This is a genomic window from Pseudomonadota bacterium (genome assembly GCA_026388255.1).
In the GTDB taxonomy this organism is placed as follows: domain Bacteria; phylum Desulfobacterota; class Syntrophorhabdia; order Syntrophorhabdales; family Syntrophorhabdaceae; genus JAPLKB01.
The window spans coordinates 1-57671 of the sequence record JAPLKC010000088.1; the positions used below are offsets into that span (position 1 = coordinate 1).

General features: G+C 41.7%; 58 protein-coding genes and 1 pseudogene (1 of these 59 running past the window's edge). 26 read left to right on the forward strand and 33 right to left on the reverse strand.

All coding sequences use genetic code 11. The annotated features are described in order from the left end of the window. Nucleotides 1-180: 180 nt before the first annotated feature. Both NT178_12010 and NT178_12015 read right to left on the reverse strand, forming a co-directional pair. Entirely contained in the window at nt 181-474 is a 294-nt protein-coding gene (locus tag NT178_12010; GenBank protein ID MCX5813250.1) for a hypothetical protein, read from the reverse strand. A gap of 18 nt (nt 475-492) precedes the next feature. Beyond that, nucleotides 493-615 carry a hypothetical protein gene (locus tag NT178_12015; protein MCX5813251.1) on the reverse strand — a complete coding sequence of 41 codons (123 nt, stop codon included), beginning with the start codon at nt 613-615 and terminating at the stop codon, nt 493-495. 208 nt (nt 616-823) lie between these two features. On the opposite strand from NT178_12015, the gene NT178_12020 reads away from it, so the two are divergent. Beyond that, nucleotides 824-1987, forward strand: coding sequence for an LL-diaminopimelate aminotransferase (locus NT178_12020; protein MCX5813252.1), 1164 nt, complete (start codon nt 824-826; stop codon nt 1985-1987). Nucleotides 1988-2014: 27 nt separating this feature from the next. On the opposite strand, the gene NT178_12025 is transcribed toward NT178_12020, so the two are convergent. The 3 genes from NT178_12025 to NT178_12035 all read right to left on the reverse strand — a co-directional run bounded on the left by NT178_12025 (nt 2015) and on the right by NT178_12035 (nt 4679). Continuing rightward, nucleotides 2015-3391, reverse strand: coding sequence for a TldD/PmbA family protein (locus tag NT178_12025; protein ID MCX5813253.1), 1377 nt, complete (start codon nt 3389-3391; stop codon nt 2015-2017). Next, nucleotides 3384-3602, reverse strand: coding sequence for a DUF4911 domain-containing protein (locus NT178_12030; protein MCX5813254.1), 219 nt, complete (start codon nt 3600-3602; stop codon nt 3384-3386). The genes NT178_12025 and NT178_12030 overlap by 8 nt, the downstream gene beginning before the upstream one ends. A gap of 81 nt (nt 3603-3683) precedes the next feature. Further along, nucleotides 3684-4679: a 2-hydroxyacyl-CoA dehydratase gene (locus tag NT178_12035; protein ID MCX5813255.1), complete on the reverse strand. Its 996-nt coding sequence runs from the start codon at nt 4677-4679 to the stop codon at nt 3684-3686. Nucleotides 4680-5682: 1003 nt separating this feature from the next. On the opposite strand from NT178_12035, the gene NT178_12040 reads away from it, so the two are divergent. Continuing rightward, on the forward strand, nt 5683-7215 hold the full coding sequence (locus tag NT178_12040; GenBank protein MCX5813256.1) for a glycosyltransferase family 39 protein: 1533 nt from the start codon (nt 5683-5685) through the stop codon (nt 7213-7215). A 1-nt stretch (nt 7216) separates the two neighbouring features. Here the strand turns inward: NT178_12040 and rsmA are convergent, their stop codons facing one another. The 3 genes from rsmA to NT178_12055 form a co-directional block, all read right to left on the reverse strand. After that, nucleotides 7217-7996: a 16S rRNA (adenine(1518)-N(6)/adenine(1519)-N(6))-dimethyltransferase RsmA gene (rsmA, locus tag NT178_12045; GenBank protein MCX5813257.1), complete on the reverse strand. Its 780-nt coding sequence runs from the start codon at nt 7994-7996 to the stop codon at nt 7217-7219. Nucleotides 7997-8081: 85 nt separating this feature from the next. Then, nucleotides 8082-9077, reverse strand: coding sequence for a tRNA (adenosine(37)-N6)-threonylcarbamoyltransferase complex transferase subunit TsaD (gene tsaD, locus NT178_12050; GenBank protein MCX5813258.1), 996 nt, complete (start codon nt 9075-9077; stop codon nt 8082-8084). Between the two features lie 16 nt (nt 9078-9093). Then, on the reverse strand, nt 9094-10482 hold the full coding sequence (locus NT178_12055; protein MCX5813259.1) for a peptidylprolyl isomerase: 1389 nt from the start codon (nt 10480-10482) through the stop codon (nt 9094-9096). An 89-nt stretch (nt 10483-10571) separates the two neighbouring features. Here NT178_12055 and NT178_12060 point away from each other — a divergent pair, with 89 nt between their 5' ends. Genes NT178_12060 through rodA form a run of 5 tightly spaced genes read left to right on the forward strand, consistent with a single transcriptional unit; the run spans nt 10572 to nt 15852 of the window. Then, nucleotides 10572-11612, forward strand: a complete 1041-nt coding sequence (locus NT178_12060) for a rod shape-determining protein (protein ID MCX5813260.1) — start codon at nt 10572-10574, stop codon at nt 11610-11612. Between the two features lie 12 nt (nt 11613-11624). Continuing rightward, on the forward strand, nt 11625-12428 hold the full coding sequence (gene mreC, locus NT178_12065) for a rod shape-determining protein MreC (GenBank protein ID MCX5813261.1): 804 nt from the start codon (nt 11625-11627) through the stop codon (nt 12426-12428). Next, nucleotides 12425-12916, forward strand: a complete 492-nt coding sequence (locus tag NT178_12070) for a hypothetical protein (GenBank protein MCX5813262.1) — start codon at nt 12425-12427, stop codon at nt 12914-12916. Before mreC ends, NT178_12070 begins: the two co-directional genes overlap by 4 nt. Before the next feature lie 19 nt (nt 12917-12935). After that, nucleotides 12936-14759, forward strand: a complete 1824-nt coding sequence (mrdA, locus tag NT178_12075; protein ID MCX5813263.1) for a penicillin-binding protein 2 — start codon at nt 12936-12938, stop codon at nt 14757-14759. Further along, the gene (rodA, locus tag NT178_12080) at nt 14746-15852 is read left to right on the forward strand and encodes a rod shape-determining protein RodA (protein MCX5813264.1); all 1107 of its coding nucleotides are present in this window, start codon (nt 14746-14748) and stop codon (nt 15850-15852) included. The genes mrdA and rodA overlap by 14 nt, the downstream gene beginning before the upstream one ends. A gap of 95 nt (nt 15853-15947) precedes the next feature. On the opposite strand, the gene NT178_12085 is transcribed toward rodA, so the two are convergent. Further along, entirely contained in the window at nt 15948-16499 is a 552-nt protein-coding gene (locus NT178_12085) for a PsbP-related protein (GenBank protein MCX5813265.1), read from the reverse strand. Nucleotides 16500-16536: 37 nt separating this feature from the next. Beyond that, a complete protein-coding gene (locus NT178_12090; GenBank protein ID MCX5813266.1) occupies nt 16537-16911 on the reverse strand; it encodes a YMGG-like glycine zipper-containing protein in 375 nt (124 codons plus the stop codon). A 207-nt stretch (nt 16912-17118) separates the two neighbouring features. Between NT178_12090 and NT178_12095 the strand changes: the two genes are divergently transcribed. From NT178_12095 to NT178_12105, 3 genes are read left to right on the forward strand one after another with little or no spacing between them, the layout of a single operon-like run. Further along, nucleotides 17119-17568, forward strand: a complete 450-nt coding sequence (locus NT178_12095) for an ATP-binding protein (protein ID MCX5813267.1) — start codon at nt 17119-17121, stop codon at nt 17566-17568. 47 nt (nt 17569-17615) lie between these two features. Then, the gene (locus NT178_12100; GenBank protein ID MCX5813268.1) at nt 17616-18722 is read left to right on the forward strand and encodes an NADH:flavin oxidoreductase; all 1107 of its coding nucleotides are present in this window, start codon (nt 17616-17618) and stop codon (nt 18720-18722) included. A gap of 54 nt (nt 18723-18776) precedes the next feature. After that, nucleotides 18777-19721, forward strand: coding sequence for a sensor domain-containing diguanylate cyclase (locus tag NT178_12105; GenBank protein MCX5813269.1), 945 nt, complete (start codon nt 18777-18779; stop codon nt 19719-19721). A gap of 102 nt (nt 19722-19823) precedes the next feature. On the opposite strand, the gene NT178_12110 is transcribed toward NT178_12105, so the two are convergent. Then, on the reverse strand, nt 19824-20066 hold the full coding sequence (locus NT178_12110) for a hypothetical protein (GenBank protein MCX5813270.1): 243 nt from the start codon (nt 20064-20066) through the stop codon (nt 19824-19826). 97 nt (nt 20067-20163) lie between these two features. On the opposite strand from NT178_12110, the gene NT178_12115 reads away from it, so the two are divergent. Together NT178_12115 and budA are read left to right on the forward strand one after the other, a co-directional pair. Then, nucleotides 20164-22107, forward strand: a complete 1944-nt coding sequence (locus tag NT178_12115) for a DNA internalization-related competence protein ComEC/Rec2 (protein ID MCX5813271.1) — start codon at nt 20164-20166, stop codon at nt 22105-22107. Nucleotides 22108-22185: 78 nt separating this feature from the next. Further along, nucleotides 22186-23034: an acetolactate decarboxylase gene (gene budA / locus NT178_12120; GenBank protein ID MCX5813272.1), complete on the forward strand. Its 849-nt coding sequence runs from the start codon at nt 22186-22188 to the stop codon at nt 23032-23034. Between the two features lie 24 nt (nt 23035-23058). Here the strand turns inward: budA and NT178_12125 are convergent, their stop codons facing one another. Genes NT178_12125 through NT178_12135 form a run of 3 tightly spaced genes read right to left on the reverse strand, consistent with a single transcriptional unit; the run spans nt 23059 to nt 25893 of the window. Further along, on the reverse strand, nt 23059-23436 hold the full coding sequence (locus NT178_12125) for a hypothetical protein (protein ID MCX5813273.1): 378 nt from the start codon (nt 23434-23436) through the stop codon (nt 23059-23061). 2 nt (nt 23437-23438) lie between these two features. Continuing rightward, nucleotides 23439-25007 (reverse strand): response regulator, encoded by a 1569-nt coding sequence (locus NT178_12130; protein MCX5813274.1) that lies wholly within the window; start codon nt 25005-25007, stop codon nt 23439-23441. Then, nucleotides 24985-25893 (reverse strand): hypothetical protein, encoded by a 909-nt coding sequence (locus tag NT178_12135; protein ID MCX5813275.1) that lies wholly within the window; start codon nt 25891-25893, stop codon nt 24985-24987. Before NT178_12135 ends, NT178_12130 begins: the two co-directional genes overlap by 23 nt. Nucleotides 25894-25929: 36 nt before the next feature. Between NT178_12135 and NT178_12140 the strand changes: the two genes are divergently transcribed. After that, complete coding sequence (locus NT178_12140; protein MCX5813276.1) at nt 25930-26670, forward strand: cytochrome c biogenesis protein CcdA; 741 nt, start codon at nt 25930-25932, stop codon at nt 26668-26670. Between the two features lie 86 nt (nt 26671-26756). Here NT178_12140 and NT178_12145 read toward each other — a convergent pair whose 3' ends face one another. Continuing rightward, a complete protein-coding gene (locus tag NT178_12145; GenBank protein MCX5813277.1) occupies nt 26757-26921 on the reverse strand; it encodes a hypothetical protein in 165 nt (54 codons plus the stop codon). Nucleotides 26922-27006: 85 nt separating this feature from the next. On the opposite strand from NT178_12145, the pseudogene NT178_12150 reads away from it, so the two are divergent. Further along, nucleotides 27007-28300, forward strand: a pseudogene (locus tag NT178_12150) (IS110 family transposase). 84 nt (nt 28301-28384) lie between these two features. Here the strand turns inward: NT178_12150 and NT178_12155 are convergent. The 8 genes from NT178_12155 to accD form a co-directional block, all read right to left on the reverse strand. Further along, on the reverse strand, nt 28385-29089 hold the full coding sequence (locus NT178_12155; protein ID MCX5813278.1) for a UDP-2,3-diacylglucosamine diphosphatase: 705 nt from the start codon (nt 29087-29089) through the stop codon (nt 28385-28387). Between the two features lie 6 nt (nt 29090-29095). Then, nucleotides 29096-29926, reverse strand: a complete 831-nt coding sequence (gene rfbD, locus NT178_12160; protein MCX5813279.1) for a dTDP-4-dehydrorhamnose reductase — start codon at nt 29924-29926, stop codon at nt 29096-29098. Continuing rightward, on the reverse strand, nt 29923-30927 hold the full coding sequence (rfbB, locus tag NT178_12165) for a dTDP-glucose 4,6-dehydratase (GenBank protein ID MCX5813280.1): 1005 nt from the start codon (nt 30925-30927) through the stop codon (nt 29923-29925). The genes rfbD and rfbB overlap by 4 nt, the downstream gene beginning before the upstream one ends. Nucleotide 30928: 1 nt before the next feature. Continuing rightward, nucleotides 30929-31384: a dTDP-4-dehydrorhamnose 3,5-epimerase family protein gene (locus tag NT178_12170; protein ID MCX5813281.1), complete on the reverse strand. Its 456-nt coding sequence runs from the start codon at nt 31382-31384 to the stop codon at nt 30929-30931. Between the two features lie 101 nt (nt 31385-31485). Next, nucleotides 31486-32223: a sugar phosphate nucleotidyltransferase gene (locus tag NT178_12175; protein MCX5813282.1), complete on the reverse strand. Its 738-nt coding sequence runs from the start codon at nt 32221-32223 to the stop codon at nt 31486-31488. Nucleotides 32224-32337: 114 nt separating this feature from the next. Then, on the reverse strand, nt 32338-34341 hold the full coding sequence (gene lptD, locus NT178_12180) for an LPS assembly protein LptD (GenBank protein MCX5813283.1): 2004 nt from the start codon (nt 34339-34341) through the stop codon (nt 32338-32340). Between the two features lie 19 nt (nt 34342-34360). Beyond that, a complete protein-coding gene (locus tag NT178_12185) occupies nt 34361-35626 on the reverse strand; it encodes a bifunctional folylpolyglutamate synthase/dihydrofolate synthase (protein ID MCX5813284.1) in 1266 nt (421 codons plus the stop codon). Further along, nucleotides 35623-36486, reverse strand: a complete 864-nt coding sequence (gene accD / locus NT178_12190) for an acetyl-CoA carboxylase, carboxyltransferase subunit beta (GenBank protein ID MCX5813285.1) — start codon at nt 36484-36486, stop codon at nt 35623-35625. The genes NT178_12185 and accD overlap by 4 nt, the downstream gene beginning before the upstream one ends. A 50-nt stretch (nt 36487-36536) precedes the next feature. Here accD and NT178_12195 point away from each other — a divergent pair, with 50 nt between their 5' ends. The 8 genes from NT178_12195 to NT178_12230 all read left to right on the forward strand — a co-directional run bounded on the left by NT178_12195 (nt 36537) and on the right by NT178_12230 (nt 45949). Next, entirely contained in the window at nt 36537-37160 is a 624-nt protein-coding gene (locus NT178_12195; GenBank protein MCX5813286.1) for a dienelactone hydrolase family protein, read from the forward strand. Between the two features lie 135 nt (nt 37161-37295). Next, a complete protein-coding gene (ileS, locus tag NT178_12200) occupies nt 37296-40052 on the forward strand; it encodes an isoleucine--tRNA ligase (protein ID MCX5813287.1) in 2757 nt (918 codons plus the stop codon). Further along, nucleotides 40025-40498, forward strand: coding sequence for a signal peptidase II (gene lspA / locus NT178_12205; protein ID MCX5813288.1), 474 nt, complete (start codon nt 40025-40027; stop codon nt 40496-40498). Before ileS ends, lspA begins: the two co-directional genes overlap by 28 nt. A 64-nt stretch (nt 40499-40562) precedes the next feature. Further along, on the forward strand, nt 40563-40796 hold the full coding sequence (locus NT178_12210) for a hypothetical protein (protein MCX5813289.1): 234 nt from the start codon (nt 40563-40565) through the stop codon (nt 40794-40796). Between the two features lie 76 nt (nt 40797-40872). Beyond that, nucleotides 40873-42534 (forward strand): dihydroxy-acid dehydratase, encoded by a 1662-nt coding sequence (gene ilvD / locus NT178_12215; GenBank protein ID MCX5813290.1) that lies wholly within the window; start codon nt 40873-40875, stop codon nt 42532-42534. 7 nt (nt 42535-42541) lie between these two features. Next, nucleotides 42542-43012 carry a PH domain-containing protein gene (locus NT178_12220; GenBank protein MCX5813291.1) on the forward strand — a complete coding sequence of 157 codons (471 nt, stop codon included), beginning with the start codon at nt 42542-42544 and terminating at the stop codon, nt 43010-43012. Nucleotides 43013-43056: 44 nt separating this feature from the next. Further along, nucleotides 43057-44430 (forward strand): FAD-binding protein, encoded by a 1374-nt coding sequence (locus NT178_12225; protein MCX5813292.1) that lies wholly within the window; start codon nt 43057-43059, stop codon nt 44428-44430. A gap of 94 nt (nt 44431-44524) precedes the next feature. Further along, nucleotides 44525-45949: an FAD-dependent oxidoreductase gene (locus tag NT178_12230; GenBank protein ID MCX5813293.1), complete on the forward strand. Its 1425-nt coding sequence runs from the start codon at nt 44525-44527 to the stop codon at nt 45947-45949. Between the two features lie 39 nt (nt 45950-45988). Here NT178_12230 and NT178_12235 read toward each other — a convergent pair whose 3' ends face one another. Continuing rightward, nucleotides 45989-47509: an ATP-binding protein gene (locus tag NT178_12235; protein MCX5813294.1), complete on the reverse strand. Its 1521-nt coding sequence runs from the start codon at nt 47507-47509 to the stop codon at nt 45989-45991. A gap of 308 nt (nt 47510-47817) precedes the next feature. Here NT178_12235 and NT178_12240 point away from each other — a divergent pair, with 308 nt between their 5' ends. Further along, complete coding sequence (locus tag NT178_12240) at nt 47818-48339, forward strand: peptidoglycan-binding protein (protein ID MCX5813295.1); 522 nt, start codon at nt 47818-47820, stop codon at nt 48337-48339. Between the two features lie 166 nt (nt 48340-48505). Here NT178_12240 and NT178_12245 read toward each other — a convergent pair whose 3' ends face one another. The 8 genes from NT178_12245 to NT178_12280 form a co-directional block, all read right to left on the reverse strand. Next, nucleotides 48506-49351 carry a CaiB/BaiF CoA-transferase family protein gene (locus tag NT178_12245; GenBank protein MCX5813296.1) on the reverse strand — a complete coding sequence of 282 codons (846 nt, stop codon included), beginning with the start codon at nt 49349-49351 and terminating at the stop codon, nt 48506-48508. 20 nt (nt 49352-49371) lie between these two features. Continuing rightward, complete coding sequence (locus tag NT178_12250; protein MCX5813297.1) at nt 49372-50379, reverse strand: GNAT family N-acetyltransferase; 1008 nt, start codon at nt 50377-50379, stop codon at nt 49372-49374. Then, nucleotides 50379-50630, reverse strand: coding sequence for a hypothetical protein (locus tag NT178_12255; GenBank protein MCX5813298.1), 252 nt, complete (start codon nt 50628-50630; stop codon nt 50379-50381). Before NT178_12255 ends, NT178_12250 begins: the two co-directional genes overlap by 1 nt. 36 nt (nt 50631-50666) lie before the next feature. Beyond that, complete coding sequence (locus NT178_12260; GenBank protein MCX5813299.1) at nt 50667-50990, reverse strand: hypothetical protein; 324 nt, start codon at nt 50988-50990, stop codon at nt 50667-50669. Between the two features lie 136 nt (nt 50991-51126). Next, the gene (gene flgM, locus NT178_12265) at nt 51127-51432 is read right to left on the reverse strand and encodes a flagellar biosynthesis anti-sigma factor FlgM (protein ID MCX5813300.1); all 306 of its coding nucleotides are present in this window, start codon (nt 51430-51432) and stop codon (nt 51127-51129) included. Between the two features lie 251 nt (nt 51433-51683). Next, nucleotides 51684-52526 (reverse strand): shikimate dehydrogenase, encoded by an 843-nt coding sequence (locus tag NT178_12270; protein ID MCX5813301.1) that lies wholly within the window; start codon nt 52524-52526, stop codon nt 51684-51686. A gap of 58 nt (nt 52527-52584) precedes the next feature. Next, nucleotides 52585-52719, reverse strand: a complete 135-nt coding sequence (locus NT178_12275) for a hypothetical protein (protein MCX5813302.1) — start codon at nt 52717-52719, stop codon at nt 52585-52587. Between the two features lie 2 nt (nt 52720-52721). Next, nucleotides 52722-52988: a prevent-host-death protein gene (locus NT178_12280; protein MCX5813303.1), complete on the reverse strand. Its 267-nt coding sequence runs from the start codon at nt 52986-52988 to the stop codon at nt 52722-52724. A gap of 471 nt (nt 52989-53459) precedes the next feature. Here NT178_12280 and NT178_12285 point away from each other — a divergent pair, with 471 nt between their 5' ends. Genes NT178_12285 through NT178_12295 form a run of 3 tightly spaced genes read left to right on the forward strand, consistent with a single transcriptional unit; the run spans nt 53460 to nt 56680 of the window. Then, nucleotides 53460-54206 (forward strand): QueT transporter family protein, encoded by a 747-nt coding sequence (locus NT178_12285; GenBank protein MCX5813304.1) that lies wholly within the window; start codon nt 53460-53462, stop codon nt 54204-54206. Nucleotides 54207-54212: 6 nt separating this feature from the next. Then, nucleotides 54213-55889, forward strand: a complete 1677-nt coding sequence (locus NT178_12290; protein ID MCX5813305.1) for an ABC transporter ATP-binding protein — start codon at nt 54213-54215, stop codon at nt 55887-55889. Continuing rightward, a complete protein-coding gene (locus NT178_12295; protein ID MCX5813306.1) occupies nt 55886-56680 on the forward strand; it encodes an energy-coupling factor transporter transmembrane component T in 795 nt (264 codons plus the stop codon). Before NT178_12290 ends, NT178_12295 begins: the two co-directional genes overlap by 4 nt. A gap of 33 nt (nt 56681-56713) precedes the next feature. Here NT178_12295 and NT178_12300 read toward each other — a convergent pair whose 3' ends face one another. Then, a protein-coding gene (locus NT178_12300) for an acetate--CoA ligase family protein (protein MCX5813307.1) crosses the window boundary here: on the reverse strand, nt 56714-57671 show its 3' end. The gene runs 1094 nt beyond the window's last position; the window shows 958 of its 2052 coding nt (coding positions 1095-2052); its start codon lies beyond the right edge, outside the window — the gene reads right to left on this strand; it ends in the stop codon at nt 56714-56716.

Below are 57671 nucleotides of genomic sequence, written 5' to 3' on the forward strand. Positions count from 1 at the left end.
ATGTATCTCCTTGTAGTTGAGATGAGTTATTGTATCATATGAAGGCATAAAATGCCAGTTTATTGTATACTATTGTGGACATTGTAGCAAAATAGTTGGACTACCCTCGCAAAGGTTAAGGGGATTTGGGCAACAGGCCGTCAAGGGCTGACCCTTATTCTGCTATGCGCCTGATATACCTTAAGGCTCGTAGTAGATGGGCTTAGTCATCTTTTTTACAGAAAATTTCTTTAAAATATGATGCCCATCATAGTCAAGAACACGCAAATCATCGTTTTGCTTAAGATCGTCCATGACACTGGTGTAATGTGTTCCATACTTTTCTTTTAATTCATCTTCGGGGATTTCAAATGCGACGAATTTCTTGATTCCCTTTAAAGATAACTTCTTAACAAACTGTGGATTGGTTAGAGAATCGTATGATGTGAGGAGTAGAATAGGTCCTGTACCTGAAAAAATAATCGCTGCTTTCATGATACACCTTCCTTTCAATTAGTTTAGAAACGCTTCAAGCGCTTCAGTTGGTTGGTTGGAATAATATTCAATCAGCGCAGCATAACTACCGAAACCAGAATTTTTCATATTGCCCCATTTATCCGATTTCCCTTTAATCATATAGTAATTATATAAGAATCTATGCATTTGTCAAGGAAGGGCATGTTCGTATGTTACTCTGCAAATAAAGTTACTTTTTTTGCCTTGGGAAAGTAATTTCTCCTGACATAATGCCCTCAAACGGAATGGCCTGTTGCTAAAAAATCCTTTACTTTACGCTAAAATAAATTTACATAAATGATCAAAAAAAACCATCAGGAGCAAGGACATGGTAAAACCGGCGTCAAGAGTAGAAAAAATCCCCCCCTATCTATTTGCAAGAATCGATAAAAAGAAGGAAGAAGTTCGAAAAAAAGGGATTGATTTAATAGATTTCGGAATTGGTGATCCCGACATTCCAACACCAAAATATATCGTTGATAAAATGATTGAGGCCGCTTCTGATCCGAAGAACCACAGATACCCGAGTTATGAAGGTATGCTGGAATACAGAAAGGCCGTTTCACAGTGGTATCAAAAAAGGTTTAATGTCGAGCTCAACCCTGATAATGAGGTAGTTGCCTTAATAGGCTCAAAAGAAGGCATTGCACATCTGCCCTGGGCTTATATTGAAAACGGCGATATTGCCCTGATCCCGTCACCTGGTTATCCTGTTTATAAAATCACAACTCTTCTTTCCGGCGGGACGCCTTACATGATGCCGCTAAAAGAAGAAAACAGATTCCTGCCGGAGTTTGACAAGATTCCGGAGGATATACTGCAAAGAGCAAAGATTATGTTTATAAACTATCCGAATAATCCTACAGGCGCACATGCAGATGATGAATTCTATAAAAAGGCAATTGATGTTGCCAAGAGATATAACATCCTCATCTGCCATGACGCAGCATACAGCGAGATTGCCTATGAAGGCTACAAACCAAAAAGTATTCTTGAATTTGACAAAGAAAAAACATACTCGGTGGAATTTCATTCCCTCTCTAAAACATACTGTATGACAGGCTGGAGAATAGGGTTTGCCGTCGGTAATAAAGACGCCATATACAACCTCGGCAAATTAAAAACAAACATAGATTCAGGCGTTTTTCAGGCCATTCAATATGCTGCTATCGAGGCTCTAACAGGAGATCAGCGCTCAGTAGAAGAAATTAAAACGATCTTCCAGAAAAGAAGAGATCTTGTCGTTGATGGACTCAACTCAATCGGAATCAATGTTTCAAAACCCTTGGCAACATTCTATATATGGGCAAAGGTACCTGAAGGCTATACATCAGAGAGTTTTTGTGAAAAGCTTTTAGAAGAAACAGGTATTGTTGTAACTCCAGGTAATGGTTTCGGAGATGAAGGAGAAGGGTATTTCAGAATTTCAATCACAATCGGTGAAGACAGAATCAGAGAAGCAATCAAGCGTTTAAAATCGCTGAAATTGTAAAGTATCTGCAAACCTAAATATTTATCGTTAAGATTCCTTTCCGCCTACTACGATTTCCGGTATCCTTAAGGTAGGTTGTGCATCTGATACGGGAACACCCTGTCCGTCCTTGCCGCATGTGCCTATTCCAAAACCAAGATCATTCCCTACCATATCTATTTCCTGGAGTACCTGCAGCCCGTTGCCCATCATCGTTGCATTCTTGATCATTTCGCCGATCCTGCCTTTTTCAATTATGTAGCCTTCCTGTATCTCAAAAACAAAATCACCTCTTACGGTATCCACCTGGCCGCCGCCCATTTTCACCACATATACCCCGTCATCAACAGAAGAGATGATCCGTGCAGGATCATCTTTCCCGGATAAAATCATCGTATTGCTCATCCGCGGGATAGGCTTGAACCTGAAAGATTCCCTTCTCCCGTTTCCTGTAGATTCCTTTCCGTATTTCATTGCATAAAACCTGTCAAAAAGGTAATTTTTTAATATTCCGTTCTCAACAAGGATGGTTCTTTTCGGGGCAACCCCGTCATCGTCATAGGCATATGTCCCTCTCATATTGGGAAGGGTTGCATCATCAACCACACTGATTAACGGCGAAGCTATTTTCTGTCCAAGCATCCCCTTATAACAGGAAAGTCCTTCCATGGCGAGGTCAGCTTCGAGTCCATGGCCTATTGCCTCATGGATCATGGTGCCGCCTGCTTCAGAGGCAAGCACAACGGTTTTTATACCCATTGGCGCTTCAATCGCGTCAAGAAGACCCGACAATCTTTTTACCGTTGTTTTTACAAGGCCTTCGATCCTCTCATCTGTAAAAAATTCAAATCCGTAAAAACCGCCTATTGAGTCATAAGCGGTTTGAACATCACCGTTTTTTTCGCCTACAACAAGTACGTTCATAACAACCTGGCGTCTTTCGTCTTCAATGTTCCCGCCATCGCTGTTGTGCATATTTACCTGCTGTAATGTATCCCTGTATATAATCCTTACCTGTTTTATCCTCTTTTCTTCCGTCCTTGCCATTTTATCAACACGTTGAAGCATATCCAACTTTTCTTTTAAATCAATATCTTCAGGGCTAATTGTTGCAGAAAAAGGATAGGCGGCCTTGATATAATCCCCTTTCTTTATGGTTGCGCTTTGCCTCCCATTTGAAAATCTGCTGAGCCCCCTTGCAATTCCAACAAGCTCCTCTTCTTCAAGTACATTGGTTGAGGCAAAAAAGGTTTTCCAGGGTTTTATTGCACGCATGCCCACTCCTTTGTCAATGCCCTTCTCAATCTTCTCAAACCTTGAAGATTCGAGATGTAAATGATTATAGCTTCTTCTTTCAATAAATATATCGCTGAAAAGCAGGTCCCCTTCCATGAGCGCTTTTAATATCCTGTCAACATTAAGCATCAACAACCTCCTGAAAAATAATCCCGTAATTAGACATATCTTCTGTAATAAATTCTATTTCCTTCTCAAAATTGGAAGGATAGATGATCTCAATAATCCCCTTGTCTCCATCCAGAACAGAGAAAATTCCAATATCTTCATAAGATTCCAGAATTGATTTAAAAAATCCTATACCTTCCCTGTTCATAATAAATTTTTTGGTTCTTTCCATATCTTTTTTCACAATGTGTCCCAAAAATATCGGAGTGCGAGGAGGAGACAACAAAGATGGGCAAAGATCGGCAACATGGTTTTAAGCCCTTTCTTTCAGCATTTCAATAAACGCTTCTATTCTCAATTTTGTCCTTGAATCGAGCTTCCTCGGGAGATCCCCTTCGATTGTTATAAAGGGAACTTCAAGAACATCTCTTAAGATCACTTCTTCCATAATCCTGTAGCAAAATGCCTGGACATAATGTATAAGGCCTTTGATTTTACGTCTTTTTATCTCTCTCTTAATATCTTCAATCCTGAGGAAAATCCCGTATGGGTATGTATAAAGCCTATACCTTTTTACTATATCCATATCCTTTGAAAAGTATGGCAATGAGAACTGTCTTTGGGTTTCATTGAAGACTATATGGACACCGTTTTCCTCGATAGCATCATGCAGATCTATAAATATCGGTGGAACCCCGATATATCCGATATTTATGCCATCATTTTTCTTCCTTGTCTTTGCGGTTTCGATAAATGTTTTGGCCATATTGTTATATCTATTGTAATCCCCAATCATATCGGAAGCTCTTACTAACCAAAGATGGTTTTCATAACCTGTCACCACCTTTTCCTGCCATGTCATCCTGTCTATCTCTTCGAGATTTAATCTTGCCTGTTCTATTCCCTTTTCAACCTCAATAAGCTCTTTTTTTTCAACGGACAGCTCATGTTTCAGTTTTTCGATCTCCCTTTTCAGGACCTTTTCGTCCCTATCATAAGGATAAGAAAAGGGTATTACTTTTATGCCTTTATAGGTCAGTATCTCTGCCAGTGCCTGGGTGTTGCTGCAATCACCTTCCATTACCGTTATGACAGTCTCAATGCCTTCCTCTACAATCACGCCATAGATACCTTTTATCCAACTGCACATGCTTTTAGGGAACCCGTCTTTCTCGGCCCTTTCGATGAAATGCACAGGGTTTTTATCTGTTATGAAAATATTATTGAGATCACAGGGAATAAATCCTCCTGCAAAAATAATTTCAACAGGAACTGTAGTGGTAAAACCGACTGTATTTTTTTGCGTCATTTTCTACCTGCTCAATAATTCGTAAGTATTTTATTCAGAAAAGTCAGGCGCATAAAGAGGTTAAGCAATATTTTGTCTTTTACCGCGAACAAAAATACTCACGATATACAAAATAACTGCCAGTAGCAAGAACGTAAATAAATTGAAATTGCTATTCAAATTTATGCTTTTTATGGTATGCAAAAAACAAATAAAAAAGCCGGTAGCCCAAAACCTCGTAATCCTCGATATCTCGTTTCGGCTGATACGTTTTTTAGAAAAACCTGAAAAAACGCCTTGCATATATTTTGTGAAGTATGAATCAGGGAACACCTGCGGAACATCCAGCATATATTCTATATAAGGTTCATTATGGGTTGCAGCAAGAAATTTTTCTTCTTTTCTCAGGGTTGGCCCATAAACCCAGAAAAAAAGAAAGGGGTATATGAGTATTAAATACGGGTTGCCGCTTAAAAGGCAAAAACTGGCATCGATTAAATAATTAGCCATGTAATATGGGTGTCTTACTACCCCGTAAATCCCGTTATTACACATGACAACATTACGTATAAGCACTCCTTTAGTAATGAAATGAATGATACATCCTGCCCCGAGTAAGAAAAATGCTACTGTTATTTCGATATAATTTAAGCTAAATAAGGTTACGGATATATACGATAAAAATCTGATCAGATTTCTAAGGTTGGCCCTCGTGATCCGGAAATATTTTTCTTTTCCCATAACTTTTTTGATGAAGTTAAAATATTTGCATATCTTTGTCAATCCTTTTCAGAATGAATTGCTTTTTGCTTGACATGCAAATCCTTTATGTTGATATATATTTTCACAAGTGAAGGTGAACATATTTAATCCTGACGTGTTCAACAAAGAACAATTTAACAATAACTGGATAAAACCAATCATTCTGATTTTATTAAGTACTACCCTATTATTCACAGGACTCTCAACCCGGTCCCTGTGGGGATCGGAAGGTCGCTGGGCGGAAATTGTCAGGGAAATGATCATGTCCGGGAACTATTTTTTGCCCACAATCAACGGTAATATCTACTTTGATAAGCCTTTATTGAGTTACTGGATAATATTACCATTTTCATTTAAAGGGGTTGTAACCGAGCTATCCTCAAGGATACCAAGCGCAATTTCAGGGATCGGCGTTATTTTATTAACTTTTATAATAGGCCGCCGGCTTTTTAATAGCAGGATCGGTATGGTATCAGCCATGCTTTTATCGACTTCCGTCATGTTTGTCTTGTGGTCCAGGACAGCGTCGGCAGAAATGCTGAATCTTTTCATGATATGGTTGGCATTCCTGATTTTTCTAACCGGTAATTACGGAGGTCGCCTGATATATATTGTTTTGCTTTATATTGTCAGCGCTATAGCATCTTTTTGCAAAGGACCCGTTGCGCCTGCTGTAATTTTCACTTCAATCGGGTCTTACAGCACAATCGAGTTATTGATTAATTTGAAGAAAAAAGGTTTTACGCGCATTGCCTTTAAGGAAGGATTTTCTTCTGAATTCTGCTGGATATTTTCCTGGAAGGGTTTTTTGGGACTGTTTGCAGGTTTGGCCTTCTTTACAGGACTTCTCTTGGCTCCGGTTATCCTGACCGGCTCCTGGCAGTCCGTCGAACTCATGTGGAGGGAAAACGTTCTACGATTTTTTCGTCCCTTCGATCATATTGAGCCTCTGTATACATACCTGAAATACATACCGCTTTTTTCTGCACCATGGACATTTTTTCTATTAGCCTCTATTTGGGAGATAAAAAGCTGGGAGCGTGACCGGTTCAGCAGATGGATCATAATTATAGCAGTTACAATATTCATATTCTTTACAATCTCAGGTTCACGGAGAAGCTACTACATATTGCCAATTTTACCTGCATTGGCCATAATAACCGGCAAGACTATAGTTGATTGGTTTAACATGACAGATCCTCTTCGAAAAAGGATAATCCATACAGCAGCCTTGCTTACTTCAATGCTTCTTGCGCTGGCCGGCATTGGACTTTTGTTTGCATACTTTCGTATCGAAATCCCTCATCATGTATCACAGCTCGCTCTCGGGGCGGTCGCTATTTCAGGCGCAATAGCTTCGTTTATCCTGTTCATTCGAAAAAAACCCTTCAAAGGCTTAGTAATACTATTTTCACTTATTTTTATTATTGAGCTATGGACTTTTACAATAGGGATGGCTGCTGCTGAAAGCAAGCGGACACTACGCCCGTTTGCGCAAAAAACCGCTGCCCGTCTTCAATATGTGAAGGACAACAAAATTGCCTTTTATCAGGTTGGAGATTCTGCGCTTATCTTTTATTTAAAACGAAATCCCTTGATATATTTCAATAATCCTGAAGAAGTCAAAGAGTTTACATACAAGAACCCTGATGGCTTTATAATTGCCAATCTTAGTGTTTTACCAGCATTTCAGCGTGAAAAATATCTTGATAAAATGGTTCCCATTATTATAGAAAAACCTGTTCCGGACAGGAAGGATGACCCCCTGGCTTTATTCACCTTATCGTATAAATAGGCTAATTCTCAACGTCTTTCAGAAAGTAATATATTTCTTTAAACTGGTATGGCTCTATTTCTTCTGCACGTACATAATATGGAAAACCCATACTTTCATATAGAGCATCTGTCTTTTGTTCGCCATAACGCTTTATCAGTGAATTCTTTAATTGTTTTCTTTTGTTCTGGAAACAATTTCTTATAAAATCAATCAACTCGTCATCGGTCTCTTTTTCATTCTCTTTAAAAACAATGGAAAGCAAAGCACTGTCCACTTTCGGGGGCGGGATAAAAACCCGTGCCTTAATATAGAACAACACCTTGACATCGGCAAAAATCTGGCAATCTACAGAGGGTGCACCATATGTTTTGCAATGAGAATTGCTCACAATCCTTTGGGCAATTTCCTTTTGAACGGTTAAAAAAGCGCTGTCTACAATCGATCTTTCACTAAGAATTTTAAAGATTATCGGGCCTGTAATTTTATATGGGATATTTGCTACTATTTTTATATTTTTCTCTTTCCTGAACTGTGCCAGTGGAATTTTCAGACAATCGCCGTATATTACCTTAACATTGTTATATTTATTTTCAATCTGATCAAGATATTGGGCAAACGAGCTGTCGAGTTCAATTGTAAACAAATAACCTGCTTTTTCCGCAATTTGTGCAGTAAGATCCCCGTGGCCTGCACCTATTTCGACAACAACATCCTCTTTGGTAATATTCGCTGAATGAACTATTTTACGGAGAAGGTTCTTGTCTTTAATAAGATTTTGTGACAAACTTTTTTTAAGCATAATTTGTAAACATCAGGGCTGGGAGCATAGGACACATAGTTAAAATTACCTGAAAAACTTTAAATCAGTTGCATTATAATTGAAGCTAAATCATCTTCATCCTTGAAAACGCCTTAGTATCAAGCCCTGAAACAATCCCCTTTTGAAAATACCGGTATCCTGTAATTGCAACCATAGCACCATTGTCGGTACAAAAATGTGGTGATGAGAACAGTGTATCAAACTGTTCTTTCTCCCCCTTTTCAATAAACATTTCTCTCAATCTATTGTTTGCTGCAACCCCACCACCCACAATTATCCTTTTAACATTGAAATCCCTGGCCGCTTTTATAGTTTTATACGAAAGAACATCACAGATAGCTTCCTGAAACGACGCAAGAATATCGGGCATATTTTCATCGGTTATACCATGTTTTTTTACATAGTTCAGGAACGATGTTTTTAACCCGCTGAAGCTAAAATCGTAACCATTGTTATCCATCATCGGTCTCGGAAAATGAACATATCCCCTATTTCCTTTTTTTGCAATATCCTCTATCGCCTTCCCGCCCGGATAACCGATACCAAGGTACTTTGCAATCTTATCAAAGGCCTCGCCTGCCGCATCATCTCTTGTGCTCCCAAGTACTTTATAGACACAATAATCTTCCAGCAGCAGGATGATCGTGTGACCGCCTGAAACAACAAGGGCTATATATGGATAATTTGCTTCTTTCTCAAGAAAAATGCTCATTGCATGAGCTTCTACATGGTTAACAGCAATGAGCGGTTTATTTATAGAAAGCGAAAGTCCTTTTGCAAAGCACAATCCCGCAAGGACAGAACCAATCAGTCCAGGACCGGAGGTTACGCACACAATATCAATATCTTTTGCCTCAATGTTTGCTTCTTCCATTGCATTGTGGAAAATAATATCTATTAATTCTATATGTTTTCTCGAAGCAATCACATCTTCAATACCGCCAAAAAGCTTATGGACATCAACCTGACTCGATACAATATTTGAAAGTATTTCTCCCCCGTCCTTTAATAAGGCAATAGAAGTATCGTCACAAGAAGTGTCTATACCGAGTATTATCATTATATGATATTCTGCATTATATTTCTTTCCAGAGTATTTTGATTTTTTCTTTCTTCTTCAAACCTTCCATGAAAGACCTGAAATATTCTCCCCTCTTTTCAGCAATAATATAATTTGCGTAGTCTTTTTTATTCTTTTCCCACTCCTGCGTTTCTGGAATCTTCTCGTCTTTGAATGAAAAAACATAGTATTTGCCGGAAATTTCAACAGGTTTTTTGCACATTACATTGTCTTTTGAGAGGGACAGAACATCAATGCTCTCTCTGGGTATGGGACCTATTTTCGGGATATCACCAACGTTTCTGTGGATAAAACCTGTTTCATTCTTTGAGCTGAAAGTCTTTTTATTTATTGTTTCTTCTGCATTTGCTTTTGCAAACATCTTTGCCTTCTCCAAGACAATATTTTCTCTAAGCTCTTTCATAATAATATCTTTATCAAAGGGCCTTCCTTCTTCCATTGCAATGAGTTTATATATATATGATTTTGAATTACCTCTTATTGGTAATGAAATATCCCCCTTCTTCAAACCTTTAATCCATTCTTCTATCTTGACATCTTTAAATTTCTTTAGAAGCTCACTCTCTTTTAAGGTTCCGGTATCTATAACTTCCATACTGTTTCTTTTTCCATAGGCATCAATATCATTAAATTTTAGCAAGTCCATATAAACAGCATCATCCTTAACAGCACTTTTTTCGTCAATCACAATGTATTTCAGCCGGTAAATGTTTTCACCTTTAAAAGTCCCTTTTTCCTTCTCATACATGTTCTCAAGCTCTTTCTCATACACATTCACCTTATTTTTATAATCCAAAGGATCAAATTGTATGTAAGACAAATTGACACTGCCCCTTTCTTTAACATAACTTGCCCACAGGTCTGCTTCATCATAAAATATTCCGTTATCATTGATTATTTTAGTAATTTTCATTACAGCAAGGCTGGTTTTTTCCGATTCTTCAAATTTTTTAGGGTCTATGCCACTCCTTTTCAAAATTTCTAAGTAGACCTTTTGACTGAATTTACCATCCCTCCTGAATGCATCTATATTTTCGATATATCCATTAAATTCCGCATCAGAAACTTTTATACCCATATCTTTTGCCTTTAAAAGAAGGAGATGCTTATTAATAATCTCATCCATTACCTTTTCTTTTATTTTAAGTTCTTTCAGCAAATTTTCATCAAGTTTATCTTTATAAATAAGTCGGTAGGTATTGAATACGTTTTTGTATGCCTCCTGATATTCCTCATAAAATATTTTATGCGATCCAACTTCTGCAATAACTCTCTCGCCTGCCCTGAAGGAACCTACCCCCCAGAAAATAAAAACGATAATAATTACTCCAAATAACCCTTTGACTAACCAACCGGTTGCATACTTTCTCATAAATCTCAGCATTTTTACTCCTCTATTGATTTTGATGTTCTAAAAATAGTATAATAAGTCTGATTTTTCAATATTTTAATCATTAAAAAAGGGGCAAGAATATGCTCGAAACACTTTTTGGCTTTATTTCGAAAGACTTGGCTATAGATCTCGGCACTGCAAACACACTTGTATATGTTAAAGGAAGGGGCATTGTATCAAATGAGCCATCGGTGGTGGCTGTGCATAAAGACTCAAAAGGTACAAAGAGAGTAATAGCTGTAGGTGAAGAAGCAAAGAAAATGCTCGGGAAAACGCCAGGTAACATTGTTGCCATAAGACCTCTTAAAGACGGAGTTATAGCTGATTTTGAAATAACTGAGGCAATGCTCAAATATTTTATTCAAAAGGTACACAATAAGAGATCCTACGCAAGGCCAAGAATTGTTATATCCGTACCATCCGGGATTACTCCGGTTGAAAGAAGGGCAGTTAAAGAATCTGCTGAATCAGCCGGAGCAAGGGAAGTTTACCTGATAGAAGAACCTATGGCCGCAGCCATCGGCGTGGGTTTACCCATAACGGAACCGAGCGGTAATATGATAGTCGACATAGGTGGTGGAACCACAGAGGTTGCGGTAATCAGCCTTGCCGGTATAGTATACTGTAATTCGGTAAGGGTCGCAGGTGATAAAATTGATGAGTCAATAATCCAATATATTAAGAGAAAGTATAATCTTCTTATCGGAGAGAGAACTGCGGAATTAATTAAAATAAATATCGGTTCTGCATATCCGGATCCTGACGGCGAAGAGCTTACCATGGAAATAAAGGGAAGAGACCTGGTTGGAGGGATACCTAAAACCTTAGAAATCTCATCAAAAGAAATCAGAGAGGCAATAGCCGAACCTGTAAATGCCATTGTAGAGGCTGTAAGAATAGCCCTTGAAAGAACCCCTCCGGAACTCGCCTCAGACATCGTTGATAAAGGCATCGTAATCAGTGGAGGGGGGGCATTGTTAAGAAATCTTGACCTTTTTATAAAAGAAGTAACAAGACTTCCTGTTATTATTGCAGAAAATCCGCTTACTGCTGTGGTGGAAGGGACAGGCAAGGCCCTTGATGAAGTGGCCCTTCTTAAAGAGATTGCAACATACTTTTAAAACAGTGGAGAATTGAAAAACTCTATTATAATAATCACTGCTGTATTGGTGCTTGCATTTTCATTTTTCATCTTTACAAATACATCTTTTTTTGTAAATGCATATGCAAAGGTGAAGTGCAATATTGGTGACATTGCAGGTCCTACTTTAAAATTAATCGGCAAGCCGGCAAACCTCGTAAAATACCTTTTTGAAACATATGTAAACCTGTTAGACGCAAAAAAAGAGAATGTTGAATTAAAAAAGAAACTCGACATATTACAGCTTGAAAATCAAAAAATCTCTGATCTGGACAAAGAAAATAAAAGACTAAAATCAATCCTGCATCTTGCAGAACAGAATCCCAATAAAATGATAGCCGCAAGAGTTATAGGAGAGGACATTAAAAACTGGTTCAGATGCATCATCATAGATAAGGGGAGAGATTCCGGTGTAACAGAGAAAATGCCCATCATTACGCCAAAAGGACTTGTAGGACAGGCAGTGGAAGTCAATAAATGGCATTCAAAAGTTATGATAGTTAATGACACTAACTCCTCGGTTGATGTGTATATTGAGGGAAAAAATTCAAGAGGAATACTCGAAGGCACTGGACAGACCACGCTCAAGTTGAAATATGTCTTGAAGAACGACGAAGCAGCCATCGGCGACAAGCTTATAACCTCGGGGAAAGACAGCCTTTACCCGAAAGGTCTTCCAACCGGTATCATAATTACTGTAAACAGAAATAATCCTGGAATATTTGCCGATATAGATGTTATGCCTTTCAATAATTTTAAAAGGCTTGACGAAGTTCTGATAATAAGAAAACAATGAAAATATCCGTGTATATCCTGACGGGAATAATTTTGTTAACAATTGAATCTTCGCTTCTTTCTTTTTTCCCGGTAGAGTTTTTTAAACCTGATCTCGGTATGCCTTTTATTCTTTATACAACTTTTTTTTTAGGTCCTTTACCTGGACTTATTACGTCCATTTTCATAAGCCTGTTCCAGGAAATACTTTCAAACGCACCGCATGGTTCTATTATTTTTACAAAACTCTCGATATTTCTTCTGGCCACTTTTATGAAAAGCAAACTCTATATTGATTCTAAATACAGTTTTTCTTATATCTGCGGCGGCTTGGCAGTTGTTGAATCTTTTTTGTTTCTGGCACTATCGGTTCTTTCTAAGGGTGAAATAAGCAATATTATAAATGTAATATTTTATACAATCCCAAACGCTATATTTACCGGTTTTGTTTCAATTTTTATTTTTTCGTTGATAGAATCTCTGAATATGAAGTTTCTCAGCAGAGAATAGAGTAAAAAGAGGAATTAGCTTGGAAAACTTTGTAAAAGACGATACAACCCAGGAGAGCAGAAAGTACAAATGGTGCAAATGGTTATTGATATTCACAATAATCATTCTTATAATCAGGCTCTGGGATCTTCAGATAATGAAAGGCAGTGATATGAGGAAGCTGTCTGAGCAAAACCGTATCAGGATAAAAAAGGTTGTTGCGCCGAGAGGCATGATATATGACAGGGCAGGCAGAATCATGGCTGACACAAGACCGTCGTTTAACATGTATATTACACCTGAAGATATCAAAGATTTTAACCAGACAGTTGATGGTCTTGCTAAACTCATCGATATAGACAGAGAAGATATTATAGATAAGATGAAAGTTGCCAGTGGGCTCCCCCCTTCTTTTCCGGTAAAAATAAAATCAGATATTTCCATGGATGAAGTTGCAAAAATTGAAGCAAATCGCATTTATCTTCCAGGCGTAACTATTCAAATCGAGCCCAAAAGAAACTACCCATATGCTAAGATGATGGCGCATATGCTCGGCTATGTTTCTGAAGTCAGCGATGAAGAGTTAAAAAACAAGTCATTAAAAGGTTACTCTCCTGGTGATAATATCGGCAGATATGGGCTGGAAAGGGCTTACGAAACATATCTCAGAGGAAAAGACGGGGAAAAGCGGGTAGAAGTTAATGCGATGGGCAGAGAAGTGAGAACCCTTGAAACAATTGAGCCGATTGCCGGGAACAACCTGTACCTCAATATAAATCTTGACGTTCAGCTTACTGTTGAAAAGGCATTTGAAAATAAAAAGGGAGGGTGTATTGCCTTAGAAACAAAGACGGGCGCTGTCCTTGCACTCGTAAGCAGACCGTCCTTTGATCCTAATAAATTTGCTTCGGGCATTACGAAAGAGGACTGGAAGGCTATTACTACCGATAAAATGCACCCTCTCCAGAACAGGGCTATTCAAGGCAGGTATCCTCCAGGCTCTACCTTCAAAATTGTATCAGCCTTGAAAGTCCTTGAAGAAGGGATTATCAATGAAAAAACCGGTTTTTCTTGCAGGGGTGGATTTCCTTTTGGCAACAGGGTTTTTAAATGTTGGAAAAAAGGCGGTCACGGAGGCGTATCTATGCATAGAGGGATAGTAGAGTCATGTGATGTCTTTTTTTACAACGTGGGCTTAAAGCTCGGGGTGGACAGAATTCATGGGATGTCTGAAGCAATTGGCCTGACAAAGATTACAGGCATTGATCTACCCGGTGAAAAGAATGGTCTTGTACCGTCTACCGCATGGAAGCAAAAAACATACGGCCAACCATGGTATGAAGGAGAAACTGTCTCAGTTTCCATAGGACAGGGCGCAGTATGGTTAACACCGATACAGCTTGCACAGCTTTCAGCTTTTGTGGCAAATGAGGGGGTCACCTTTAAGCCCCATATAGTCAATAGAATTGTATCGCTGGAAGGAAAAACAATAAAAACATTCGAGCCTGTCATGAATACCAATGTAAAACTTAAGAAAGATGTATTCAGAATCGTCAAAGAAGGTATGCGGGGGGTAGTAAACGAACCAAGCGGCACAGCATATGGTTCCCGTCTCCCGAACATCAGTATATGTGGAAAAACAGGTACAGCACAATCAGTCGGCGAAAAGGGTAAAAACCTTGGCGATCATGCATGGTTCATAGCTTTTGCCCCTTTTGAGGAACCGACCATTTCCATTTCTGTTCTTGTAGAATACGGCGGACACGGGTCAAGCGCTGCAGCTCCTGTTGCAAAATCTATTACTGAAACTTTTTTCAAAGAAAGGGTTGTGATTAAAGAGGCAAGAATCCATGAAAATAGATAAAAGAAAGGCGTCCCATCTGGACTGGTATCTCATTATAAATGGCCTTATCCTGTTTGCCATAGGCATCTTTAACCTCGTGAGTGCAACCAGTTCTTTTTATAGCGGTTCTTACAACTTTATCATGAAACAACTAATTTCATTCTCAATAGGTCTCATACTTATTTTTATAATAATACAGTATGATTACAGGATAATAGCAAATCATTCAAAATGGTTCTATGTACTGGCTATTGCGTTTATCTTGCTTGTTTTAATAATAGGGATGATGGCCGGAGGGGCAAAAAGGTGGATAAATATATTCGGTATCAGTTTTCAACCGTCTGAGTTTATGAAACCGATTCTTGTACTTTATCTTGCTAATATGCTCTATGAAAAAAAGAGGGAGGGTAAGGCATTAAGTTTGAGGGACATATCGATGCCGATGCTTGCTACGTTGATACCCTTCATTCTTATTGTGAAACAACCTGACCTAGGTACTGGCATCATTATCGTGTTTACATCCCTTTCCATCCTCTGGTTTGTAGGTTTAAAAAAATCTACCTATGCCCTCTTATTTGGTATTGGGGCTGTTATTCCTTTTATTGCATGGCAATACCTTATGAAACCGTACCAAAAAATGAGAGTGCTTAGTTTTATAAATATTGATGCAGATCCTTCAGGATTCGGATATCACGCAAAACAGGCAGTTATTGGAGTCGGTTCAGGCAAATTTTTTGGGAAGGGTTATATGGCAGGTACGCAACATAAACTACAGTTTATACCGGAACATCATACCGACTTTATTTTTACGGTTTTCGGAGAAGAATGGGGCTTCCTTGGCTCTATTATACTATTTCTTCTGTTCTTGTCTTTTATATTAAGATGTTTAAAAATTGCCCAAAACGCACATAACGAGCTTGGCTCGATCATTGCCTTCGGCGTAGCTACAATCATATATCTCCAGTTTGCCATTAATGTTATGATGGCAATACATCTAGCCCCTGTTGTAGGCATTCCTTTGCCCTTCATCAGTTATGGAGGCTCATCAATGCTTACTGTCATGATTTCAACCGGATTGGTTCTCAATGTAAGTATGAGAAGGTATATGTTTTGAAAAGACAGTGAATAGTCGTCAGTTAATAGTGAACAGTAAAAATATATTCAGGTTCATCGTATACTATTCACTAACGACTATTCACTGTCTTAAAATTACTCTGCTATCACCCACGAATCAAGCATTGTCCTGACAGTGGGAAAATATTTATCGTATTGCTCTGCCTGTGCAGAATATATCCAGACATGAAATACTTCTCCATTTTTCCGGGAGACTGCAATCATCAACTGCTTATAGTTTTTATCCTTAAAAATGTATTCAGCGATAAATTGTCTGCCTGTCAACTTTATCCCATTTTTGCTATATGTATATATTTCCGCAGGATAAACCTTCGCATGTTGCGTTATTCTCAATTGGTTCTCAAAATCAGCAATTACAGCGTTCACATCTTTATACTTTCCATCTTTCATCTTTGTTGAAAGTAAATTTTGAACACCTACCACAGGAGTATTTACATTTGTTTCTGCCTTTTTTGTAAACACAATTATATGCGGGGTTTTCTTGATATAAGTCCAATCTTCAGGATAAGTTAATATATATCCGTATCCACTTTCATTAAATACATTGTCAGCAGCAAATAACGTTGCAGAAATAATAAAACTAAATAAAAAAACAACACAAAGAAAAGCTATAAATATCCTTTTCATGTTTTACCCCCTGATTGTTTATAAAAGTTACATTTTTCTATGGATTAACCGGAACCCAAGCCTTATGTGCAGGTACCCACTTTCCGTTAATCCACTGACCCGGTACTTCAACCCATTGTCCCGGGGGTTGCTGCTGCGGGTCTGCACTGGTATAAACCGGCTTTTGTTGCTGCGCGCTTTTATCTTTCTGGTAATCCATCTCATGGCCAACAAGACTACCTGCAAGGGCTCCGCCAGCCATACCAATTAAGGTACCGGCAGTATTTCCTCCAATTATTTGACCGGCAATTGCACCAAGACCCGCACCAATTGCTGCGCCCTTTGTTGTATCACTCATCCCTTCTATGGATGCACATGAAAAACTCATGAATCCAAATGCAACAACCAAAATAAACAGGTAGATTTTTTTCATCCGGTATCTCCTCCTTTTATTAATATTACTGCGACTGATACCTGTATTTATATATAATGCGACCATAAGCCAATTGCAAGTAAATAAACTACATTAAAATGTTATTGGGCTATATTTGGAATTCATCACAACAGTTTTCATTTTTATGGTAAAATATTATCTGTATACCTCATAATTATTACAAAAAGGATTCTCTGGAGGATATTTATGGAAAAGAAAATTGAAGGCGAAGTACAACCGGACGAAATTGCTAAACCGGCAAATGCTGATTCAATTCCAACCCTTATTGAGTTTGTATCTGTCCGTGTACGGGAGGCAGGCTTTGAAGATAATAAAATCATGGACATTGGGCTTGCTGTTGAAGAGGCCCTCCAGAACATTATACATTTCGCCTGTCCTGACGGAAAAGGTGAAATCAGGATAACCTTTAATGTACATGACAGCGGCACGCTTCTTATTGAAATTATAGATTCAGGAGTGCCTTTTAATATTCTTTTAGCCGGTACTTTCGCTGAGTTAGAAGATTTCTTCGAGCCCGGAAAGGTGCCGTTCAACAAAATGATGAAAAAGGCGATTAAAAATATAGAGTACAGGAGAGGTACAGATAGAAACACCCTCCTTTTTACTATCCCGCCGAACTCAGCGGGTACAAGATAGTTAATTCAGCGTTAACCACAGAGATTATATCCTGTAGGAGGTCACAGGTGCCCGGACTTTTTGAATCAACATTTATTAAAAATATGATGCTGACAAATCGTATTATCCGCTCAGCTACGTGGGAAGGTCTGGCTGGGGAAAACGGCTCTGTCACCCAAAGATTGATCGACATGTATGTGCAACTTTCCCAAGGCGGAATAGGGCTTATTATCACAGGTCATGCCTATGTGAACCCTGAAGGACAAGCCACCCCCTGGCAGCTTGGGGCATATTCCGACAAACTGATCCCAGGACTAACAGAAATGACAAAAACTGTCCATGAAACAGGCGGGAAGATTATAATTCAGCTTGCTCATGCAGGATCTTACGCAGCCTCGCTTCTCAGTGGGCTTGATCCCATCGGACCATCACCTGTAGAAAGAGAATCTGAATTATTCGGAAAGGAGATGACCCGAGACAACATAAAAAAAATAATACAAGCCTTTTCCGATGCAGCGGTCCGTTCGCAGGTAGCCGGCTTTGATGGCATACAGGTTCACGGAGCCCACGGTTATCTTATGAGCCAATTCCTTTCCCCCTTTTTTAATAAGAGAAAAGATGAATATGGAGGAGATATTGATAATCGCACGAGGTTCACCATGGAAATTCTCGAAGCAATCCGGAAGGCTGTAGGCCCAGATTTCCCTGTACTAATCAAACTCAATTCCGAGGATTTTCTTACAGATGGCCTCACTGTGGAAGATATGCTTTATACGGCCGCAATGCTTGAGGAAAACGGCATCGACGCTATTGAGATGAGCGGTGGAACAATAGTTTCGGGCAAGAACATACCTTCCCGTGCAACAAAACCTGATTCGGGGCAGCCCGAGGTCTACTACGAGGCAGCGGCAAGACAATATAAAAAGGAAATCCGGGTACCCCTTATACTTGTCGGAGGCATACGCACCCTTGAGACAGCTGAAAGGCTTGTAGCTGAAGGTGTGGCAGATTATATCGCCCTATCAAGACCTCTCATCCGTGAACCAAACCTCGTCAATCGATGGAAATCCGGCGACAGGAGAGCAGCGGTGTGCGTCTCCGACAATGGATGCTTTAAACCCTGTTTTGAAGGAAAAGGTATTTGCTGTACCGTAAAGGCCCGCCTTGGGGGATGATCTACGTGCTGATTAGATGTCTACTGTTCATGATTACAATTACTAAGGCAAATTATGATTAACATAAAAGACATTGACGGACACAAACAGATCAGTGATGATCTTCTGGAAACCAAGGAAAGACTTCAGGCCATTATGGACGCCTCGCCCGTGGCTATTTCCTGGGCTGATTTTGAGGGAAACATCGAATACAACAACCGTAAGCATTTTGAACTCTTTGGTTATACAATTGAAGAAATTCCCACTATCCAGGAATGGCGCCGCCTGGCTTATCCTAATTCGGCCTACCGTGATTCAATCCCTCTTTTATTTAATGCCATAACTGAGGCGCAAAAAAAATACAAAGAGATGACGCCTATCGAAGCTACCATTACCTGTAAGGATGGCTCTATATGCCATGTGACACAAATGGGGACGCTGGTCTCCAACCGAATCCTGGCTATCTATAATGACATTACAGAGTTAAAACACTACCAGACTTTTTTGGAAAATCTTTCAGCTACAGACGGTTTGACCGGTATTTCCAACCGACGGCGTTTCGATGATTTCCTCGAGCAGGAATGGCGTCGTGCAATGCGCAGTAGAACTCCCCTATCGCTTATTCTTATGGATATTGATTTGTTCAAGGAATTCAATGACAATTACGGGCATTTAGCCGGCGATGACTGCCTCCGACAACTTGCACAGTGTCTGGCAGGAATAATCAGGCGATCAATCGACCTTGCTGCCCGTTATGGCGGAGAAGAATTTGCCTGTATATTGCCCGATACCGATTTCGACGGGGCTATGTGGGTTGCAAACCGGATCCAGCAAAAGATAAATGACATGAATATTCCCTACGCCTTTTCTCCAGTGGCAAACCATGTAACCATAAGTATAGGCGTTACAACACTGATACCAGAGCCCGGACAACCGTTTTTAGATTTGCTTCAAAATGCTGATAAGCTTCTTTATATGGCCAAGCAGGAGGGGCGCAACCAGATAAGAGGTAGATTGTAAAAATCCTGATGATACCAATGCTCTCATTTGAAGAGGCGAATAATTCCTTACGATGACACGACAGTAAAATGAAAATGTGCGGACAATATTCTAAAAGGTTACTTATTTATTGTTTATAATAGCCGTATTATCATTCATATGTGGTATATATTGTGAAGTTTCATACGCTTTACGCCTGAATATAATATCTATTTTATTTTTTATATCCATTTGTTTTATTCCTGTCATCATCGATAAAAAAACCAGATTTGCATCAATACTTATTTTTCTCTGTTTTTTTCTCACAGGTGTAATAAGAACCGGGATTGTAACTGCAGAAAAAGCATCTCTTGATCCCGGTCTCACAGAAGAAAATGAAATTTATGAAGGTTATATAACAGATTCTTCAAAACATATCAAAACGGTCAAACTTATAACACCTTCAAGTCTAAACAATATCGGCGTGGCTTTTATAACAGACCTGGATTTAAACATAGGCGACAAAATTCGCTTTTATGGCAAAATAAGGGAACTGTCTCCTGCATTTAACAACCCCTCTACTACATCATGGAAATGGCTAAAAAAATTGGAAGGGATCAACTATGAGATGAAAGGCACGGTGATTACCGTTCTGCCGGGGAGAAATTTTATACAAACATTGAGGAATAAACTCAAAAAAACCATTGAGGATTCCGGCGCGAAGCAACAGGATGTGATAAAGGCGCTTACCATAGGCGATAAAACATCACTTAATGAAAATACTATAAACCTTTTTCTTAAAACAGGGACTTCGCATATCCTCGCCATATCAGGCTTACACGTCGGCATAATAACAGGTTTTTTCTTCTTCATACTTTGTTGGTTACTGGGAAGATTCCGCACACTGAAGCTATCCGGTAGACATACAAAATATGCATCACTTATGACAATCCCATTCCCCTTTATATTTATGATAATTTCCGGTTCAAGTGTATCAACAATCAGGGCAACCATTATGATAACAGTCTTCATGCTTTCCCTCTTTTTTGAGAAGCAGAGAGAGATTACAAACACTATTGCCTTGAGCGCCCTCATCATTCTTCTAATATACCCCCACTCTCTGTTTATGCCCTCTTTTCAATTGTCTTTTATGAGTGTTCTTTTTATCGTGATAATCATGGGAAAATTGTATCCTTATATAAAACTCAAAAATACATACATCAAATGGCTTTCAACATCAGCTTTAACAACAGTGGCTGCAACCATCGGAACATTGCCCATCGTTATATATCATTTCTACGGTATTAATCCTTTCTGTATGATCCATAACATAATTTCAATTCCTGTTATGTGCATGGTTTCTATCCCTGTCAGTTTTTCAGGTATGATATTGCCTTATGGCTGGTATTTACTACGTCTTGCAGGAGAGCTTTTAAACCTGAACATCGCTGCATTAAGTTACCTCGATATAGGATATATATTCCCAATTATAAGACCGAACCTTTTTGAAATGCTGTTATTCTATGCACTACTTCTTTGCATAATTTTTTTTAAGAAAAAGCTCGTCCTGAGTCTCTTAATTATTATTATAATTCCCCTAACAATAGTCCAGATCTCAATTGTTTGCAAAGATAGGTTCAATAATAACATTTCTCTGAATTTCATAGATGTCGGGATAGGAGAAGCTATCCTCGTGGAAGCGCCTAAGGGCATCAGGATGCTTATTGACGCCGGAGGTGATTTCAGGGGTAACTTTGATACAGGCAGGGCTATCGTAACACCAATCCTTCTGTCAAGAAAGATTCTCACATTAGATTATGTAATCAACACCCATCCGCATAGCGATCATGCTGGCGGGATTCCGTACATTTTAAATACCTTTAAGGTAAAAACATTCGTTACAGGAGGGTATTATTCAAACGATTCAGCATTTATGGAAATCCACAAAATTGTAAAAGATAAAAAAATAAATTTTCAGTTGTGGAAACAGGGCAATAAAATCAGTATTAATAATGATACACAGATACTTGTTATGAACCCTCAGAAGGATTTTCAGGGCGATGATTTGAACAATTCATCGCTTGTCCTGAAATTTATATATAAAAACACCTCTTTTCTTCTTACAGGAGATATCGGATCAGAGGTTGAGGAAAAACTGATATTATCGGGCATGCCCCTTGCGTCAAAGATCATGAAAATACCCCATCACGGGAGCAAGCATTCAAGCAGCCCCCCATTCCTTTTTGCAGTCAAACCGGACATAGCCATATTAAGCGTAGGGAGCGGGATAAAAGGACTACCGTCAGAAGAAGCTATTGAGAGGTATAAAATGCTCTCTATACCCGTCTTGAGAACTGATAAAAATGGATTTATTCAAATAAGTTCTGACGGGGACAGGATTACCGGTATCAAGTCATACCGGCAATAATGGGTTGTTAGACGTTCGGATATCGGCTATAATGTATTTCAAGGCAAATATCTACAGTAAAAAAAGGGGGGTGTAACAATGTCCGGCAATCAATACCTTTCAAGACTTGAGCTTCATTTGTCTGATGAACTCCTTATAAAGTTAAAAAATGCAACTGAACGCACAGGTTGTTCAGAAGCAGAGCTTGTCGACCGGGCGCTTCGTAGATTCTTCAATGATAAACAGGCCGGTATCTCCGTCTATCTTTCTGCACCAATCAATGCTCTTGTAGAAGGTTTTTATGTAGAGAACACAACAATAGCCGATATAAAAAGACACGGCGATTTTGGTCTGGGAACCTTCAATTATCTGGACGGGGAAATGGTTTTGCTTGACGGCATTGTCTACCAGATCAGATCTGACGGATATGTTTATAACATCGGGGACAATGAGCAATCACCTTTTGCCTGTGTGACCTTTTTTAATCCTGATACATTTGACGATATCAGCGGCAGTATCGATTCAACAGATTTTTATAGCTTCCTTAACAATCTCATACCTTCAGAGAATATGCTTTACGCTATTCGTATAGACGGTATCTTCAACCACGTAAGAACAAGGGCTGTTCCAAAATCCCAAAATTACAGGCCTCTTGTGGAAGCAACAAAAAATCAGCCTGTTTTTGATTTCCACGATGTTGAGGGTTCTTTGGCAGGCTTCTATACACCGCGCTTTATGGAATCTCTAAATGCCCCCGGCTATCACATGCACTTCCTCACAGAAGACCGCCGGCATGGAGGACATTTAATTGAATGCTCATTAAAAAAGGCACGCATAGGCATTCAACATGTACCCAAATTGGAAGTAGGGTTGCCCATTACACTTGATTATCTTACTGCTGATCTGACGCGGGATATCGGTAAGGATTTAGATAAAGCAGAGAGATAAAAAAATCCATAAAGGAGAAATTATTTATTCGACACTTCCGTACAAGGGAAAATGCATGCGTATCTTTTCTTCAATGTCGTTTATTATGATTTGAGCAAGGTCTAAGGGCATTTGCGCCTTCTGCCAGCCTTGTGGTCCGTACTCCAGCCTTTCAATATCTATCATAAAAAAGTTAGCTATTCTCGCAGGTCTCCATGTAAGCATTGCCTTTATTGTTTCCAGGACTGCATCTTCTACTTCTATTCCCCCTTTTTCATATCCCCATTGCGCAAGTTGAACATAATAAAGTGATGCAGGGTCCGGTTTTATACCTGTTTCGCCAAGCATTTCCTTTGCCTTTTCATTAACGGGCATACCGTTCAACGTGTTAATATCTATTAATAGTCTTTCCTGATCTTCCATGCTCACCTTTCTTCATCATAGTTTGAATCAAGCACTTCTCTGACCTTTTTGGAAAGCTCATCTATACTGAAAGGCTTTTGTATAAATGACTTGCATCCCTGTTTCATGATACCGGCTGCCTGACCATTCAGACTATATCCGCTCGACAGGATCACCTTGACATAAGGATTTATTATTTTCATAAGCGCAAAAGCCTCTCCACCGCCTATATCCGGCATGATCATATCAAGAATAACTATATCTATTTCTTCTTTTTTCGACCTGTATATTTCAACAGCATCCTCCCCGCTACTTGCTGTTATCACCTTATAACCCAATGTTTCAAGAAGTTCCCTGCAAACGCTTATTACCGCAGCTTCATCATCTACTATGAGGATATTCTCACTTCCTTTTATAGCTCGTACCGATTTCTTGTTCCTTTCAACTTCTTTCACCAAAGCGGGGAGGTAAACATTAAACGTTGTTCCATGACCTTTTTCACTATAAACGTTGATAAAGCCAAGATGATTTTTAATAATGCCATAGATGGATGCAAGCCCGAGGCCTGAGCCTCTGCCCATCTCTTTTGTGGTAAAAAAAGGCTCAAAAATCCTTTCCCTTGTCCTCTCATCCATACCCGGTCCTGTATCAGTTACAGAAACCTTTACATATTCTCCAGGCTTTACAGTATAAGGTTTTACATAACCTTCATCGAGAGTAATGTTCTTTGTTTCAATATAGAGATCGCCTCCGGCAGGCATGGACTGCCAGGCATTTACGTAAAGATTAAACATCACCTGCTCGATTTGCCCATGGTCTACTTCAACGATATAAATGTCCCTTGCCTTTTTATAGTGTACTGTAATATCCTTTTTCGTACGGCCAAACATCGTAGAAGTTTTATGAATGACTTCATTTAAGTCCACCTGCTTAACTTCATATTTTCCACCCCGTGCAAATCCAAGGAGTTGTCTCGTCAGGTCGGCGCCGTTCCTTACAAGATCCTCTATGCTCTTTAACTTGTCATAATGAGGATGATTGGGTTCCATGCTGTAAAGAACGAGCGATGCATATCCCTGTATTCCCATGAGGAGGTTGTTAAAATCATGGGCTATACCACCGGCAAGCGTGCCTACTGCTTCCATTTTTTGTGATTGAATAAACTGAGATTCGAGCCGTTTACGTTCGGTAATATCTTCCGCTATACATTCATAATAGAGTATTTTACCGGAAGCATCACGAACAGTACGTATATTCATTGAAAGCCATATCTTGCTTTTGTCCTTTCGGTATAGCTGGATTTCATATCCTTTTAAGATGTTCTTCGTCTTCAATATTTTTATAAAACCCTTAAAATCTTCAGGGTTCACAAACAGTTCTTGTCCGATATTATTAATACTCCCGATCATTTCTTCGGGCGATTCAAAACCGTGCATACGGGCTAATGACCTGTTTGCATTAAGATATTTACCTTCCAAGGCAACTTGAGCAATACCCATAATGGCATTTTCATAAAAATCTCGATATGCTTCTTCGGTTTGTTTTATCCTTTCTTTTGACTGGTCATGATCATACATCCCTGAGTTTTTCATGAATAACCCCGTACCTTACCCCCTTAGTACTTACAATCAAATTATCAATTTCAAAATATACCATAATTTCTCTTAAAAACATAATCCCCTGTAGCAAAATATCTTCCCTGCCCCTCTCCATGCCCTTTATAGCGCTTCGACCGGATGTATCCATGTTTTTCATCAAATCAATTAATATGTCAATATCTTTTAAAATTATCCTGGCAGTGTGGACTTTATCCTTATCAAAGATTTCAAGGCCAAGGAGAATGCCTGTCAGGTTTGTAATTGTCCCTCCTGCGCCTACAAGGCTACTCCCACAACCATCAAAAGGCAACCTGTGTAATAAACCCTTTGCGTAATCTGCCAACAAAGATAGTTCATCCTTAAGCGGAGGATCATGTTTAATAAACATTTCCGTAAGCTTGACGGTACCGGTAGGCAGCGAGATAAAATCTAAAAATCCCTGGCCGTTCCCTTTTATGATTTCCGTGCTTCCGCCACCGATATCTATAACAATAAGGTTTTCGTCTTTAATCAATTTATCATTTTTTACAGAAAGATACGTATAATAGGCTTCATCATGCTCGCTTATAATTCTGATAGTGAGTTTAAGCTTCTCCCTGACCATTTTTAAAAAAACTTCTGCATTCCCTGCTTCCCTTAAAGCACTTGTACCTACACATAAAATTTCGTGAACATCATTTTCATCTATTATCTTTTTGTACTCTTCAAGAGCACAAAAAGTCCTTATCATCGCATCATCGCAGATACATCCTTTTTCCTTCAGGCCTTCCCCGAGCCTTGTTATGGTGGAAATATCAAGGATATCCGATATCCCTTTGTCCACTTCTGCAATAAGCAACAATACTGTATTTGTTCCCACATCAATGGAAGCATATTTCATTTGACAACCTCTTTTAAAATAAATATTATAGCCTCTATGATTTCAGGAGGTATAATCTCTTTCATAGATTTTAGCGGAATAGTCGCCTTCGGCTCAGGTCTTTTGTCTTTTTTCAGTCTCTGTGTCCTGCCTCTGATCCCATCCTATTTAATTTTTATCAGCGGGATAACGTTTGATAATTATAATGAACTTGAAACAAAAAAATACAGAAAAATCGTCCTCATACACTCCCTGGCTTTTGCTGCCGGTTTTTCATTTGTTTTTGTAGCACTTGGGCTGTCATCTTCCATTATTGGTGGTATTCTGTCTGAATACCAATCATATATCACAAAAATTGGTGGCGTGTTACTTGTAATCATGGGTCTTTTTTATCTGAACATTATAAATATACCCATTATGAACCGGGAAAAGGTTATCCATCTTAAAGAAAAGCCTCTTGGCATTTTTGGTTCATTCATTGTGGGAATAACATTTTCTTTCGGCTGGACGCCTTGTATCGGACCAGCACTATCTTCCATACTGATCATTGCTTCGGCTGCAAAAAACATTTGGAAGGGCGCCTACCTTCTCAGCCTTTACTCGTTGGGGCTTGCGATTCCTTTTATCATGTCCGCCCTACTTTTTGACAGGCTCCTCGGCTTCTTAAAAAAATTCGGGTACTTAGTCAAATACTCAATGAAGATATTAGGTGTGCTCCTGATAATAATCGGTATTTTGCTCTTCACTTCTTATTTCAGTACGTTAAGCCTCTGGGTGGGACAGTTGTTCCCTTTGTAGCCCATCAGGTGGTTAACATAATGCCCCCTACCCCTTTAGCACCTTATAAAAACTGACATCCGGATAGGCACTTTCTTTATCGAACATTAGTAAGCAATCGTTGAACCATTCAGGATTGATATTACGGCATCCGGGATGATGAGGCCGTATCGCCATTGGTGCTTTATGCCCGTTGAATAGCGTGGTCCGGGAGTTGGCAAATTTGTCATTGGTGAAGCATATGCTATCCCGTTCAGAAGAGAGTCGTACATCGACAACTTCCCTTTCCGGTCATGCCGATTATATATTTCAGAGGTCGGATTGATGAAACAGAAAAAGTCCGTAAGGAAAAAGGAAATGAATCTCCCGAAGCATCTTGAACATATCAACCGTTATGCAGCAGGTATCGACATTGTTTCCAGGAGCCACTTCGTAGCTGTTCCCGAGGGAACCGATAATAAGCTTGTCCGCGAATTTTCAACCTTCACCGGAGATCTTGAAAAACTGGCTGAATGGTTGATCTCCTGCGGCGTTACCACAGTTGCAATGGAATCCACCGGTGTGTACTGGATACCGGTCTTTGAGATTCTTGAGAGTCACGGACTTGAGGTCAAATTGGTTAACGCCCGTCATGTCAAGAATGTTCCCGGCAGAAAAAGCGATGTACCGGATTGCCAGTGGCTTCAGCAACTGCATACCTACGGATTGCTCCATGGGGCTTTCCGTCCCGCAGATGAGGTCTGCACACTTCGTGCCTATGTACGTCAAAGAAGTACGCTGTTACGCAGCGCTGCATCGTATATACAACGAATGCAGAAGGCATTGACCCAGATGAATCTGCAACTCCACAATGTGGTGACAGACATTACCGGCACAACCGGCATGCGGATCATCAAGGCCATTCTCAATGGTGAACGTAACCCTGACACTCTTGCGTCCATGCGCTATCCTCGATGCAAGAATAGTATCGTAACGATAGCCCGTTCCCTGAAAGGCAACTACCGTACTGAACATCTCTTCAGTTTACAACAAGCATTTGAACTATATGAGGTTTACCAGACGAAGATAGCCGATTGCGATCAACAAATACTGGCCCAACTGAAAAGCTTTGATGATTCCTCAAACGATGCACCCACCGTTAAAGTGGAAGATGCACTGATACGTATGTCAGGGGTTGACCTGACGAGCATCAACGGCATTGATACAACTACGGCGCTCAAGATACTTGCCGAGATCGGCACTGATATGAGCCGCTGGAAATCACCGAAGCACTTTGCCTCATGGCTTGGTCTCTCTCCCGGTGCTAAAATCAGCGGCGGCAAGGTCTTAAGCAGCGCCACCAAGCCGTTTGCCAATAAAGCTGCTGCAGCGTTGCGCATGGCTGCTTTTACCTTGTTTAATTCAAAGAGTGCGCTCGGTGCATATTTAGACGACAACGGGCACGAATGGGTGCCCCCAAGGCAATAACCGCTACTGCCCATAAACTGGCTCGTCTTATACCATGCTTACACACGGAACTTCCTATGTTGATGCCGGTCAGGAATATTATGAAAAACGCTATCGGTCCCGGGTTATACAAAATCTGAAACGGAAAGCTCAGGAATTGGGGTTTGAACTGGTAACAGTACAAAAGGCAAATGTTGTTTTATGAAACTAATAATTTTGAATGGTTAAAGTTAAGTTACTCAGAAGTGAACAGCCAAACATTTAATACGATGAAAGGCAGCAATGCGGTTTATGAGTACTTTTTTATTTCGAACCCTGTTTCGGTGTTATATTCCACATATGTTGAGGACTTGATAATATCGCCTGTATTAAGATAGTATTTTTTTGTGTTTTCTGAATTGTACTCCATTTTATCGGGTATGTGTGAGTGTGCAAGTATAACAGCATCATAGCCGTCGTCAAACTTTTTTAGGGCGAATTGTCTGAAGAGATCCATTACGTTTTTAATGAAGGGTTTTGTCTTCCTGGATAAAAATGCTCCTGAAATTGCAGCAATTTTCCATGTAAGGACCGGCCCGAACATATCCATTATTCCATAAATAAAAGGGGTTTTCAGGGCTTTGACAAGATAATTTCTCTTTATTTGATAGCCGTGGGTAATTAAAAACTTTTTGTTGTCAATATCTATGGTCAGCTCGTCCATGCATTTGATGCCCGTATATGTTTCGAAAAAGCTGCCCATGTGAAATTCATGATTTCCTTCTATGAAGTATACACGTTTACCTTTGGCAGCAGTGGTTTTCAGCGCATCTATGACTTCCTTATACCAGGGGTAGATGTACCCGTCATAGCCGTGGTAGAATTCAAATAAGTCTCCGACGATAACCAGCATGTCTGCATCTTGACATACATCATTGATAAATCGAACGAGAAAACCTGTTCTTCCATCATCTTTTTTGTTGAGATGGGCATCGGAAAAAAAGATTATTCTCATGATTGTTTAGCTCAGGTACTCTTTGAGGGCTTCCTGCCAGCTTCTCATGACAATACCTGTGTCTCTTTGAAATTTGGAACAATCGTAAACTGAATAGACGGGCCTTCTTGCCCTTCTGTTAAGCCGGGCAGATGTAATCGGTTTGACCTCTATTTCCATATGAAGCTGTGAAAAAATTTCCCTGGCAAACTCAAACCAGGTGCATGAGCCCCTGTTTGCAATATGGTAAATCCCTGAATTATTATTTTCAATGAGGGTTTTTAACGGAAGCGCCAGGTCTTTTGCGTATGTAGGCATGCCCCTTTGATCATCAACCACTTCAACCATACCCTTTTCATCTGCTATTTTTGTGATTTTCGTTATAAAGTTTTCTCCGCCGTCCCCGTACAGCCATTGAGCCCTTATTATGAGGGATGACGGATTTTTCTCCATCACGTTTCTCTCACCTGCGAGTTTTGTCATACCGTATACGGATTGTGGATCAGGGGTGTCTTCTTCAGTGTAAGGAGCGCCTTTCTTACCGTTAAATACGTAATCGGTGCTTAAATGAACAAGTTTCACATGATATTTTTCACAGGCTTCTGCGATAAAACCGGGCGCTTCTCCGTTTACTATCCGGGCAAGCTCAACACTATCTTCACAGCCGTCAACGTTTGTAATTGCTGCAAGGTTTATAACTGCATCCGGCAAATATTGTTGTAAAAATTCTTTACCTTTTTCTTTATCCGCAATATCCCACTCGTCAATGTCTACGGTGATCACTTTGTGGCAGGCGCTGAGATGCGTTAAAATATTTTTTGCTATTAAGCCTTTGCCTCCGATTATAATAATTTTCATCTGTTTTTATACATCATGTCGTAATATTCCAGATATGCGCCGCTTTTTATCCGCTCCCACCATGATCTGTTTTCGATATACCATTTTACCGTATCTTCCATGCCCTTTTCAAAGCTCATTTTTGTTTGAAAACCCAGCTCTTTTTTAATCTTGGTCTGGTCTATTGCATATCTCCTGTCGTGGCCGGGTCTGTCTGTTACATATTTTATCAGAGAGTGTGGTTTTCCGAGGATGTCCAGAATCAATTTAACTATATCGATGTTTGCTTTCTCGCTTTCCCCGCCAATGTTGTAGACGTTTCCGACTGTGCCTTTATGCAATACCGTATCTATAGCTGCGCAGTGGTCTAAGACGTGTATCCAGTCTCTTACATTCATGCCGTCTCCATAAACGGGCAATTCGATGTTTTCAAGGGCATTTGTGATTATCAATGGAATTAATTTTTCCGGAAACTGATACGGGCCATAATTGTTTGAACACCTTGTTATCATTACGGGTGTTTTAAAAGTTTTGAAATATGCCATTGCGAGCATGTCGGCTGATGTTTTGGATGCAGAATAGGGGCTGTTCGGAGCAAGAGGCGTATCCTCACGGAATTTCCCTTCTTTGCCGAGGGAACCGTAGACCTCGTCCGTTGAGATTTGTATGAATTTCTTAACCGCCTTTTTCTTTGCTATTTCGAGGAGATTGAATGTACCATTAATGTTTGTCTTTATGAATGTATCAGGGTCTATAATGCTTCTGTCCACATGGGATTCTGCTGCAAAATTGACAACCGTATCTATGTTTATCTCGAATACTTTTTCCAGATCAGGTTTGCTTGCAATATCACCTTTTATAAAAGTGTACCGTTTGTCATGCTCTATGCCTTTCAGATTTTCGAGGTTGCCGGCATAGGTAAGCTTGTCGAGGTTTATTATGTTATAGGGGTATATCGAGAGCATATAGTTGATAAAATTGCTCCCTATAAAACCGCAGCCCCCTGTAACGAGAATATTTATGTTATCCATCTTTCCTCTCCCAGTTGTATGGTATATCATTTTTATGCGGGTCTAACCTGTATTCATCAGGTTTTTCCCTGTTATATGGTTCGGTTGGAACATTTATTACGATGGCTTCTTCAACGCTCACGCATTTCCAACCGTGATAAACCGCTTTTGGGACTTTAACGAGGGATGGATTGAACTCGCCGATAAAGAATTCGTTGATCTCTCCCTTTGTAGGTGAATCATCTCTGTTATCATATAGTACGAGTTTCAGCATACCCTTTATGCATACGATAAAATCATCCTGCTCCTTATGATAATGCCATGCCTTGACTACAGATGGATATGTAGTTGATAAGTATACCTGGCCGAATTTTGTGAATATCTCTTCGTTGCATTTAAGTATCTCCATCAGCCTTCCTCTTTCATCGGGTATATATTTTAGCTGTTTTACAATTACGTCCTTTATCATCAGACCTCCAATTCTTTAACTGCAGTCGATAGTCGTTAGTGAACAGTGAAAAGCTTTTCTGCTAACGACTATTCACCATATACTATTCACTGCCTTTTTAGTTATTCACTGTCTTTTTTATTTGCTCCTGTCTGGGAGACGAGTATATTGGCGCGCAGCAGTGATTCAAATGTGCCTGCATCTGTCCACCAGCCCTGGAGCATCTCCCATGTCATTTTTTCTTCTTTTACATATGCGTTATTTACGTCTGTAATCTCGAATTCACCCCTGTCCGATGGTCTAAGCGTCTTTACTATGTCAAAAACACGTGGATCATACATATAAATACCGATGACTGCAAGGTTGCTTGTCGGCTGTCTGGGTTTTTCTACAATATTGACCAGCCTGTTATTTTCTATCTGTGCCACCCCGAACCGTTCCGGATCAGGTACTTCTTTCAGCAGAATCTTTGCACCTTCTTCCTGGGTCTCGAAATCCTTTACTGCTTTAATGATATTCCTTTCTATAATGTTGTCTCCAAGGATAACGCATATCTTCTGCCGGTCTGCAAAGTATTCGGCAAGAGACAGGGCATCAGCAATACCGCCTTCGCCTTCCTGATAGGTGTAGTTGATATGTTTTAAACCAAAGTCCATACCGTTTCCAAGGAGCCTTAAAAAATCTCCTGCATGATTTCCGCCGGTGACTATCATGATATCTGTTATGCCGGCGTTAATAAGTGTTTCTATGGGATAATAGATCATTGGTTTGCCGTATATTGGCAACAGGTGTTTATTCGTAATCTTTGTAAGAGGGTGTAGTCTTGTTCCGAGACCACCCGCAAGTATAATTCCTTTCATAAATGCCTCCTGTATAAATCAAGAGAATATGAGCTTGAGAAGATGAGAAGTTGCTAATATTTTCAACCTTTCAACTTCCTGACCTTGCAGTTTACTCTTTTAAACTCAGATGCGTCACCTTGTTGTAATGCCAGCCAAGTCAAAGGACAGTCTGACAGTCGTATCCCTCGGTCTTGTTGACTGGATAAGAGTAAGCGTTGTTGCCCAGCAATTAGGACGGTATGTAATCTGATACAATGTATCTATCCACGTGCTCTCCATAAAGGAATATCTCATCTGGTATTTACCTTCAAAATATTTATATTTGCCGCCAAGATCGTAATAGAGTTCATTGGTTAACTGATTTGTATAATTATGGGTAACGCTAATATTGTATAAATCTTGTATTTTGTGACTCAAGGAATTCCTCATAACCTTTAGGCCGTCACCGCCTGTACTTAATATACTTTCATTTTTATAAGTAAGATTGTTCTTAGGATATAATGTTAATCTTGCTGATATATCGGAAAAGCGCCCACCGGATCCCTCGTAAAGTGTTGAAGGACTGAGGCCTCCGGAAATCCCGTAAGTCTGCTCGATTTCGAAAAGCGATATTTCCCTTGATCCCTCTGGGGTAAAAGCATTCAGGTAGTGGTTCAATGAATATGTTAAAGTGTTTGTCTGGTAAAGCCTGTCGGACGAATCAATCAAGGGGATATCAGTAAAGGATGTATTTGGTATGAATGTGTATTTTAGTTGCGGTTTTATAAGGCTCTGCATTTCACCGAGATTAAAGATTTCCGTATGATAATTTCTGAATAATTGAGTATTCATATTTGCCTCAATCTTGGCAGTCTGGTGGAGTTTTGTATCTTTGTTGTTTTTTTCGGCAGCATTGATGAGATAAGCCGTTTCGTATAGAGTACCGTTGATGAGGAAATTTATGCCGTTGGAAGAAAAAGGCAGTCTCAAGCTTGGCTCAAAGTTCAACCTTGAGTACGCATCCCCCTTTTCCCTGTAAAAATTTGTGAAGTCAACGCGTGTATCGGTATAAAATGTCTCTTTTATAACAGGAATATACTCTGTGAAAAAGGATGCAAAAGGTAAATATTTGAATGTATAATCGTTATTTTTTTGCGTAATATCATTAAAATAGGACATCTCATATGTAAGAAGCGATTTGGGCAGCGGTTTTTCAACGTAAGCGGTTGATTTCACCATGTTTTCACTTCTTTCCTGTACACTTAATCCAAAATCCTTGAGGTAATTATAATCGGAAACATGATTGGCGTTTATTTTGAAAACCATATCTTTGCCAATAACTTGCTCATGCCTGCCCTTAATCTGATATCGGGTATTACCATAATCATTATCTTGTATGATTGAGGAATACCATTCTCCCTTCATGTCTTCCCTGAGTGCATACCTGAATTCGGCACCCGGCTTAATCCCTCTGTTTGCTATATAATCAAGGTAGAATGTGGCATCTTTATCCTTCGATATGGCCCAGAAATATGAATTTTTTATAACTGCGCCATCCCTGCTTGACAGCCTCACTATAGGCATAAGAAATCCGGACTGTCTTTCTGTTTTTACGGGGAAAATACCCCAGGGCATATACATAACAGTCTGATTTAAGATTTGGAATTCTGCGCCTTTTGTTTTTGCGTAACCTTCAGCAGTCAGATCTACGTCTTTTGCAATAAATTTCCAGGCAGGCCTATCCCCTTCGCAGGTAGTCATTTCACCGTTTTTAATGGTGTATGTCGCTTCACCTACTTTTTCTATCTCTGTGCCGGTGATATTGAAATCACCTTTTTTTATGAATATTTTCCCCTTCTCTATCTTGCCCATTTTAGTAATAAGGTTTAAATGCAGTGTGTTGCACTCAACTATGTCTTCTCCTTCACGAAGAACCACATTTCCTTCTGCAAATATCTCCTGTGTATTTTTATTATATGTAACATAATCGGCGTTTAACAGCCTTGTTCCTTCCTTAAGCTCAACCTTTCCTCTGGCAGTGTACGTGTTCTGTTCTTTATCCTGCTCAAGGGAATATGCCGATATATCTATTTGGGTTATGGAAGAAGACTTGTAATCCGGCTGTTTTCCGAAAACTAAAATAGGTGCTGTGATCATAAAAATAACAATTATAGTTTTAAAAAATTTCATCAATGATTGCCTTTGCCTCCCCGATTGTATAAAACGATCCCGTTACAAGGATCAGACTGTTTTCATCGGCAATAGTTTTTGCCTTTATCAGAGCACTCCGTACATCTTCTGTAACAAAAGGATTCTTTACGTATCCTTCCATTTCATCAGGCGGCAGAGCTCTTTCCGTCGCCGGTTTTGTAAGAATGACTGCATCTGTAAATGGTACTATTTTTTCAATAATCTTTCTACAATCTTTATCCTTCATAACACCGAAAATCAATATTTTCTTTTTATCAGTATAGTGAGATTTAAAAAACTCTGCAAGAACGTGTGCGCTATCAGGGTTGTGCGCACCGTCGAGAATAATGGTGGGGTTTTCATTCACTACTTCAAGCCTGCCCTGCCATTTGATACTTGCGAGGGCCTTACGCATGGAATCTTCATTAATTGAGAATCCGGAGGACGACAATACCTCGGCAGCGCACAAGGATATTGCCCCATTGATAAACTGATGGTCTCCCATGAGATTTATCGAAAGATTATCAATATTCTTCTTGATGCCTGCGTAAGACATCATCTGATCCCCGGTCTTTTTATAGGAAAAGTCTCTGTGAAGCTTATATACCGGGGAGTCGAGTTTTTTGGCTGTTGCCTCAATTATCTTTGCAGATGTACCCTGTGCCCCGGTTATAACGGGTGTATTGCCTTTTATTATGCCTGCCTTCTCTTTTGTTATATCAGCAATATCTTCTCCAAGGTATTGCATATGGTCATACGATACGTTGGTTATAATACTTATTGCAGGCTCTACCACATTTGTGGAATCAAACCTCCCTCCAAGGCCCACTTCGATAATGGAGATATCCGTTTTTTTCCTGGAAAAATGTTCAAAAGCGAGGGCTGTTGTAAAATCAAAGAAAGTAAAAAATCTCTCCTTGTCTTTTTTTTCAACCTTTTTTTTTATCGTTTCCGTTAGTTCTGCCACTTCTTCTTCCGAAATATCTTCCTCGTTGACAGTGATTCTTTCGGTAAAGGATACAAGATGCGGCGACGTATATTTGCCTACCGTATATCCCGCTTCTTTCAATATGTGCGACAGCATGCTTGCAACAGAGCCTTTGCCGTTTGTGCCTCCAATATGAACAGTTTTAAGGCAGGATTGAGGGTTGTCAATAATGTTGAGCAACCATTTAATATTTTCAAGCCCGAATACCATTCCGAATTTTTCAAGCCCGTAAAGGTATTTCAGAGCATCGGAATATCCTATCATGTTACTAATGAAAGTATCCTTGATAATCCATGTTTCAGTTCTTTTCTTGGCAGAATCATGTCCAGCATCCCGTGCTCAAGAAGAAATTCAGCCCTCTGAAATCCTTGAGGCAGTTCCTCTTTAATTGTATCTTTTATTACCCGCGGGCCTGCAAAGCCGATCATTGCTTTCGGCTCGGCAATTATGATGTCTCCCAACATACCCATACTTGCAGTAACGCCGCCCAGCGTAGGATCTGTAAGAACAACAATATAGGGAATACCCACGGATTTTAATCTGTATATTGCACCGGATACTTTTGACATCTGCATTAGTGACATAATGCCTTCCTGCATACGCGCACCGCCTGATGCACAGAAAATAATAACAGGTAATTTTTGTTTTACCCCTTCTTCAAGTGTCCTCGTGATTTTTTCGCCAACAACAGAACCGAGACTGCCCCCCATAAATGAAAAATCAAAGATGGCTGCCAGCGCATCGATTCCGTTTATTTTTCCTTTTCCGCAAATCATTGCATCGCTCTTTTTTGTTGATTCCTGTGTTTCAGTCAATCTTGCTTTATATGGTTTTGTATCTTTAAATTTAAGGAAATCAACGGGCTCTATTTTATTAAAAAGTTCGGTAAAGGTGTTTTTATCGAAAGTTAATGCAATTCTGTTTTCAATGCTAATGGGAAAATGATAAAAGCATTTCAGGCAAACATGCAGGTTTCTCTCAACTTCTTTTCTGTAAAGGAGTTCCTGACAGGAACTGCATTTTATCCAGAGCGATTCGTCTTTTTCGGCTTTTTTTATTTCCTTTTGGATATCAATTTCTTTATATGGTTTTATGTCTTTTTCTTTCTTTTTAAAAAACCCCATAGCATTTCCTTCTTGATTTTTCGATAGAAAACTAACAAAATAAATACGGTATGTCAATAAAAAGGGTTTCCATAGTATCCGACTATCCACTTGAGGGAATATTACGGGAAAACGGAAAAAAAGCAGGTGTTGTTATATGTCACCCTCATCCGTTATATGGCGGGAGTATGCAGAATAATGTTGTTGATGCTATAGACAACGGCTTTTTCGGAAAAGGATTTACTACATTGAGGTTTAATTTCAGGGGTGTTGGAATGAGCGGCGGCGTGTATGATAAAGGGGAAGGGGAAGTTAAAGACGTAATCGCATCATTGGCATTCCTGAAAGAAAACATAAACGAGGATGCCTGTGTGGTACTTGCCGGATATTCTTTTGGAGCCTGGGTGGCAAGCAGAGCTGCCTCAAGCGCTGAGGATGTGCATGCACTTTTCCTTGTCTCCTATCCTTTCGCATTCTATTCGACGGAAGAATTAAGTCAATTCAGAAAAGATATATACTTTATAGGCGGCGAGCATGACGATATATCCCCCATAAATAGCCTGCTGAAATTCTACAAAGATTTGCCTGTTTTGGAAAAGTCGTTAAAGATTATTTCAACCGACCATTTCTATTGGGAAAAAGAAAAGGAAATTGAAGAGTTTATAAGGGATAATGTAGAGATACAGCATATATAGCCCCCGGTCCCCTATCGATGATGAAGCCAACAATGATAGCGCTTTGATTTGGAATAGGAAATAAGTTAATCTCTTGCATAGACAGCCTCCTTTATGTTAATTTTACTAAATTTTTAATAAAAGGACAGGCATGACATGGATTATAAAGACACATTGAATTTACCAAAGACGCCCTTCCCGATGAGAGGCAATCTGCCTACTAAGGAGAAGGAGATTTTAAAATTCTGGGAAGAGACGAAGGTTTATCAAAAACTTACTAAAAAAAGTGAAGATTACCCTTCGTTCATACTTCATGACGGCCCCCCGTATGCAAACGGTCATATTCATCTTGGAACTGCACTGAATAAGATATTAAAAGATATAATTATAAAATCAAAGTTCATGTCAGGATACAGGGCCGACTATATACCCGGTTGGGATTGTCATGGGCTGCCGATAGAACATCAGATAGAGAAGGAGACGAAGGAAAAGAAGCTCTCATTGTCTAAAATTGAGATAAGGCATAAATGCCGTACTTATGCCGAAGGGTTTGTAAACATCCAGAGAGAAGAGTTTAAAAGGCTCGGCATTATAGGTGATTGGGAACATCCCTATATCACTATGGATTTTAATTACCAGGCTACCATAATAGGGGAAATACAAAAATTCTTTGAAAGAGGCGAGGCATACAGGAAGAAGAAGCCTGTCCTCTGGTGTACAAACTGTCTTACTGCTCTTGCGGAGGCAGAGATAGAATATGATTCTAAGAAATCGGATGCAATCTATGTAAAATTTCCTTATACACAAAAGAGAGAGGGTGTATTTGAGCGCTATCCGGATAAGCCTGTTTTTATGCTTATATGGACAACAACCCCGTGGACACTGCCGGCCAACCTTGCAATAGCCATAAACCCCGATTTTACATATGTAGCCATTGAAACGCAAGAAGAAATATATATTGTACTCAAAGATCTTGTTGAAGATATCATGAAAAAAGCTGGTATCGAAACATATAAGATAATCGAGGAGATAGAGGCTAAACGGCTTAAAGGGCTCACATTCCGACACCCCTTTATCAAGAGAGATTCTGTGGTTGTGTATGCAGATTATGTGGCAAACGATACAGGTGCAGGATCTGTCCACATTGCTCCCGGACATGGCGAAGAAGACTACGTAACAGGGCTGGAATACGGACTTGATGTTTATTCACCGGTAAACGATAGAGGCGAATTTCTTGAAGAGGTTGAATTTTTCAAAGGCATGAATGTCTTTGAGAGCAACAAGCATGTCATCGGCAAACTGCAAGAGCTTGGGCTTCTTCTTCACAGGGAAGAGATAGAGCATTCTTATCCTCACTGCTGGCGTTGCAAAAAACCGGTAATTTTCAGAGCAACTGAACAGTGGTTTATCTCCCTTGATAAACATGGTCTTAGACAAAAGGCGCTTAATGAAGTAGACAAGACAAGATGGATACCTGCCTGGGGACACGACAGGATATACAACATGCTTCAGGTGAGGCCGGACTGGTGTATCTCACGCCAGAGGACATGGGGAGTACCGATTACCATATTTTACTGTGAAAAATGCAGGGAACAGTTCTGGAGTGATGAGACATTTCATAACATTAAAAATTTGGTAATGGAACATGGAGCGGACATCTGGTTTGAAAAAGAGGCATCATATTTTCTGCCGGAAGGCATGACATGCAAACATTGCGGCAATGATACTTTTATGAAAGAAGAAGATATTCTCGATGTCTGGTTTGATTCCGGGGTGAGCTGGGCAGCGGTCTGTAAAAAAAGAAAAGAACTGAAATACCCTGTAGACTTGTATCTTGAAGGAAGCGATCAGCACAGGGGATGGTTTCATAGCTCTCTTTTGACTTCTGTAGGTAATGAAGGCGCCGCTCCGTATAAATCAGTACTGACGCACGGTTTTGTTGTAGACGGCACAGGCAGGAAGATGTCGAAATCCTCTGGAAATATCATATCCCCTGAAGAAATAATCGAAAAATACGGTGCCGAAATTTTAAGACTCTGGGTGACGTATGAAGACTACAGGGACGATATAAAGATATCCAAAGATATTATTAGCAGACTTATAGAAACTTACCGGAGAATACGAAACACCTTAAGATTTCTCCATGCAAATATTAATGACGATTTCAATCCTGAAAAGGATGCTGTCCCTTATGAAGAGATGTCATATCTTGATAAATGGTTGCTCTCGCGGCTGCAAAGATTAATAGAGAGAGTTACAACTGCTTATAATGATTATGCATTTCATGCGATATACCACAGCATTCATAATTTTTGTTCCGTTGACCTGAGCTCTCTTTATCTGGATATCGTCAAAGACAGGATTTATGTGGAAAGAAAGGATGCAATTAAGAGAAGGGCATCTCAGACTGTAATCCATGAAGCTCTAATATCGCTTCTTAAACTTATAGCCCCTGTGCTTTCTGCTACTGCCGAGGAGATGTGGTCATATTTAAAGGGAATGGTCAAGGAAGACAGCGTGCTGTTAACAACATTTCCTGTTATTAAAAAAGAGTTTATCGACACAAAGATAGAGGAAGAATGGGAAAAGATCTGGAACATCAGAGAAACGGTTAATAAAAAAATTGAAGAAAAAAGGGTTGAAAAGGTGATAGGGCATTCGCTCGATGCAAAAGTTGTCCTCGGTCTGCCTGAAAACGAATACGAGTTGTTTAAAAAATTAGGCGATGAGTTTAAAGATATTTTCATTGTATCCCAGATTGAGCTTAAAAAGGAAAATGAGATTGAGGTCAATGTCTTCAGGGCAGAGGGAGAAAAGTGCGGGAGATGCTGGCAGTATACAACGGATCTGATCGAAACCGGGCAATTTACCCATGTATGCAAGCGATGCGCCGACACCTTATATTCCTTATAGTCCCTTTTATTTTTCTTCTCGACAGATGGACAAAGCTGCTTGTCATAAACAGTCTGGCATTTGCCCGGCAGATTGACGTTACACCTTTCTTTTCCATTGTCCATGCAAGAAATTATGGAGGAGCTTTCAGCCTCCTGTCACAGTATACTTATGCAAAGCATATATTTACTTATATTCCGCTGCTTATTATAGGGTTGCTTATATTTGTTATCATCGCATACAAGATGGAGTTTTCCAGGAGGCTTTCCCTGACATGCATATTGTCAGGTGCAGTAGGGAATATATACGATAGAATTTCTTACGGATATGTTGTTGATTTTCTTGACGTATATTACAAAGATTATCACTGGCCGGCATTCAATGTTGCCGATATTTCGATTTCCTTTGGTATTTGCCTATGGATTTTTATGGAACTGATTCAGGTAAGAAGCAAAGTGAAAAAATGAAAGACAGGTACAGGCTCTAACCTGCATGTTAATTTTTTTACGTTTCACATAGTGGTATTCAGTCATGGATGAAGAACTCCTTGAGGAAGAAAAGAAACTAAGACAATTAAGATTTATTGTGGATTTTGCCATGGAATATATTAAAAATCAGAACGTTACTCATGATGAAGCACTAAAGATTGTGGAAGGGGTTAAGAAATACGCATTAAAACTTTTTCCGGATAAGGAAGAGGCTTTTGAGATTATTTATATACCAAGATTTAAGAGGCTGTTGAATGAGAAGTTTAAGAGAGCGTGATAAAGATGAAATTTAGAATGTAGAATTTAGAAATTAGAATGTAATTCATATTTGCTTTTGAGATAAGGAGGTAATAATGAGATCGGATAAAATGAAAAAAGGGATTGACAGGGCGCCGCACAGAAGCCTTTTTTATGCAATGGGCTATCTGCCCGAAGAAATAGAAAGACCGATAATTGGTATAGCAAACTCGGTGAACGAGGTTATACCGGGCCATATTCACCTTGGGAAAATTGCTCAGGCAGCGAAAGACGGCGTACGGATGGCTGGCGGCACTCCTATGGAATTTTCTACCATCGGGATCTGTGACGGCATTGCCATGAACCACGAAGGCATGAAATACTCCCTCGGTTCACGGGAGCTTATCTGTGATTCTGTGGAGGTTATGGCAAAGGCATATCCTTTTGACGGTCTTGTACTCATTCCGAACTGTGACAAAATTATCCCGGGTATGTTAATGGCTGCCATGAGATTGAATATACCGTGTATTATGATCAGCGGCGGACCTATGCTTGCCGGAAAGTTTAAGGGCAAGGCCGTAGATCTTATATCCGTGTTTGAAGGGGTCGGCAAGGTTGCCGGCGGCCTTATGGGGCAGGATGAACTTTCCTTGCTTGAAGAGTGCGCTTGTCCTGGCGCTGGCTCATGCGCGGGTATGTTCACGGCAAATTCAATGAATTGTTTATCTGAGGCTCTGGGCATTGCCCTGCCTGGAAACGGCACGATTCCCGCGGTTTATGCAGCAAGGATAAGGCTTGCCAAGATAGCCGGCAAAAGAATAGTTGATCTGATCAGCAAAGATGTAAAACCCCGTGATATTATGACAATTGAGGCATTTAAAAATGCTATTACGGTAGATATGGCCTTCGGTGGTTCATCGAATACGGCTTTGCACCTGCCGGCAATAGCCTATGAGGGTGGGATAACGTTGCCGCTCGCATTATTTGATGAGATTTCCGAAAAAGTTCCCCATATCTGTAATATGAGCCCTGCAGGGCCCCATCATCTTGAAGATTTAAACGAAGCAGGCGGCGTGTATGGGATCATGAAAGAACTTTCCAAGAAGAATCTTATTAATAAAAAATGCTTAACAGTGGAGGGCAGAAAGATAGGGGACCTTCTTAAATATGCTGAAGTTGCAGACAGTACCGTAATAAGACCGATCAAGGAGGCGTATCACGAGAAAGGTGGACTTGCCGTACTTCACGGCACACTTGCCCCTGATGGTTCGATAGTGAAGAGGATTGGTGTTGCAGAAAGTATATGGCATTTTAAGGGAACAGCCAAGGTTTTTGAAAGTGAAGAGGATGCGGGGGAAGCAATAATGGCCGGCAAGATTGAAGCGGGCGATGCGGTGGTAATAAGGCATGAAGGGCCAAAAGGCGGTCCGGGAAAGAGAGAGATGCTTACTCCCACAAGTATCCTTGCAGGCAGGGGCCTTGATACTGCCTGTGCCCTTATCACCGACGGAAGATTTTCAGGCGGGACACGAGGTCTGTGCATCGGACATGTATCACCTGAAGCAGCAGAGGGTGGCCCCATAGCATTTGTTAAAAACGGAGATAAGATTGAAATTGATCTCAATAAGAAGACCATTGATCTGAATGTGAGCAAAAAGGAGATAGAGAAAAGGAGAAAAGCCTGGAAACAGCCGGAGCCGAAGATAAAAGAGGGCTATATGGCGCGGTATGCAAAACTCGTAACGTCTGCCTCTACGGGTGCTGTTTTTAAGAAATAGTCTTGACGTGTATGTGCATAGGGATGAAATGGGTTATATTGAAGATAATCTTATAGAAAAAGAACGTGTTATATATTGCACAAAGTTGCACTGGGCGACGCTTTTTGGCCCCGGAGTGCTTATAATCCTTGCAGGATTGTGGATACCTTCAAAAGGCATGTCTGCTTTAGCCCTGCTTGCCCTTGGCGTGATCTGGGGTATTTTCTCTTCCATAAGCCTTCAAAACTCAGAAATCGGTATTACAGATAAGAGGCTTCTTTTGAGGGTCGGTTTCCCGTTGAAACGAACATGCGATATACCTTTGGAAAATATACAGATGGTAGACATATACCAGCCTTCTCTCGGCAAGTTCCTGAATTTCGGGAAGATTATCATACAATCTGCCGGTGGGAAGAGATATGCCTTCAGAATGATTGCATCGCCCGTAGAATTAAGAGATGAGCTTGCGAGGCAGGTCGATTCAATCCGGCAGCAGTAGGATTTTGTAAGACGGTTTCAAATATTTAATATACGAGGAAGAATATGGACGGAAAAATTATTGAAGAAATTATAAAGATTGTGGGAAAGGAGAATGTCCTTACCTCCATTGAAGACAGAAGATGTTATTCGTATGATGCAAGAACAGATGGGGCAATACCGGATCTTATTGTGTTTCCTTCTTCCTCCGGGGAGGTAGCGCAGATACTTATCCTTGCCAATAAATACCTCTTTCCTGTGATCCCCAGGGGACAGGGTTCTGGTTTAACCGGCGGGGCTGTACCGCTCAATGGCGGGATAGTACTTTCCTTTACAAGGATGAACAGTATTCTTGAAATTGATACAAAGAACCTTATTGCCATTGTTGAGCCGGGGGCGATCACGTTTTTACTTCAGGAGGAAGTTGCCAAATATGGTCTTTTTTATCCACCTGACCCGGCATCTTATAAGTATTCCAGTATAGGAGGTAATGCAGCGGAATGTGCAGGCGGGCCTAATTCTTTAAAATATGGTGTTACAAGGGATTATGTCCTTGGTCTCGAAGTTGTAAAACCTACCGGTGAGATTATACAAACCGGCGTTAAAACAATGAAAGGTGTAGTAGGGTATGATCTTACCCGACTCTTTGTAGGCAGTGAAGGTACGCTTGGTGTGATTACAAAGATCATCTTAAAGCTTATCCCGCTTCCTGAGGCTAAGGCCACTATTTTAGCCCTTTTTCAAGAGGTTGAGGATGCTGCCGAAACAGTTTCGGCAATAATTGCAGCACGGATTGTTCCTTCAACAATTGAGTTTCTGGATAGGGCATCGATAAAATGCAGCGAACAGGCTAACCCTATGGGGCTTCCGGAGGGTATAGGGGGATTGCTGCTCATAGAGGTTGATGGAAATGAAGAGGCTATCCGGTCCCAGGCAGAGAAGGTGAAAAAGATTGTCCTTGAAAATAAAGCAATTCAATGCACTGTGACACAGGATCCTATAGAGGCGGATAAACTTTGGCTGGCAAGACGTACCCTTTCACAGGCAACATATAATCTGAACCCTGTAAAAATAGCAGAAGATGTAGTGGTGCCCAGATCGAAAATCCCGGTTCTCATACGTGCCCTTGAGGAGATGGAGAAAAAATACGGCATACCTATCTTAAGCTTCGGACATGCCGGTGATGGCAATTTTCACGTGAGCATCATGATTCAGGATACGGCAGAAGACAGGGAAAAGGCAGAAGAGGCGGTAAAAGAGATATTTGCAGAAACAATCAAACTTGGCGGCACACTATCGGGTGAACACGGGATAGGTATTTCCAAGGCGCCTTATATTGGGATGGAGCTTTCTCCTGAGACGATTGCTACCATGAAAGATATAAAAAAGCTCTTTGATCCCAATAACATATTGAATCCAGGCAAGATATTTTCGTCATAGCAATCTTTTGCAACGGAGATATTTATAATTTATATGCTGTGCATAAGAGGACGGTACATAAATTTATTAATAATATTAGAAGGGAGCCAAATCGATGGGGCAGGAAAGGTTAGTCGTTATCGGTGGTGTGGCAGCGGGCATGAGCGCTGCAAGCAGCTATAAAAGAATCAAGCCCGAAGCAGAGGTAGTGGTCCTTGAAAAGGATTATTTTATCTCTTATGGATCCTGCAGTCTCCCCTACTATATATCTGACGATGTTAAGGATTTTAATCAGCTTATCTCACTTACACCTGATGTGGCTACGTTAGAGCGGGGCATCCGGGTACTTACCCGCCACGAGGTTCTCGGCATCGATACGGGTACGCATAAGGTGCGCGTGAAAAACCTGGACAAAGAAGAGGAAGCAGGGTTTGCCTACGACAGGCTCGTGATTGCCACCGGAGGGCTTCCCATTAAACCGCCATTCCCCGGTGTTGACCTCCAGCATGTCTACACAATACGGACACTCCTCGATGGTATTGAGATAAAGAAATACATCGATGAATGGGGTTCTTTCCATGTCTGCGTCGGTTCTCCTGAGTGCCTCTACATTAATCAATTCGGTGCCGGAAAAAGACAAATGAAGGCAATCATCGTAGGAGGCGGTTACATCGGCATGGAGATGTGTGAATCTCTCCACAAACGAGGACTTGATGTAACCGTTATTGAAAAGATGGATAGGGTTCTGGGGAACATGGATACGAGCATTACCAATATTGTGGAAGAAAAGATAGTTACAGAAGGGGTTAAACTTTTTAAAGGGACTTCCGTGGAAGGGTTTACAGGCAAAGACGGGTCTGTTACAAAGGTATTGACAGATAAGGGTGAATTTGATGCAGACATAGTGCTTCTCGTTATAGGCGCCCGCCCGAATACTCAGCTTGCAAAGGATGCCGGCATAGAACTTGGCGTAAATGGTGCAATCAGGGTGGATGAATACCTGAGAACGAATATGCCTGATATATATGCTGCCGGTGATTGTGCAGAGGCAATGCATATGGTAACAGGGAAGAAGGCCTATATCCCCCTCGGCACTACTGCAAACAAAGAGGGGCGCATTGCCGGTGAAAATGCAGCAGGCAAGAAAAATGTTTTTGATGGTATAGTGGGAACTGCTGTTACCAAGGTCTTTGACCTGGAAGTGGCCCGTACAGGACTGTCCCCCTTAGAAGCGGAACGCGAAGGCTATAATTATTTTACCTCCACAATCAAAGGGAGGTCCAGAAGCAGCGCCTATCCTTCAGGAAAGCCGATAACCGTATCCTTTGTGGTTGACCGGGACTCAGGAAGGCTCCTGGGGGCTCAGATGGTCGGCGAGGAGGGCGTAGCGCACAGGATAGACGTTCTTGCTGCCTGTCTCTACGGAAAGATGACCATAGAAGATGTGGCAAGACTGGATCTTGGTTATGCCCCTCCCTTTGCCACGGTATGGGACCCTATTCTGATTGCGGCGAATGTGGCTTTGAAGAAATTAACATGAACAATCCGCAACTCCAGAGCACGGCATCTTTGGCCTGTATTAATATTTAATCAGTGAAGAATAGGGATCGTTTGCTTTGATGTAGCTAAGGATTTCTTTGGCCATTTCAGAATGGGCAATCACCTTATCATAATCGATAGCAGTGTTGTTGAGATATTGTAGAATCAATGCATCTCCGAAACTTGCCATAGGCATTATACCGGAAAAGAAAAAGTCCATCTTCTCAAATTCTGAATTCATAAAGTATGTCAGAGGATCTTCCAAATTCAGAAACAGATTTATGGCAGCTATGTGTTCTACGCAAAGTTCACGGAATATGCCTTTTACTTCTTTGATCACATTGGAGCCATATGCTTTTATAAGAATCTCCGCATTGCCTTCAGAGGCATATACCCTTGTTTCAATTACAGATTTATCTTCTTTATATTTAGCTTCAACTTCGTCGGGAACAGTAAAAATGTTTTTGGAACCAATATTTTTGTATAACTTCTCTATCATTGTCCTGTGTTTGGCCGGCGGGTACAGAGTGAGTGGCGCCGGTTCTTTAAGGTATTTGAAGCTCAGCACTACGCTCATTCTTTGCGACTCATCTCCGGCAATCCCTTTGAACATCCATGTTGCAGGACTTGTTGCCAACTCGATACCGCAATCGTTGAGACCATACTTGAGCATCGTTTTCTGTGAAAATATGTGGTTTGACACTGCAAAGGCATATACTCCGTAAAGTTCATACCCCTTTTGTGTTTCAAACAGAAGCTCCAGCATCCTGCCCATGCACCCCTGACTCCTGTATTCCGGGTTAACAAAGATGAAGGTCAGCTCTGCAATTTGAGACCCAGGGCTCGGATAGTGGAGAGCGGCATGACCCATGAAAATGTTTTCCGGTGTAACAGCAACCACTGAAACCATCTCGCCGGAATTATTAAGCTCTACTATCTGGTCCGGATAATAAATGTGTTCATCAAAAAACGTGTACCCATGGGATTTATAAGCACCCTTGGATATTTCTATTGCCTCATTTGGTTGCATCCGTCTGATAATGAAATCGATCTTTTCCGTAATAATAGAAGGTCTTATCTCCTCTTCCAGGTGTGGAGCAAGCTCCGAAGCTTCAAAGTAGTTCTTTATATTCCTGCTTTGCAAATATTTGACAAGATGTATCTCCTTGCCTTCAGGCCCCAGGTTGTGGAATGAAACCTCATCCATTATTTCTTTCATAAGATGCGTGCCGAGCCCCACTGAACCGGCCTCATCAAGGTTTTTTCCCGGATTGTATGAAGGAAGACTTTTTGGATCAAAAGGTATACCTTTTTCTTTCAAAATAATCTTTATGCCCAAAGGCAGGTGTTCGCAGATAATGTCAAAGGTGTTGCTTTCGCCAGCCTCAAAAGCATGATCGACAACGTTCATAAAAGCTTCTTCGAGGCCGAGGTCAATCTTATATAAGTCTTTGCCGGTAAATCCGAACTTTTTTGCAACTTCTTTAACGGATACCTGCGCAACAGGAAGATAAGAAGAGTCATTGGGAATGGTTATTTTAAAAAAATCATATTTTTTCATAATGGACCTTCGATAAGAAATATACATAATAAAATATGTTTTATCAACTTGAGAGCATTACGCAACATGCAATTTTATGATTTATCCGATTTTTTTTTGCTTGAATAAATAACCATATTAAAGGAAAATTAATGAAACAAATGGGGGGGTTAAGGGTCATATAAGTAAACCGACAATTCGAGACAGTCTTAATAATATGGGGAATGTACTGAAATAAAAAAGGAGGTTAATTATGCAGTATACACGAACTCTAAAATATCAGATTCCGTCTATCTGCGGTAGCGATGTAACAGCAATCCAGGCGCAGCTTGTTAAGGCTGGATTCACCATGGTGGGACCTGCTGACGGGGATATTCAGCATACGCGCCGATGCAGCAGTGCGTGCATTTCAGCAGTCAGCCGGCCTTGATGCTGACGGTGTTATAGGCCCTTTAACATGGAGCATGCTTTTTCGTGAATTAAAGGTTGAGCCAATACTTGATAAAATAAAACCTGTTATTGATGAGCTTAAAAAACCCCACAGCTATAAGAACAGTGTTGTTTGGTGTTTAACGGAGAAGGGCCTTGTCATAGGGGATAATAACCCGGAGACATCGGGGGGTGAGCCTGTTACTGTACGAAGGGTGTGGCAGAAATTCGGTGCTTTTATTGATACATGGTCCGACAAATTTGGTGTGCCTGCGGAATTGGTTGTGGCAACTGAGATGGTCAAATGGCTTAACAGCGATCAGGAAATTCACCCTGTCCTTGTAAGGCACAATTTCATTGACATATTCCGCAGAGCGCGCAGATGCGCTTCCCCGAACATGCCCTTGTCCGGACATAAATAAGAGAGAAGAGAATACAAATATTTTCGTAATCAGGCACATCCCACCATCCCAAAGATCTTTTCCAATAATTTTTCCGAAACTGTTTCGGAAAATCTAAAATCAGCCGCAAAACCAGGACAGTGCTGCCGCCTGTTCCGATGTGACAAATTTCTGTTTTGTGAAAGAGTTATCTTACTGCCACAATGGGTAGATCAAACGATGCAGCCCATGCCTCCCATTCAGCAGCATTTTTTGTAAGAAATATCTCTTGCAATTGCGTATAGTCCGCATCGGATTGGCGAAAACCAAGTTCTCCTGTCAGTCTTTCCCAGAAATGGGGTTCCAGTGCCGCAACTGCAATCCACCCTTGCCGTGTTTCATAAATATTGTATCGGGACAGTCCACCTCCGAACATCCCTCCCGGTACAGTCAATCCGTATCGGAGTGGTTCAGTAAAATATTCAGCGCATTCAGACAGGGCGACCTCAATATATCCGGCGTCATTATCTCGTTCGCGTGAATAAAGAAGCCCCAATGCGCTGCTCACCGCCCTTTCTGCACCCGCAAGGTCAGCCAGAAACGTGCGCGGAAAATGTGGCGGAGACAAAAGCCCGAGCACAGCCTGATAAGTTAAATCGTGACCGGCTTTGTTGTGGTTGGGTGAAGGATACCCCACTATCGCAACCTGACATAGCCTGGGATATCGGGAATGAAGTTCTTTCCACCCCAATCCAAGTTTTTCAAGGGCTGAAGGCCGGAAGGAGGTAAGAAGCAGGTCGCTTTCTTTTAACAAATGTTCCATCTCATCATGCCCTTTTGCAGTTTTGAGGTCGAGACGTAAAACCGTTTGCTTTATGCACAGGGCTTCGTACCAGGAAGGACAGTATTCCCTGAAAGGGTCTCCGTCAGGAGGTTCAATCTTTGTGACCGAGGCCCCTAATTGGCTGAGTTTTAACGCTGCAGCCGGACCAGGCAAGTTGAGCGACAGATTTACTGCTTTAATACCGTGGAGAGGTTCATTAATACCATTCATTACGCATTGCCCCCTGTTCCTTATATTATCTTGTTTTTCCGGACGTTGTCCCAATCGTCATGGATAAAGCTATAGATTTTTTCCGCTCTGTCCGAGTACAGGTGGATTCCCTCCCAGTTAGGCTGCGCCGGCACCTTCTGCAGCATAAGGCCATCCACGTCAAACCACCGCGGGAAAGCGCCGCTGAAGAAATAGCCATTTTTTCTCAATATCCCGGCAGCCTCCCCAATCCAGGGCCATGAAGATTTCAGCCATACCTGTATGACCTTTATCTTTTGGTTCAAAAGGTCCTGTTCTTGTATGGCAAACACCTCTTCAAAGTCTGATCCTGCTATAGTAACGGCAATACGCGCAACGCCTGCAAATTCGAACACCCTGGTTGACATTTCCGTTGGCTCATCTGAAGACAGATTCTCTGCCGATACAATAATTGAGCGACTATCGTCAAAACCATTGTAAATATAACGGATTATGTCTTCATAGACTTCCGGCACATGGACGTTATGTGGTTTCGGGACAAAGGACCTGAACATATCGAGGGCAGCTACCCTTCCGGTTACGGTAGGGTCTTTTTTATAGATTTCACCGGGCATGAGGTCTATCTCAATGCCTGTTTCAATAGTCTTTATCATTGCCCCGGCCTTCTGTGTGTGGGTGTGGTTACATACCGCCTCTCCAAAGTATGCTTCAGATTCGGGCAAAGTCTGTATGTATTCTGCAACGAATTCAAAGAGAAGCCTCCCGATACCGCCTCCGCGGACGCCAGATAAGACCACCCCCTGGCCGAATTCATATATGCCTTTGTATGGCGTTGAACGATAGAGGGCTCCATATGCGACAATGCGATTGAAATCCGCACGGACAACAAATGGAAAATAATTACCTCCCTCAAAGGCAGCGATGAGCATCTCCGGGTGATAAACCGTTTTGATCGGGTATGCATCGCCATACACATCAACAAAAAGACGCGATACTTTTTCAGCATCAATGGGCTGAAATGGTCCAACCCTGTATGAAGCATCTGTCATTAAGCCTCCCGTATAATTGAGGTTCTTGTCGCCTCCGATTCAGCCAACCTCTCAAGAATGGTTTTGACAAATTTCCAAAAACCGGGCATCCGTGCAATGTCGGTGCGCTCCCCTGTGGTGTCGGAATCAATCCCCGGAACAAAATCTGCCTTGGTGGGTGCATGGGCATCCAGTATGGTAGGGCCTATTGAGATGACATCCATATCGGGATATTTTGCCTTTATAAACCCGCATTCAAGCATACCATGCATACCTGTTACTTTGGGTGCTTCGCCATATATCTGCCATTAGGCATCTCTGCAAATAGCCAGAAGTTGCGATTTCATATCCGGCTTCCAACCATAATTTGTGGCTATATTGCTTAACCTGGCGCCTGAGAGATCAGCTACAGCCTTATATTTGCTGATAATTGCATCCAGTGATGAATCCACCGAACTTCGCTGAGAAACGTTTACGGTCAATTCGGTATGCGAAGTACGCACTGTTGCCACGTTAGAGGATGTTTCCACAAGCCCATCAACATCACTGCCGGAAGGGTGGGGAATTTGGGTTAGATTATAAAAATGATCCCATATCTCTACAGGCTCAATCACGGCTAAAAGATGGCTCATGCTAACCTTTTTAATAAATAGTTTTATGTTTTGGCACTTAACAAAATACTACAGATACATTATAAGATGGATTAACAGAAAATACCAAATATTGCAAGCAGGGCCTTTGTGCGGCCGTGAATGATGAAGCAGGGGATCAGAGTATCTCATCCAGAAGGTTGTCCTTGAGTATAGCCTTTGCTACCAGATCGCCTTTTACATTATAGGTACCGTTTTGTATCGCCTTCTTTATGCTATCCACTTTATCCTGTCTTATTGAAGGCGCTGAGTTAGCCTTTGCGATAAGTTTAGCTATATCCCTGTTTCTGCCCGACAGCTCTACCTTGTCGGATGCATCTACATTCTGTTTTGACGCTGACGCTTTTTCCTTCGGAGTTTTAGTCCGGACAGATCCTGCAATCGTATTGAGCAGATTAGCCTTTACAGCTTTATCGATCTTCATAAGCCCCCTCCTTGTTTTACCGCTACAATACAACATTATAGATTTATTCATTAAACATCTCAACCAATAATCATGCATTGAGTGGAAAGTAAAAGGGTTTGCCCTTGAATTTTGAATTCCAACAGAGGAGAGTCCGGCGCACATCCCGCCATCCCGAAGACCTCTTCGGGTAATTTGCTAAAACAGTTTTAGCAAATTCTCAAATCGCCGCAAAGCCAGGACAGTGCTGCTACCGCGGCCAATAGTTCCTGCTATGATCCCTGCCCGGTATTGCCCGGTGTCTCCTCAAATTCGATACCCATGTGACGGCCCATAATGATAAACTGGCCAATGGTCATTTCGTACCCTGTCTGTATGGAGCAGCCGCGAGCCTTTGCGCCTGCAAGCCAGGGAGTAATATCAGGTTCGGTCACCACATCAGCGACAAATGTGTGAGCATCAAGACTGTCAAGAGGGAATGGCGTGTGCGGATCGCCGTTCATGCCGAGAGGCGTTGCATTTACCGCAAGGTCAACCCCGGCGAGCGAATCAAGCCGGTGAGATAGCGCTACCGAGGGGCATCGCAATGCGAGCAGATCCAGAAGATGCTTCTGCCTGTCCATATCCGTGTCGATGACCACAAGCTCTGCCGCTTCGGCGTGAGCGACCGCATATGCTATGGCGCCTCCTGCACCGCCTGCACCAAAGACTGCCACGCGCCTGCCCTTTGCCTCGAAACCGTGAAAACGCAATGCCTCGATGAAGCCCAAACCGTCGACCATATCCCCTATGAGTCGTCCCTGTTCTGTCCTTCTGATGACGTTGACCGCCTCCAGATCTCGGGCACGGTCCGAGAGTTCGTCTACATGCCGCGCGGCTTCCTGTTTGTGCGGTATAGTGACCACACAGCCGGGGCAATTCCGCCAACCCCGAAGTAGGGAGAAGAAATGGTCAACGTGTTCCGGTGGAACATCAATGGCGATCATTATCCGGTCCATCTGCTTTTCCCTGAAGTACCGGTTGAATGTTGTCGGCGATTTCACCTGTATTACCGGATGGCCGATCATCGGATACACAAGCGTTTTTCCTGATGGTGTAATAAGGCCGGAGTTCATTATTATTCCCCTGTTTCTCTCCATTTTCTCCCAAACTCAAATCAAAAGCAATTAGATTCTATTCCCGGCTGCGGCCTTCCGGAACTGCGTCACCGCCGCCTCGGAGACCTTCGAGTTTCCCGGTAAGGGGATGCAATTGAAGCGCCGGTTGAAAGGGTCGAAGAAACTGATCTGTTGACTGAATAACATACATGGTCAGTCTTCCTTTTCAAGTGCCCTGAGCAACTCTTCTGCGTTTTTTAATGTATGTATGCGTTTGGCATTCACATCCTTCAGTGAAGCGCTGACTCGTGCAGCATATGCGGCACTTAGCTCTTCAATGAGTTCGCTGTAAAGCTTTTCAGAAAGAATTACATATTGCGGCTTATTGTCCTTAATAATATATACCGGGCCTTCTTCGATTTTTTCGTCCACCGCTTTCATACCCCGTTCCATTATTTCCTGTTCCGCAACAGTATTCATGACGATACCTCCAAAAGTGCTTAACATGGTTCTCGAATTATATTATGTGTCAGTCCTGTATGCAATCAGATTCGGACAAGATTTTAATATAAACAAAGACTTATCTTTCTCAAAACAATCCTCTGCATGCCATCCCAATAGAAGCTTTCGATGGGAAGCTGGGCAATGTTGAGGGGGAACCGGGCTCAAATCTTTATCCTTGACAACTAATTCCAATTCTAAATCAAGGATGAAATCAAGGCGGCAAGGAAGAGGCGACGTAGGCGTACGGTAATAGTACGTCGGAGGAGCAGATGACAAAGCCAACGAAGATAGCGCCTTGATTTAGAATTGGAATAACTGTTCAAATCCGTTTTAGAACAGATGTTTTACATCTTTCTGCACATTGACAAAGAGGGTGAGCTGTCGTATACTCCAATGGGTTTTTTGAAAACCATACCCGATTAGCCTGACCAGAGGAAAAACAGCTCTATGCGTTACGCTCTACAGATGTGGAAAAATACCCGGATGATAGTTCTCACTGCAGTGTGTGCTGCAATTTACGCTGCAACGCTTATCGTCTTCAAGACTGCTATTCCCCTTATTCCCGGTATAACGGAGGTTAGGGTTGCAGGCATTTTTCCCATGATTTTCGGCATCCTTTTTGGCCCTGCAGGTGCCTGGGGGCTTGGGTTTGGCAACCTCATCGGGGACATCTTTGGAGGCACTCTGGGACCTTCATCCATCGCAGGTATGGCAGGCAATTTTCTCCTCGGCTATCTCCCCTATACTATGTGGATACATTTGGTCCCTTTTTCGGAAAAGACATATTGTTGGGACAGGAGGAGCTGGCGAAGCTGGGCGAGCTACATAATAATCACCATAGTCTCCAGCGCAGCCTGTGCCGTAGTAATCAGCGTTATAGTGGACAGCCTCGGGATCGTACCATATGCGGTGCTTTCCAAGATTATCACCCTTAATGATACCGTTGGCAGCCTTGTCGGCGTGATTCTTCTCATCGCCGTCTACGATGTTGCCGTAAAACAATTAGGGCTTCTCTGGACGGATATTATGGAGGTCGGGGAGATAAAAAAGGGATTTCTCCGACCTGTAGCAGTCTGGCTGATTACTGCAGGGGTCATTTTCGGCCTTTTCGGTGGACTTATTCCGGGTATCCCATCGATTACTGCCGGATGGATATCGACGGCCATAATAATCACAGGAAGTCTTATCCTCTGACCAACTATGAAAGCTTCTGTTTCAATCAGGAACATTTCCTTTACTTATGGCAACAGCACTAAAAAGGCACTGAGAGACCTCTCCGGCGATATGATTGAAGGCGATTTTGTTGCCATCCTGGGTCGTGGCGGGGCGGGAAAGTCTACGCTTTGTTATACTTTGAACGGTCTTGTACCCCGTTTTTTCCGTGGAGACTACTCCGGTATAGTAAATGTCATGGGCAGGGAGGCTTACCGGTCCGGTATTGCCGAGATGTCCAGGACAGTAGGCCTCGTTTTGCAGGACTTTGAAACACAGCTCTTTTCTACCAATGTGGAGCTTGAAGTGGCCTTCGGCCCTGAAAATCTCGGGTTGAGTCGTGAAGAAATCGGTCGGAGAATTACGAAATATCTTGCCTTCACCGGCATGGATGTATTGCGCAGCCGCGATTCTTCCAACCTTTCCGGCGGCCAGAAACAACGCCTTGCCATCGCTTCAGTCCTCGCCATGGAATCTCCGGTACTTGTCATGGATGAGCCCACTACCGATCTTGATCCATTAGGGCGACAACACATCCTGGAGCTCTCCCGTCGCCTCAGCGCTCAGGTCAGAACATTGATCGTCGCTGATAACGAGCCGGAAAATGTGATCCATGCCGATTGGATCTGGCTCCTGAAAGATGGGGAATTAGTAGCCGTTGACAGGCCCGGCAGGATTCTCACCGACATCGCCCTTCTTGAATCGTGCGGAGTTATGGTGTTGCCTACCGTAGCGCTTTTTCACGCCATGAAATGGCCCGGCACACCGCTGACAGGTGATGAAGCCATCTCCCTCATCGAAGAGAAACGTCTTGCCATACCGAAAGGAAAGCATTTATTTTCTACACCTGTGACGCCGAAAGGCAACGGAGCAGTTCTGGAAGCAAAAGACCTCTGTTTCCGTTACCCTGCAGCAGGCACAAAGGCATTGGAGAATATTAATTTCAAGGTCAGCGAGGGGGAATTTGTAGCAATCCTCGGTCAGAACGGGTCAGGCAAGACAACGCTGGCGAAGCACTTCAATGGAATTTTCAAACCGACTTCAGGGAAGATGTTTGTGAAAGGAAAGCCTACGGAGGCAATAAATCGTCGCGACCTTGCCCGGACCGTTGGCTATGTCTTTCAAAATCCCGATCATCAGATTTTTGCAAACACCGTGAAAGAGGAAGTGGCATTCGGCCTCAGGACTCTCGGCGAAAGCCCGGAAACGGTGGACCAACGGGTTGAGGAAGCCCTGGCAATAACAGGTCTCACAGGATACGAAGATAGATCACCCTTTCTCCTTACAAAAGGGGAGCGGCAACGGGTGGCTGTGGCATCCGTACTGTCCGTAAAGCCTGAAGTTATTATTCTCGACGAGCCGACAACAGGACTGGATTATGCCTTTCAAAGGGAAACCATGGAGATGCTTAAAGAGATAAACCTCCGGGGCCATACGATTATCATCATCACCCATGCAATGTGGATAGCAGAATCCTATGCAACACGAACTGTCATTATGGGGAACGGACGTATAATCGCCGATGGAAAAACGCGAAGGGTCTTTGCCGACGAAGGGGTGCTGGCAGAGGCATCTCTATCACCATCGCCGCTGGTGCGTCTGAGCAACTACCTGGGAGCCGGGGCCCTTACGCTCCAGGGTCTGATTCAGGAATTAATCTCATGAATATATCCATCTATCGTAACAAAAATACCTGGCTTCATCATCTCGATCCACGAACAAAACTCATCGGGGTCATTTTTCTCTTTATCATTGCCCTCACCTTCAACCATCCCCTGTATGTGGTTTTCGTAATCGCAGGAGTTCTGGCGATTGCCTTAAGCGGCAAGGCCATGTCTGCAATATGGGCCTTGCGATACATCCTTCTTCTTCTCATACTCTTCAGTGTTTTGCTCTGGCCCTTTTTTGTACCGGGAACGACAACGATTTTTGCATGGAAGCTTCTCCGTGTAAGCCGGGAATCACTGCTTTACGGCATCGCCATGGGACTTCGACTTGTTACATTCATTATTGCAGGCCTCATCCTCCTTGTTACTACAAAAAATGAGGATATCACCAGCGGGCTTATCAAAATGAAGCTCCCTTATGCGGTGGCTTTTGCCCTTTCTACAGCACTGCGTCTTGTGCCCACCTTTACCGGAGCCGGCGCAACAATTGTTCAGGCACAGGTATCAAGAGGGCTCGACCTTGAATCAAAAAATATCTTCAGGCGCTTCAAAAAATTGATTCCCTTAGCAATTCCCATGTTTATCACCTCAATCCGCTACACCAATTTCCTTACCATAGCGCTTGAGTCCCGCGGATTCAGCCCGGAATCACGACGTACTTTCTATCACGAACCCCGGATGACATACAAAGACTGGGTAATCCTCCTCTTCCTTGCGTGCATGATGGCATTTTCTCTCTATCTAAGACTGGTACTTGATTTTGGGGCTATCATAAAAGGCCGTTTATAATTCCTGTACTTCAGCTTTTACCGGGTTACGTTGTTATTCCCCTATTTCTATCTTAGCGTCTACGATAACACAACCCGCTCCTTCCTCGAAGAGAATGAGAGGATTTATGTCGAGATTTATGATCTCCGGATGTTCCATGAGCATGAGCGAGATCTTTACCATGGATTGCGCCAAAGCAGTAAGGTCGGATGCCGGTTTGCCTCTGTATCCTTTTAGAAGGGTAGCACCTCTTAACTCCCTGATCATTTCCATTGCACCTTCTTCGTTGACAGGCATAAGACTTACGGCAACGTCCTTCAGCGCCTCGGTGAAAATTCCACCCATCCCGAGGAGCAGGACCCGGCCAAATGACGGATCCACCTTGCTGCCGATGATCAACTCGTATCCTGGGGGGGCCATCTTCTGCAGTAGATATTGAGGGGATTTCAAGTTCTTGAAGGCCTGTTTCAGTGCATAATAGCTATTCAATCCGAGAATAACGCCGGCGCTTTCTGTCTTGTGCAGCACTTCTGGTGCAGCCGTTTTTAGCGCCAGAGGAAAACCGAGTCTGACAGCGGCTTCTTTGCCGTCAAGGAAATTTCTCACTAAGGCAAAATCAGCCACAGGCAGGGTATAGGACTGCAAGAGGGAGAAGGATTCCTCAGGGCCCATCAACGCCGTCCTCCCGGATGTGCGAGAGATGTCCGCTATCAGGCGCTGCCCTGTCTTTAAGCCCATAGCACTGCCTGCTTTGATACGTTGACGGTGAGCGAGTGATGCGGCAAGCGCCTTCAATGCCTGGTCTGCCTCTGAGAAAACAGGAAATTCAGCTTTGTCCTTCATAAAAAACCACTGTTCCTTCTCTGAAATCGTACAGAATACCACGGGCTTTGCATGAGTGCGGGATATTTTGTTTATCCTGTCGAGGAGGGTAGCCGTAGCATCACCGTCGCTCCTGAAGTCATAGGAATGGACAAAGAGAACAGCGTCCACACCTTCTTCCTGAAGAACC

Bases quoted from the DNA above. Each gene is read 5' to 3' on its own strand.
- NT178_12010 (MCX5813250.1), bottom strand. From the start codon at position 474: ATGAAAGCAGCGATTATTTTTTCAGGTACAGGACCTATTCTACTCCTC.
- NT178_12015 (MCX5813251.1), bottom strand. From the start codon at position 615: ATGATTAAAGGGAAATCGGATAAATGGGGCAATATGAAAAATTCTGGT.
- NT178_12020 (MCX5813252.1), top strand. From the start codon at position 824: ATGGTAAAACCGGCGTCAAGAGTAGAAAAAATCCCCCCCTATCTATTT.
- NT178_12025 (MCX5813253.1), bottom strand. From the start codon at position 3,391: ATGCTTAATGTTGACAGGATATTAAAAGCGCTCATGGAAGGGGACCTG.
- NT178_12030 (MCX5813254.1), bottom strand. From the start codon at position 3,602: ATGGAAAGAACCAAAAAATTTATTATGAACAGGGAAGGTATAGGATTT.
- NT178_12035 (MCX5813255.1), bottom strand. From the start codon at position 4,679: ATGACGCAAAAAAATACAGTCGGTTTTACCACTACAGTTCCTGTTGAA.
- NT178_12040 (MCX5813256.1), top strand. From the start codon at position 5,683: ATGTCCGGGAACTATTTTTTGCCCACAATCAACGGTAATATCTACTTT.
- rsmA (MCX5813257.1), bottom strand. From the start codon at position 7,996: ATGCTTAAAAAAAGTTTGTCACAAAATCTTATTAAAGACAAGAACCTT.
- tsaD (MCX5813258.1), bottom strand. From the start codon at position 9,077: ATGATAATACTCGGTATAGACACTTCTTGTGACGATACTTCTATTGCC.
- NT178_12055 (MCX5813259.1), bottom strand. From the start codon at position 10,482: ATGCTGAGATTTATGAGAAAGTATGCAACCGGTTGGTTAGTCAAAGGG.
- NT178_12060 (MCX5813260.1), top strand. From the start codon at position 10,572: ATGCTCGAAACACTTTTTGGCTTTATTTCGAAAGACTTGGCTATAGAT.
- NT178_12070 (MCX5813262.1), top strand. From the start codon at position 12,425: ATGAAAATATCCGTGTATATCCTGACGGGAATAATTTTGTTAACAATT.
- rodA (MCX5813264.1), top strand. From the start codon at position 14,746: ATGAAAATAGATAAAAGAAAGGCGTCCCATCTGGACTGGTATCTCATT.
- NT178_12085 (MCX5813265.1), bottom strand. From the start codon at position 16,499: ATGAAAAGGATATTTATAGCTTTTCTTTGTGTTGTTTTTTTATTTAGT.
- NT178_12090 (MCX5813266.1), bottom strand. From the start codon at position 16,911: ATGAAAAAAATCTACCTGTTTATTTTGGTTGTTGCATTTGGATTCATG.
- NT178_12095 (MCX5813267.1), top strand. From the start codon at position 17,119: ATGGAAAAGAAAATTGAAGGCGAAGTACAACCGGACGAAATTGCTAAA.
- NT178_12105 (MCX5813269.1), top strand. From the start codon at position 18,777: ATGATTAACATAAAAGACATTGACGGACACAAACAGATCAGTGATGAT.
- budA (MCX5813272.1), top strand. From the start codon at position 22,186: ATGTCCGGCAATCAATACCTTTCAAGACTTGAGCTTCATTTGTCTGAT.
- NT178_12125 (MCX5813273.1), bottom strand. From the start codon at position 23,436: ATGGAAGATCAGGAAAGACTATTAATAGATATTAACACGTTGAACGGT.
- NT178_12130 (MCX5813274.1), bottom strand. From the start codon at position 25,007: ATGAAAAACTCAGGGATGTATGATCATGACCAGTCAAAAGAAAGGATA.
- NT178_12135 (MCX5813275.1), bottom strand. From the start codon at position 25,893: ATGAAATATGCTTCCATTGATGTGGGAACAAATACAGTATTGTTGCTT.
- NT178_12140 (MCX5813276.1), top strand. From the start codon at position 25,930: ATGATTTCAGGAGGTATAATCTCTTTCATAGATTTTAGCGGAATAGTC.
- NT178_12145 (MCX5813277.1), bottom strand. From the start codon at position 26,921: ATGTACGACTCTCTTCTGAACGGGATAGCATATGCTTCACCAATGACA.
- NT178_12155 (MCX5813278.1), bottom strand. From the start codon at position 29,089: ATGAGAATAATCTTTTTTTCCGATGCCCATCTCAACAAAAAAGATGAT.
- rfbD (MCX5813279.1), bottom strand. From the start codon at position 29,926: ATGAAAATTATTATAATCGGAGGCAAAGGCTTAATAGCAAAAAATATT.
- NT178_12170 (MCX5813281.1), bottom strand. From the start codon at position 31,384: ATGATAAAGGACGTAATTGTAAAACAGCTAAAATATATACCCGATGAA.
- NT178_12175 (MCX5813282.1), bottom strand. From the start codon at position 32,223: ATGAAAGGAATTATACTTGCGGGTGGTCTCGGAACAAGACTACACCCT.
- lptD (MCX5813283.1), bottom strand. From the start codon at position 34,341: ATGATCACAGCACCTATTTTAGTTTTCGGAAAACAGCCGGATTACAAG.
- NT178_12185 (MCX5813284.1), bottom strand. From the start codon at position 35,626: ATGATAGGATATTCCGATGCTCTGAAATACCTTTACGGGCTTGAAAAA.
- accD (MCX5813285.1), bottom strand. From the start codon at position 36,486: ATGGGGTTTTTTAAAAAGAAAGAAAAAGACATAAAACCATATAAAGAA.
- NT178_12195 (MCX5813286.1), top strand. From the start codon at position 36,537: ATGTCAATAAAAAGGGTTTCCATAGTATCCGACTATCCACTTGAGGGA.
- ileS (MCX5813287.1), top strand. From the start codon at position 37,296: ATGGATTATAAAGACACATTGAATTTACCAAAGACGCCCTTCCCGATG.
- lspA (MCX5813288.1), top strand. From the start codon at position 40,025: ATGCGCCGACACCTTATATTCCTTATAGTCCCTTTTATTTTTCTTCTC.
- NT178_12210 (MCX5813289.1), top strand. From the start codon at position 40,563: ATGGATGAAGAACTCCTTGAGGAAGAAAAGAAACTAAGACAATTAAGA.
- ilvD (MCX5813290.1), top strand. From the start codon at position 40,873: ATGAGATCGGATAAAATGAAAAAAGGGATTGACAGGGCGCCGCACAGA.
- NT178_12225 (MCX5813292.1), top strand. From the start codon at position 43,057: ATGGACGGAAAAATTATTGAAGAAATTATAAAGATTGTGGGAAAGGAG.
- NT178_12230 (MCX5813293.1), top strand. From the start codon at position 44,525: ATGGGGCAGGAAAGGTTAGTCGTTATCGGTGGTGTGGCAGCGGGCATG.
- NT178_12235 (MCX5813294.1), bottom strand. From the start codon at position 47,509: ATGAAAAAATATGATTTTTTTAAAATAACCATTCCCAATGACTCTTCT.
- NT178_12245 (MCX5813296.1), bottom strand. From the start codon at position 49,351: ATGAATGGTATTAATGAACCTCTCCACGGTATTAAAGCAGTAAATCTG.
- NT178_12250 (MCX5813297.1), bottom strand. From the start codon at position 50,379: ATGACAGATGCTTCATACAGGGTTGGACCATTTCAGCCCATTGATGCT.
- NT178_12255 (MCX5813298.1), bottom strand. From the start codon at position 50,630: ATGCATGGTATGCTTGAATGCGGGTTTATAAAGGCAAAATATCCCGAT.
- NT178_12260 (MCX5813299.1), bottom strand. From the start codon at position 50,990: ATGAGCCATCTTTTAGCCGTGATTGAGCCTGTAGAGATATGGGATCAT.
- flgM (MCX5813300.1), bottom strand. From the start codon at position 51,432: ATGAAGATCGATAAAGCTGTAAAGGCTAATCTGCTCAATACGATTGCA.
- NT178_12270 (MCX5813301.1), bottom strand. From the start codon at position 52,526: ATGAACTCCGGCCTTATTACACCATCAGGAAAAACGCTTGTGTATCCG.
- NT178_12275 (MCX5813302.1), bottom strand. From the start codon at position 52,719: ATGTATGTTATTCAGTCAACAGATCAGTTTCTTCGACCCTTTCAACCG.
- NT178_12280 (MCX5813303.1), bottom strand. From the start codon at position 52,988: ATGAATACTGTTGCGGAACAGGAAATAATGGAACGGGGTATGAAAGCG.
- NT178_12285 (MCX5813304.1), top strand. From the start codon at position 53,460: ATGCGTTACGCTCTACAGATGTGGAAAAATACCCGGATGATAGTTCTC.
- NT178_12290 (MCX5813305.1), top strand. From the start codon at position 54,213: ATGAAAGCTTCTGTTTCAATCAGGAACATTTCCTTTACTTATGGCAAC.
- NT178_12295 (MCX5813306.1), top strand. From the start codon at position 55,886: ATGAATATATCCATCTATCGTAACAAAAATACCTGGCTTCATCATCTC.